A 54,401-nucleotide genomic window follows, 5' to 3' on the forward strand; every position below is an offset into this window, starting at 1 on the left:
CAGGCCGAGATCGGCGCGGAACTCGGCATCTCCCAGATGCAGGTCTCCCGCCTCCTGACCCGCACCCTCACCCGCCTGCGCACCGGAATGCTCACCGGGTAACGAGCCCGCGATCCACACCCATCCGATCGCGGTCGAGTTCCGAATCACCCCGTGAGGGGCTCTTGGAACCGGCCCCCACCTCCACCGTCGGGGCGCGGCGCGACCCGCGCCCCGACGGCACCCGCCTCGGCAGGCACTCCCGCCCGCCCACCGTTTCAGTGTCCGTCGAAGCCCCACGCCTCGATGTCGCGGTAGTGGATCGCTCCCGGGCCGCGCCCGATGTTGCTGCCCACCAGGTGCAGGCGTTCCGTCTGCCAGGCACGGCCGGTGAACCCGGCGAGTTCGGCGGCCACCTTCACGACGCTGGAGGGGTCGTTCCGACGGGATCGGGCCAGCGTCAGATGAGGCCGCAGCGGCCGCTCCTCGAAGTCCACGCCGCACTCCCTGACCAGGGCGCGCACCTCGGTGGCGAGTCCGTGCAGCCCCTCCAGGTCCCCCTCGATCCCGCTCCACAACACCCGCTCGTCGAAGTGCCCGCCGCCGCGCATGGCCAGGCGCAGGGGTCGACGTACGGCGGCCAGCGCGGCGAGCGGCGGCCGCAGCAGCGGCACGGCCGAGACCGGCAGCTCGCCGAGGAACGCCAAGGTGATGTGCCAGTCCTCGATGCGGTTCCACCGCATGCGGGGGTACGCCTCGTAGGCGGGCCGCAGCTCCCGCGCCAGCTCGTCCTTCGCCTCGTCGGGCGGGGCGAGCGCCACGAACACGCGGACGGTCGAGCCCTGAGTCTGTTCCTTCACGTAGGAATTGGTACCACCGGCCGCCGGGACGGTCGGGGGCGGGGTCAGTTCCCCGACAGGGTGTCCTGGAGCCAGTCGAAGACGACCTCGCAGTGCAGCTGCGGGGCCATCGGGGAACAGTGGAGCTGCGCGCCCTCCGCGGCGGTCAGCTTCAGGTAGTCCTTGGGCGAGGTGAGCTTGTCGTACATCTGGCGCGGCTGGCCGGGGTAGAACTGCTCGTCGTCGTAGTCCAGGACCAGTGTCGGTGCCTTGATCCGGCTGACGACCGAGGTGATCGCCAGTGCCTGGATGCGGGTCGCGGGGGTGTAGAAGTCGGTGAACAGCTTGCCCTGCCGGGCTTGGAGCATCGCCGGAATCGAGAAGGGCTCGAAGCGCTTCTTCATCACGGCGGCGGCGTCCGGGGGAAGCTCGGGAACGACCTTCTTGTTCCAGATGTCGTTCGTCTCCTCCTTGCTGGGGGTGAGGATCTCCCGGATCTCGGGCGGGAAGCCCAGCCACGGTTCGACACAGCCCGGCATGGCCACCAACGCGGCGATCCGGTGCTCGAAGGCCGCCGCCCGGGGAGCGAGGTCCCCCGCCATGCTCAGACCGGTCAGAGCGATCTTGCCGGGGTTCACGTCGGGACGGGCGGACAGCCAGTCGACGAGCGGGGTGACGACCTTCTCCCAGGTGGGGGTGAACACCACCCGGTCGACGAAGAGCAGTTGCCCCTGCCCCGGCCCGTCGTAGACGAGAGCGTTCCAACCGCGTTCGAGCGCGGCCGGTACGCCGTACGTCCACATGTCGACGTTCTGCCCGTCGCTCCCGTTGGTCAGGATCACGGTGGGACGGGGAGCGTTCGACTCGTCGGGGCGGAAGAACCACACCGGCAGCGGCGTCGTGCCGTACGGTACCGAGGCCTTGACCGGGGCGGGATCGCACCGGTCGCAGAACGCGTCCCAGGCATCGCGCCCCGACGTGTACAACTGCTCCTCCGACCCCGGATCCTTCGAACCGAGGACGAAGAACAGCGCCTGCCCGTAGTACTGGGCGGCGCGCAGGGCCCGGAACCGCTTGGTCTGGTCGTCGGCCGGCGCGCCCGGCGGCGGTTTGAGGAGCTTGTCGCCGAGCTTGCGGAACGTGTCGACGTACGTCTGCGCGGAGAGGCCGGCCCCGTTGATCGCGTTCACGGCGGTGAGGACCTCGCCGACCTCACTGGCCCCGGCCCCGGCGGCACCCAGCGCGAGCAGACCGTTGAAGTTGTACGCCGGGTCCTTGAAGAGCGTCATCGCCCCGGGAGTGGGGTCCGCGGCCGGTCGGGGCGAGGGGGAACCGCTGACCGTGGCCGCCGGAGCGCCGCGCTCGCCCCCGGGGGCGCAGCCGGCGGCGAGCGCCGCCCCCGCCCCCGCGCCGGCGACGAGGAGGGTGCGGCGAGTGGGACCGGACTCGTGGTGGCCTGGTGCGTACGTCATACCAGCGGAACGTAGCCCCGACTCGGCGGGACGACATCTCGTCCTGCCTCCGAACGGCCCATGCCCCGCCGTCCTCGGCGACCCCGTCCGGCAGTGAAATGGCCGGTCACGGCCGTTCTCTCGCCCTCGGCTCGGTTTTCGCCCGCAGGGATGGGGGTCGCCGCGCCGGCCGCGCGAGCACCCGACCGCATCTGCCCGGCCCCCGTGCCCGTCGAGGCGCCCCGTCGAGGCGTCGCGGGTCTCGGCCGGGTGTTCGGATCGTACCGATCCGGCCAAGCTGAATGGCCGTCCGGTGAACCGCGTGCGGCCGGCAGCAGGTCAGAAGCCTCAGGACGGCACGTCCCGACCGATGTGACCCCCTGTCGACATGCCGCTACGGAGCGCGCACGTACCCCCTGAGCTGCCCGAACGACCATTCGGTCTCCGGTATGCGGACGGTGTGTCCGTAAAGCGGCCATCGATGTGCAACTCCCCTTCGGATCAGACAGGGTTGGCCTCACCGAATCGCGATAGCGCAAACAATTATCGCGCTCAACCTTTGAATCGAAAGTGAGCTTGTCGTGCGTCACCGCTTCGCTGCTGTCTCCGCCGCTGCCCTCCTCTGCCTTGCCGGTGTCGCCGGCGTGGCAGAGGCACAGCCCGCGAGCCTGTACGCCCCGTCCGCCATGGTCTTCGCCATCGCCCAGGGGGACGACTCCGCGGCGACCGTCGTCCGGGCGTCCACCCTCAGCTGCGCGCCGAGCGCGCAGGGAACGCACCCCGACCCCAAGGCCGCCTGTACGGCCCTGAAGGCCACCGGCGGCTCCTTCGACCGCCTGCTGGCCGCCCCCAACCCCGGCCGCGCGTGTCCGATGCACTACGACCCGGTCACCGTCACCGCGGACGGTGTGTGGCAAGGCAGCCGCGTCGCCTGGAAGCACACCTTCTCCAACGCCTGCGCCATGTCCGCGACCCTGAACGGGAACGCCGTCTTCGCGTTCTGATCCGACCCCGGAGAGCGGGCCTCGCGGCAGGAGGCCCGCTCGCCGCATCCGGACCCTGGCGTGCGCCGGCTCCCCGACGACCCTTCGGACGTCAGATGTGGCCGAGCACGTTGACGACGCGGCCGTTGGGATCGCGGACCATGAAGCGCCGCACTCCCCATTCCTCGTTCTGCAAGGGGTGGACGATCTCGGCCCCTTGTTCCAACACGGCCGCGTGGACCGCGTCCACATCGTCCACCTCGATGCTCAGGTCGGGATCGACCGGTGCGGTCTTGTCGGCGCTCATGAAGCTGATCTGCGCCGTCGGACTGGACGGTGAGGCGAGCGTCATGATCCAACCGTGGTTCATCACCTCCTCGAAGCCCAACAGGCCGTAGAAATCACGACTTTCCTGCGCGGCCTCGGAAACGATGTTCGGCACGACACGGTGTACGGCCATCGACTGCTCCACAGTGAGATCGAAGTGAGAACGAGGGGTGTCAGGGATTGCGAACGGCGTCGGCCGACGAGGCGTCCGACAGGGTGGCCGGTCGGCCGAGGCGGGAGCCGAGACGCGATCGCATCTCGGCTGCCGCGCCGCGGACCTCCGGGTCCTGCCGGTCGCCGTCGAGGAACCCGAGGAGGACGATCAAGGCCCGGGCCTCGTCCTCGCTGATCAACTTCAGTCGTTGTCCGGTGACGCCGTCGAGAAGGATGTCGAGTAGTTCGAGAGTGTCGTCCATGCGGGCAACAACGGCGCCCGGACCCGGCGCGTCACATCCTGTGGCCCGACGGGGTGACACTTCCTCGTCAGCCACGACTCGTGTCGATGACACAGAAGCGATTGCCGTCGGGGTCGGCGAGAACGACGAAGTCGGGGTCGGCGGGGTAGAGGTCCCAGTCGACCCGCTCGGCGCCCAGGGACACCAGCCGGTCCACCTCCGCGGCCTGATCGGCCGCGTCCGCGGCATACAGGTCCAGGTGGATCCGCGGATGTTCCTGTACCGGCGTCCGGCTCAGTCCGAGCGCGAGGTGGACCCCGCCCCCCGTCGCCGGCGCCAACACGGCCCAGTCCTCCTCCACCTCGTCGCGCGGCACGTAGGCCAGGGCCCGCGTCCAGAACGCCACCGCACGCCGTACGTCCGAAACACCCAACACGATCGATCCGATGTTCAACATCCGCCGATTATGGCGCTGTCGGGTCCCCTGACGCTCCCGGGACACCGCATCGGGGCGCCCCGCCTCGCGGAGGGCGTCGCGCACGCAGAGGAGCCTCCCACCCCGAAAGGTGGAAGGCTCCTCTGCGTGCCGGCGGGTATCCCGTGTGAACGGCCCCTCGCGCGGCGCGTGGTGCGCGCCGACGAACGATGCGAAGCCGTGTACGGGATGGGTAAGCCGGGGCCTCGTGGGCACTCGCGCAGGCGTCGGAGGCCCCGGCCGGCGGGGGGAGTGGTGCGTCAGCTGCCGGCCGACAGGTTGCCGGACAGGACCGGAATGTTGTCCAGGATGTGCGAGAGCGGCTCGTCGCCCTTGGCCTGGGTGGAGTTCTCGGTGCACTGCTGGTTCTGCGGGTTGGACAGGACGTTGACGTCCTGGACACCGACGTTGGCGAGCACGGCCACCAGGGACTGGGCGTTGACCTTGGCCGGCAGGCCGATGCAGGGCTTGTTCAGGGTGCCCTGGACGAGGCTGAGCTGCGGGCTCTGGTCGCCGGCGGTCTTCTGGTTGCCGTAGATCTGCGAGGCACCGTTGCCGTTGACGGTGTTGACGCCGTTGTCGTTGCCGATGGCCATGGCCGGGGCGGCCACGGCGGCGCCCGCGCCGAGGATGGAGGCGGTGGCGGCGGCGGTGGCCATCATCTTCTTAATCATCATTGATCTCTCTGGTGCACGAGCGGACGGTGACAAGTGCCTTGATCAACGCGTGGGCCCCGCACAGGTTTCGCGGGTTCTCCCGGTTCACCCGTTCAGCCGCAGATCGGCTCGGTCGCCACCTCCGGCGACCACTCACCCACACCGCCGCCGTGTCGAACTCCCCTCACGGGCCCCGCCAGAGGTTGGCGAAGGCCGAGTTCTCGATGGTCCGCCTCTGACGTACGGCTTCCAGCTCCATGACCGCGTCGTTGACGACGGCCAGCACGGTCGTCACCGCGTCGTCGCCGGGGCTCATCTCGTCGTCGGACTGCCCGCTCTCGATCCCCACGGCCGAGGCGAGGGCGACGAGGACCGGCTCGGCGGCCTCCCAGCGACTCAGGGCCCGGCTCCGGGAGGGCGAATCGACCAGTTCCAGGCGATCGGCGCCGAAGGGCGACAAACCCCCTCGCCGCGGGGCCAGTTGGCCGTCCTTCTCCAAGGCGGCCTGATAACTCCCGGAGAGGTCCCCGCCCCTGCGCCACAGCCACTCCTCGACCCGCTCGTGGGGTACCCGGCGCACGAGGAACTCCGCTGCCTCGCCGAGGAGACGGTCATCCGGTGAAGGATCCCGCTCCGGCACGATCCGGTCGCCGTCCAGGGTGACGGCCCCGGCGTCGAGGAGGTCGATCAGCTCGGCACCCGCGAGCGCGAGCGACAGGTCGCCCTGTCCCACGGGCTGGTTCACCTGCCGCTCCATGGCCAGGAAGAACAGGTCTTTCGCCGTTGTCATGAACGGCTCCCCTCGAATTCTCGGCAGTCAGTCGCCGCCACCCGGCCGGCCCGATGCGCGGGGGCTCGAACAAGCTCCCCCACGCGGAGTTCCAGTATGGCTCCTCGCCGCATCGCGCGGGGGCGGGGTGGGGACGGCGCGGGCCGGGATGACTTCGGGGAAGGGCGAGCGCCGAGGACGCCGGGCGGGCTCAGTCACCCCGGAACGCCCCGCCGGCGGCCACGCCCGCGAGCGGGCGGGGCGAGGAGAAGGGCGGCGTGTCGGGGCGGCACGTCGTTCCGGGCGGCGGCAGGGTTCCGTCGACGAAGTACCGGCTCTCGTAGGCGTTGACGCACCTGCTGGAGTTGTTGAACAGCGCGGTGTGCCCGTACCCGTCGTGGGTGAGCAGGCGGGCACGGCCCAGCTCCTTCGCCATGGCCTGGGCGTCCGAGTACGGCGTGGAGGGGTCGTACGTGGTGCCGACCACCAGCACGGGGTGCGCCGTGGGCCTGTCCCAGGGGCCGGTGTGGCGGTTCGCGGAGCGGGCCGGCCAGGTGGCACACGGCTCCCCGGCCCAGGTCCAGTACCGTCCCGCGTCACCCGCGCGAGTGGCGCTGTCCTCCTCCAGGGAGTGGTAGACGGCGGGGTCGCGCGGATTGGGGCTGTCGCCGCACCACACGGCGGACGCCTGCTCCTCGCCCAGGTAGGGATTCGGCTGCGCGACCGGGGGCGGGGGAGGGAACACGGGGCGCGCGGGCACGCGGCCCCGCCACAGGTCCTGGAGCCGACCGGCGAGATCCGTCCACCCCGGGTGGACGATGTAGAGGCCGCTCACCACGTCCGCGACCGTCCTGGAGTACGTCCACTCGCCCACCGGACGCTCCCGGAGGCGTTTCGTCAGCCCGTCGAACTTCTCGCGGGTCGCTTTCGGGCTGCCGGCGGAGAAGGCGCAGCGGGCCGTCGTGGTGGAGCCGCAGAGGGTGAGGAAGCGGTCCAGCGTGGCCGCCGCGGTGCGGTCCGAGCCCATGCGCAGGAGCGTCGTGGAACGCGGTTCGCCCGAGGAGGCGTGATTCGTCCAGGCCTGTGGGTCGATGTTGCTGTCGAGGACCATGGCGCGGACCTTGTCGGGGAACAGGTTGGCGTACGTGGCGCCAAGGAAGGTGCCGTAGGAGACGCCGAGGTAGTTGAGCTGTTGGTCGCCTGCCGCCCTGCGGAGCAGTTCGAGGTCCTGGGCGGTGTCCGCGGTCGACACGTGGCGCAGGAGTTCGGGGTCGCGCTCGTGGCAGCGTTGCCCCAGATCCTTGTACGCGGCGATCCAGGACGCCCGCTCCTTCGCGCCCACCGGGAAGCCGACCGGCTTGCCCGAAGCCCAGGCGGCGGCCTTCTCGGGGCTGTCGAAGCAGTTCACCGCGGTGCTGTTGCCGATGCCGCGGGGGTCCCAGCTGACGATGTCGAACCGCTCCCGCAGCTCCTTCGGGAAGTCGCCGTAGTTGGCCGGCATCTGTACCGTCCCGGGCCCGCCGGGGCCGCCGGGGTTGAAGAACAGGGTGCCGACGCGCCGTCCCGGGTCGGTCGCCTTCCGTCGGACCACCGCCAGGTCGATGGCGCGCCCGCGGGGTTTGTCATGGTCCAGCGGCACCTTGAAGTCGGCGCAGTCGAACGGGCTGCCGGGCACGCAGGCACGCCAGTCCAGTCGCCCCCGGCCGGCCGTCGACGCGGGCGCGGTCACCGACGGCGACGGCATGCCGTCGGCGGGGGCGAGTGTCGGCCCGAGGAAGAGCGTGGAGCCGATGGCCGTCACGGTGAGCGTCGCCGCGTAGTGCCGGGTACGGCCTCTCATGGATCCGGGTATGGACATGTTCCGCCGTTCTCCTCCGCCGTCGGGCGCCCCGTCGCAGCCGATGCCGTGGACATGGCGATCGCGGTACGCGTTCCTGCGCACAACGACACTGCGGTCCGGGGGCGAGCGCGAGCCGACCGCACCCGAACGAGGGGCCGACTCGTGGCCCTCGTCCGTCTCCGAGCGGACCGATCGGGACGGGGCGCGGGGCCCGGACGTGCCCGATTGCGGGGCCCGCCGTGCGGCGGGACGCTGGAAGTGCCCGCTGTCAGGAGATCGCCATGAACAGCACGACGCTGGAGGCGATGCGGACCGCGCTGCGCGGCCCGGTCATCGGCCCGCAAGACCCGGAGTACAACGAAACCCGCAAGCTCTACAACGCGATGATCGACCGGCGACCGGCCGCCTTCGTGCGGTGCGCGGACGCGGCGGACGTGAGGGCCGCGATCGGCCTGGTCCGCGACAGTGGCCTCGACCTCGCCGTACGCGGCGGGGGCCACAGCGGCCCCGGCCTGTGCCTGCTCGACGACGGGATCACGCTCGACCTGTCGCCGATGCGCTGGGTGCGGGTGGATCCGCAGGCGAGGACCGCCATCGTGGGCGGGGGCACCCAACTCGGCGACCTCGACCACGCGACCCACGGCTTCGGCCTGGCCACGCCCGCCGGGATCATGTCGACGACGGGAGTCGGCGGTCTGACCCTGGGCGGCGGCCACGGCCACCTGACCCGAAGGTTCGGCCTCACCATCGACAACCTGCTGGCCGCCGACGTGGTCCTCGCCGACGGCACGTTCGTCACGGCGAGCGCCTCGGAGCACCCGGACCTGTTCTGGGCGCTGAGGGGCGGCGGAGGGAACTTCGGCGTGGTGACCTCCTTCACCTTCCGACTGCACCCGGTCGACACGGTGGGCGTGTCCATCACGCTCTGGCCGGTCGACGCCACGCGCGAAGTGCTGCGCTGGTACCGCGAGTTCCTGCCGGCGGCGCCCGTGGAGCTGAACGGCTTCTTCGCCGCGCTGGCGGTGCCGCCGGGCCCGCCGTTCCCCGAGGAGATCCACGGGCACAAGATGTGCGCCGTCGTCTGGTGCTGGACCGGTGACCCCGACGATCTCGGCGATGTCCTGGCCCGCGTGAGCGAACCGGGGCCGCCCGCCTTCCACTTCGCGACCCCGATGCCGTACCCCGTCCTGCAGGCCATGTTCGACGAACTGATCCCCAAGGGCTTGCAGTGGTACTGGCGCGGGCACTTCTTCGACCAGATCACCGACGGGTCCCTGGACGTCCACCTCAAGTACGCCGAGAACCTCCCGACCGGCCTGTCGACCATGCACCTCTACCCGATCGACGGCGCCGCTGCCCGGGTCGGCAAGGACGAGACGGCATGGGCCTACCGCGACGCGGTCTGGTCGGGCGTGATCGGCGGCATCGACCCGGACCCCGCGAACGCGGAGCTGATCAGGCAGTGGGCCGTGGACTACTGGGAGGAACTGCGCCCGCACTCGATGGGCGGCACGTACGTGAACTTCATCGGCGCGGGGGAGGACCAGGACCGGGTGCGCGCGACGTACCGCGACCACTACGACAGGCTGGCGGAGATCAAGAGGACGTACGACCCGGACAACTTCTTCCACGCCAACCAGAACATCGCTCCCGCCGGCGCGGGTCGGGCCCCGTCCGATCCTTGAGGACCGCTCCCCGGCCGGATGGTCGCGACGACGCCGACCCCACCGAGCGAGGCCGTCGCCCTCGGAGCGTTGCCGACGGCCATGATCGGCGGAGCCACCCCGCACCGGGCTCACCCCCGAGCTGCGGCGTGCCGTCGCCGAACGCGTCACCGCGACCCTCGCCGGGCGGCTGAACCCGCGTGCACCCTCCCCGTCGGCGCGCGATCCCCGCCCCGGCGGCACCGCGCCGTTGACCGGGAACCGCGCGGTCAGGCCTTCAGGGCCCGACCGGCGACGGCGAGGGCGAGCCGGCGAGGGGCCAGGCCGGAGGCCAGGGCGGAGAGGCGGTTGCCGAGGCCCGCGACCACACTCGGCGGGGTCGTGCCACGTTCGAGGGCCCGGCGGGCTGTGGAGACGACCTGCTCCGAGGTGGCGACCTTGCCGACGACCGCGTCCTGACTTCCGACGACGTCGAAGAACTCGGTGCTGGTCGGTCCCGGGGACAGGGCGAGGACGCGCAGGGAGCTGCCGCGGGTCTCGTAGGCGAGCGCTTCGGTGAAGCTGAGGACGAAGGCCTTGCTCGCGCCGTAGACCGCCATCGCCGGAGTGGGCTGATAGGCGGCCGTGCTCGCGATCGTGACCAGCGCACCCCGGCCGTCGGCGACCAGGTCGGGCAGGAAGGCGCGGGTCAACCCGGCCACCGCCGCGATGTTGAGCTGGACCATCCGGTCGACCTGCGCCGGGTCCTGCTCCAGGAAGGGGCCGTGGCTGCCGAATCCCGCGTTGTTGACGAGAGTCTGGATCCGGATGCCGCGGTCGTCGAGCTCGGCGCGCAGGGCGGCGCCCGCGCCGGGCAGGGACAGGTCCGCGGCCATCGGCGTGGCGCTGATCCCGTACCGCTTCTCCAGGTCCCGCGCCAGTTCCGTGAGCCGATCCAGACGTCTGGCCACCAGCACCACGTCGGCGCCGCGCTCGGCCCACTGGCGGGCGAACTCGGCGCCGAGTCCCGCACTCGCCCCGGTGATCAGGGCCACCGTGCCCCGGTACATCATCGACATGTCGGCTGCTCCACTTCCATGGGTTGCGTCATACTCAATGTAGGCACCGACATCATTGTAGTCAATGACAACATCGAGGCAGAGGAGACCGCCTTGGCCGACGGTCCGTACCACCACGGGAATCTCAGGGCCGCCCTGCTGGAGCGGGCGGAGACCATCCTCACCACATCGGGAGCGGAAGGCCTGACCCTGCGCGGCCTGGCCCGCGAACTCGGCGTGAGCCATGCCGCCCCCGCGCGCCACTTCCGCGACCGACAAGCGCTCCTGGACGCACTCGCCGTCAGCGGCTTCACCACCCTCAACACCCGCCTGCGCTCGGCCGCCGGGGAAGGGGGCGGCGGGGTCGGGGCAAGACTGGCCGAGCTGGGCCGGACGTACGTGGATTTCGCGGTGGGGCACACGGCACTGCTGGAGCTGATGTTCGCCGTCAAGCACGCCGAGGATTCCAGCGACGAGCTGCGCGAGCTGGGGCACGAGAGCCTGCTCATCGTCGCGCGGCTCATGGCGGAGGGGCAGGAGGCGGGAGCGGTGCGCCCGGGCGAACCCGTTCAGCTCGCACAGGTCGCCTTCTCCACCGTGCACGGCCTCGCGACGCTCGCGGTCGCTTCGCTCCTCGACGAGACCCCCCTCGCCGAGGCCACGGAACTGGCCCTGGAGGTCCTGCTGGCCGGTCTGGCTCCCGGCGGCTGACACGGGCCCCGCCGTCCCGGTGCGGTGCCCGCCGGCTCCACTCCGGCGTGCGCGGGAGCGGGAGCCGGCGGACGGTTCGACGGGCACGGGTGGTTCGACCGGCCCCGCCGCTCGACGCCCCGCGTCAGAGGGTCAGGGGGGCGCGGAGATGGGCGCGGCCGTCAGGGTATGTCCTCGATCCGCTGCCGGTTGAGGAGGTGGGCGGGCAGGAACGGCTGCTTCGGATCGACGGGGAAGCCGTGGTCGTAGGCGAGGCACGCCATCGCGAGCGGCCCGAGTGCCACTCGGGCGCGCGGCGCCCCCGAATCGCCCCAGTGGCCGCCGTGGTCCGCGAGGGCTTCGGCGAGGGCTTCGGTGAACGCCTCGTGGTCGCCCGAGATGAGGCGGTGGAAGAGTGCGGCCGGGTGGTAGTCGACACGGTTCACGAAGTCCGCGGGAGCCTGCGCCACGGCCTCGGGCACGGACGTCTTCATGACGGCGACCAGCTTCGGCACGGCGTCGGCCGTCGGGCGGTCGGAGAAGTACGTCTGCAGGGTGTCGATCCAGTGCAGCACGTACTCGTCGACGGAGTCGTCCTCGCGGAGCCTCGCCAACGGCACTCGGCACAGGCGGTCGATCCGGTCCATCTGACGGCACGCCATCGCGAGGTAGACGGCGTCGAGCCAGGCCCGGGCGTCGGCGGGAGGCTCGGCGGCCATCGCGGGCAACCGTGTCACGAGGTCCTCGCCCAGATGGCATTCCTGCGGGCCCGCACCGGTGAACAGCGCGGAGCCGAGCTGCACGGCCGTGGCCCAGGCGTCCCAGGTGTCGATGTTCGCGACGTCCGGGTCATCGGCGCAGCGGGCGTGGCCGAGGGCCAGGACGGCGGCGAAAGCCTCGCCCAGAGCCGCCGGGTCCGCGTGCCCGCCCGCCAGACGGGCCGTCGACTCGGCCGCGCCGCGGCCGAGTGCGGCGATCTCCGGGGCCTGCGCCGCGGCGGGCGTGGCGATCCGCCCCGCCCGGTCCAGCCGGACCAGGCCCTTCATCAGGCCGAGCAGCCGCGCCGGCGGCCGCAGGGAGAACGTGCGGGTGTCCTCATCGATGACGGTGAGCGATGTCAGGGCGCCGTCGTGCCACCAGTAGACCCGGGGGGACAACTGCCCCGGCCCCTCCTCGTAAGCGCTGAGGGCGTACGAGGCCAGGCCGTTGAGGGCATCGACCACGGAACCGTCGGTGATCGGGTGGTAGGCCAGCAGGTGCCGGTTCGGCACGATCACGAGGGCGCCGTCGCGCGGCAGCGGCTCGCCGGTCACCTGCCGGGCCACCTCGGAGAGGAACAGCGCCTTGCTCGCGACGAAAGGTGAGTCACCGTGCAGGGAGTGCAGGCGCGCCCGGCCTCCGAGGGACACTTCCTCATGCGTCACGGGCACACCCAGCAGGTTGGCGTACGCGGCCCGCCCCAACTCCTGCGGTACGGCCCGCTCCACGTCCGCGTCGGTGAGGATCCGCACGCTGGTGGGTCCGTCGAGCGCGTAGGCGAAGACGAGCCCGTCGGCGACCACGCGTGCGTAGCGCATGCCGTCGACGAGGTCCTGCGTCAGCGAGGCCAGGGGCAACAGCCGGGCGTGCGTGCCGCGCAGGAGCTCCTCGGCGCTCTCGCCGCCGGTGCTCGCCTGCCGTAGGGCCGCGAAGTGGGCGGCCACCAGTTCGGGCCAACGGCTCTCCGGAGCCCGGCCGCACGTGTACCCGAGGTTGAGGAGGGGCTGTTGGTGGCCGTCCTGGAAGTGGGGGGCGGCCAGTTCCCTCAGGTACGCGGCCTGGGTGGCGGTCAGCATCGGCAGCTCGGGGTCGGAGCCGGAGGTACCTGGGATCTCTGAAGTATTGTCTCGGTTCATCCCCCCGACTCTACGACGAACGCGAACGCCGTCTCCATGCCGGGCCGTCGGCTCATCTCGAGGTCACGAGTCGCTCGGGGAGCAGGACCTCAGAGCGGTGTGGACGAGGCAGCCGGCCGCCGCGCCGACCACGTACCAGAACAAGTCCGGTGCATTGAAGGTGGATCCGAGGACGAGGCGGGCGATGGCGCTGCGCTCGGAGAGTTCCGCGGGGATCGCGCTGAGCTGGAGGAACTCGACCGCCCAACTGGCGGTCAACGCAACCACGGCGGCCCGCAAGGGCGTTGACCTCGGCGCGACCACGACGAACAGGGCGAGGAGCAGCACGGTGTACAGCGCGTCCCCGCCGTACTTGGCGACGCTCCCCACTGCCACGGTCCTGAGTCCCAGCCCGGCGCCGAGGATGAGAACCGCGGCCCCGGTCGCCACCAGGCGGGTCCGCGCGGGGTCGACGGCGTCGCGGTCACGGTTGCCGGGGAGGAGGATCACGAGAACATGGTGCCGGACGGCTGCTTCGAGGTCGTCGAGTGGGTCGGGCCGCCGGTCGCTCCTCTGGTTCCTCATGCTCCTCTGGTCCGCAGGGCCCGATGCCCTCCGGTGGTCCTCAGAGCCCGATGCCCTCCGGCCGTTCGTGGCCGGAGGGCATCGGAGCGATCCCGCGGGAACGGGTGGTGTGTCAGGTGGTGATGGTGGCGACGGGTTCGAGGCCGTAGGTGCGGGCGTAGCCGTTCTCGGTGCCGACGAGGAGGTCGACCACCTCGAAGTAACGGTCCCAGAAGGGGGTTTCGCGCAGTGCGTCGATGAGGAGCTGGTAGGCGTGGTGGTCCTCGGCCTCCCACATCCAGACGTCGGTGACGCGCGCCGAGTAGAACTCGGTGTCGTAGAAGCGTGACCGGACACCGGTGGTCTTGGCCTCGATCACGGGCAGGACCTGGGTGGTGAAGACGTCGACCCGTTCCTGGACGGTCAGGGCGAGCCACTCGGGTGTGGTCTTGACGAGCATGAACGCCGTGACCGGCGGTTGGGTCGTTTCAGCGGCCATGAAGGTGCCTCCGAAGTGGCGTGTGGTGATGGTGTGTCGGGCAGCCGGCTGCGTTCCGGCGACGGTTGGTGGGCTTACGGTTGGTGGGCTTACGGGTGGTGGGCTTCAGGAGAGGACGGCGGGCTTGAGGGTCTGGGCGCACCACTGCTCGAAGTCGGTGGGGGAGGAGGTGTCCGGGGTGCGGGCGACGCCGGCGTCGAGGCCCTGGTCCTTGGCTCGCTTCATGTCGACGATGCCTTGGACGAACGCCTCGTTGAGGCCGTAGCCGACGAGGGTGGTGTACAGCTCGTCGTGCGGCCGGCGTTCGTAACGGACGGGGCGGCCGAACTGTTCGGTCATGATGCGGGCCACGTCGTTGGGGGACAGGTCCCGCGGCCCGAGGACCGGGACAGTGTCGGTGCCCGTCCACGAGCGGTCCAGCAGCAGGCCGGCGGCGACGGCCGCGATGTCGGAGCAGGCGACGAAGGGAGCCTTGCGGTCGCCGTCGACCACGTCGACGAAGACGCCCTTGTCGCGGATCGAGTCGGACTCCTCAAGGAGGTTCTCGAAGAAGGACGGGTTGGCCAGGGACCGGTAGGCGACGCCGCTGTCGGCGATGAGGTCGTCCATGGCGAGGGAAGCGGTGACGAGGCCGGCCCGGTCGGCGAGCGGGGTGCCGCGGCCGAGTGCGGAGACGCCGACGACATGGCCGACGCCGTGGGCGGCGAGCGCCTTCGCGGCGGGCCCGCTGAAGTGGCTGTAGGCGTCCTGCGGGGTCAGGGAGGCGTCCGGGGGGACGAGCCAGAAGACGGCGTCCGCACCCTCGAAGGCCCGGTCGACCACCTCGGCGTCCCCGTGCGAGCCGGTGATCACCTCGACGCGTCCGTGAGCCGCGTCCGGGAGCCGGGCGGGGTCGCGCACGATCACGCGCAGCTCCTCGCCCGCGGCGGGGGCGGACTCCAGGAGCCGGGAGAGCAGGGAACGGCCGATGTTCCCGGTGGGAGCAGTGATGACGATCATGAAAACCTCGCAGGTCGTGCCGGTCGGTACGCCCCTCATCCTGCGGAGGATCCCGGTGCTGCCACAATGGGAACATCGGCACGCAATCATTGACTGAAGTGGAATAATGCTGGTGAGCAGCCCGGATCTGACCCTCGATGCCAATCTCGCCATCGCGTTGGACGCCCTGCTGGCCGAGAACAGCGTCACTCGGGCCGCCGCCCGCCTGCACACCTCGCCGGCCGCCATGAGCCGCACGCTCGCCCGCCTGCGCCGCACTTTGCAGGATCCGCTCCTGGTCCGGGCCGGGCAGGCCATGGTTCCCACCCCGCGCGCCCTGGCCCTGCGGGAGGAAGCCGCGGCCGTGGTGCAGCGTCTCGGGGCCCTGCTCAGCCCCGACACCGGCGTCGAACTCGCCACCCTGCGCACCACCTTCACCCTTCAGACCGCCGACCTGATAGGCGCGGCACTGGCCCCCGGACTGTTGCGCCTGGCCGAACAGGAGGCGCCGGGGGTCTCGTTCCGGCTCCGGGCCGAGGAGTTGGAGGCCGGCCCCGCGCTGCGTGACGGCCGGATCGACCTGGAGGTCGGGGCCATCGACCACGTGGACCCCGAGACGAGGGTCGAGGAGTTGGTCTGCCTCCGCATGATGGCGGCCGTCAGGCCCGGCCATCCGCTGACCGAAGGACCCGTGACCCCGGCCCGGCTCGCCGCCGCCCAACACGTCGCGGTGAGCCGCCGCGGCCGGTTCACCGGCCCCCTCGACGTCGCCCTGGCCGAGCGGAACCTTCGTCGGCGGGTGGGCATCGTCCTGCCCAGTCACCTGGCCGCCATGACCCTCGCCGCTCGTGGCGACGTCGTCTGCCTCGTACCCGCCGCGCTCCCCGGCGCCGCCCCCTCACCCCTCACCGCCGACGCGGTCGCCCTCGGGCTGCACCTCCTGGACATCCCCCTGGCCATGCCGCCCGTGAGCGTCGGCATGGCCTGGCACCCCCGCCATGCGGCCGACAGGGCCCATCATTGGCTCCGCAGCGCCGTCCGGCGAACCCTCGGCACACCCGGGAGCCCCACCAGGTGATCTGACCGGGTACCGGGACGGGCGCGCCCGCGGACGGTGACAGGGCGCGAACGCGGTGCCCGTCGACTGGTCCCGCCGCACGCCCGTTGGCCGGCCGGGACCTCCTCGGGATCAATCCACCGGACACCAGGGCCGGTGTCACACCACGTGTGCGGGAAGGCGGTCGACCGGAGGGCCCGAGTCCGTCCGGGTCGGCCGCCTCGTCCGTGTCGTCCGTGTCGGCCGTGGAGGCCGTGCGGAGCGTCCATATCGCAGGGTGTGTGCCGGCCACGATCATCGGGAGGGGTCCCGCAGGGAGGGCGCCGGGCCGCAACGGCGGGCGCGCGGCCGACGCCGTCAAGACCGGCCTCGACGTCGGTTTCGGCCGGCAGGGACCGCGGGCGCGCGGCCGACGCTCTCGGGCCCCTCGCCGGACCGGTCCGGGGGGCCGGAGATCAGGAGCGTGGCGTGTGGGCAGGCTCTGGTTCCTGAGGCCGAACAGGTGGGGCTTCCTCTGCCTCGGCCCTCTCGAGGGCGCTGATCGTTCGGCGGCGCCAACGCGTGGCGGCCGACACGACCATCACCCCGCCCAGCAGGCTGACCAGCGGAACACCCCAGACAGCGGCCGCGAACAAGACTCCGAGTGATGCCATGACGCCCCCGTTTCGGGGCCAGAGTACGCGGCTCTGCCGGCCATCCAGCCCCCGGCACCGCACCGGGCGGTCACGCGCGAGCCGTCTTCTCGCAAACGCGGCCGTACCGGTGGGGCAGCGGCGCCTTGGGGCGAGAGCCGACCGGCGTCACGGGGTCTCGCCCACCGGCCCGTGATCCTGGTGCCGGCGGGCTTGTTCGATCAGCCGGCGCAGCAGGTCGCGCGCGGCGGTGAGTTCGCTCGGGGAGATGCCCTCGGCGATCACACCGTGGGCTCGGGTCGCACGAGAAGTGATCGCCTCCAGGGTTCGGTGTCCGTTCCCGGTCAGCGCCAGGAGGGGGGAACCCTTGTGGTCGGGGTTGGCGTGGAAGGCAGCCAGTCCCTCGTGGACGAGGTCGTTGGCGACGCGCTGCACGCCTTGGCGGGCGACGCCGAGGCGGCGGGCGGCCTGGGGAACGGTGAGCGGATTCTCGGACGCCACGCTCAACAGTTGCCAACGTGCTTGTGTCTGCCCCTCCGTGGCGGCGATCCCTTCGCCCGTCCTGCGCAGGACACCTGCCGCCTCGAACACGTCCGCGACCAGGAGCGCCATCTCGTCGGCCATGTGACCACACCACCCATATTTGACAACATGATGTCTGTTTGGAAATCTGTTGTCATCTTACCCGTGAGAGGTCCACTCGGACATCACCCCCACGACATCCGGAGAAGATCATGGGCAGCGCCCTGACCCACCTGCAGGCGGCCTTGGAACACGCGGCCGCCATCCGCCCCAGGGTGGGCGGTTTCCCCTACCTCGCCGAGACGCTCCGCCGGGCAGGCGTCAGCCGCTGCCGTATGGCCGTGCCGTCGAACGCGATGCTCTACCTCACCGACGTCGGCCCCGTCGCCGTGCAAGGTGAACCCTTGATCACGGGAATGGTCGACGTCGCCCCCTTCGACCGCGAGGCACTCCTGGCGGCCCTCCGGCGCGACCAGGCGGGAGAAAGCACCTTTCCCGAGTTCGTCCAGGGATGCTGGAACGCCGGTGTGATCTGGTACGACGTCGATCTGCACGCGCGCACCTGCGCCTATCACGGCGCCGATGGCGACCGCTACGTCGAGTCCTATCCGGCCGTCGAGATCTGACGCGAGGTCCGATGCGAGCCGCGGGGGCGCTGCGGTTCGCCGGGACGGGGCCGGGGAACGCGCCGGGCCCCCGTCCCTCGAAGGGACGGGGGCCCGGCGCGTCGACCCGCGTGGCTCGCGGGTCGTGTGGCGGCTCCGTGCGATGAACTTCGCGCGACGACCTCGCGCGACGACCTCGTGTGGTGACTAGCGCCCGCCCTGACGACCGCCCCGGCCCCAGTTCTTGCTGTCCAGGATGCGGCCGTGCTCGTTGCGCAGGGTGGCCGAGTCGCGCTGGTCCCAGACGTAGTTGGTCCGGTCCTGGTAGACGTCGCGGAGGGTGTTCCTGCCCTTGCCGGTGTGCACCTTGACGGTGGAGTGGCCGTCGAGGAGCAGGCCGCGGAAGCGGTAGCGGTTGCCCTGCTTGTCGGTCAGCGTGTAGCCGCGCAGCTCAACGGCCCTCCTGCCGGTGTTCTTCACCTCGACCCACTCGCCGTTCAGGCTGCGGTTGCTGCGGTCGTTGCGGCCGGGGCTGTCGTACTGCACCTTGCCGATGGCGATGGTGGAGTGCTTGCCGGTCGAGTCGTGGTCACGGCCGTGGCCGTGGCCGTCGGCTGCCGCCGGCAGTGCGGCCGAGGCCAGGGCGGCGACGGAGGCCACGAGGGTGGCGACGACACGGCGGGTGTTGAGAGAAGCGGACATGAAGATGTCACCTCAAGGACGTGCGGGTCCCCGGCTTGCTGCCGGGAACCCATACTTTGGCCCGCGCGCAGAGCGTTTTCTAGCAAAACGCCCCAAGATTGCCAAATGAAGACAAACCGGTCTGATTCTCTGACCATTCGGTGATCTGACCGATGTGAGGCGCGAGTGCGGCCGCGAACGCCCCGAGGGGGCGCCGGGTCCGGAGGGTGTGGTCGCTCGCGACGCCGGTACGAACCGCCCTCCGTGGCCCACGTGCCCGTCAAGGGCGTTCCGGCTCAAGGCAGTTCCGTGGCGGGGTGGTTGGCGAAGAGCGTGCGGAAGGTCTCGGAGGGATCGTCGTCCAGGATCGGGAGGCTGCCGCTGAGCTGGAGAGCGGCGAAGCCGTGGGCGAGCGACCAGGCCGCCAGGCCGGCGCGTTGCGCGTCGGGGCGCTTCGCGACGGGCAGTTCCTCGATGCCCGAGCGCAGCGCACGGGAGGTGCGCTCCTTGGCGGCGGCCAGTTCCGGGTCGTCGCCGTGCAGCAGTTGCGGGCGGAACATCACCTCGAAGTGGGCGGGATGTCCGACGGCGAACTCGACGTACCGCGCCCCCATTTCGCGCAGCTTGCGCGCGGTGTCGGTCGGCACGGAGGTCAGGCTGTCGGCCAGTAGATCGAAACCCTCCGCGGCGATCGCGGTCAGCAGCCCGGCCTTGTCCTTGAAGTGATGGGCGGGTGCGGCGTGGGAGACCTGGGCGCGGCGGGCGAGGTCGCGAAGGCTGATCGCCGCGACACCGTCGTCGCGAATGACCTGGAGTGCGGCGGAGATGACGGCGCGGCGCAGATCTCCGTGATGGTAAGTGGGTGTCGCGGCCATGGGCAGCAGGCTACCGCAGATCTAGTCATTGACAGGATGGCTTCGGCGCCGCAATCTAGGCATTGTCAAGTTCTTGGGTGCGCGACAGCGGCAGTGAAGGAATCGGCATGACGCACAGCCTCGGCACGATCCGACAGATGTGGCAGTTGTTTGAACCGGTACATGCCACGCTCTACTACGCGCCGGAGGCGTTCGAGCAGGCGGCGGCGCTGGGCTACGCCACCGACGAGCGCTGGCCGGGCTACTTCGCCTATCGGGCCGCGCCGCTCGGTCCGGTGGGCCCGGGGCTGGTGAACGCCCTCTTCTACAGCTTCAGCCCGCGGATGGTGGAGCGGCATATCGCGACGGCCTGGCGCACGGCCACGGCCGAGCGGGTCCTGGGGGCCCGCGGCGCCGTCGTGGACCGCGCACTGCGCAAGCTCCTCGGCGACCGGGTCGACTCGACGGACCTGCGCGAGGCTGCGGAACTCGCCCGACGCGCCGCCGAGTCGGCGAACACCGCGGGTCGCCCCATGGCCGCCGCGAACGCCGCGCTGCCTTGGCTCGAGGGTCCCCACATGGTGCTCTGGCAGGCCGCCACCATCCTGCGCGAACACCGGGGCGACGGTCACATCGTCGCCCTTCAGGCGCACGACATCGGCCCCACCGAGGCCCTGGTCTCGCACGCCGCCGCCGGCGCCGCGCCGGAAGAGGTGTTCAGCAGCAGGCAGTGGACCGACGAGGAGTGGGGCGCCGCCCGCGAACGACTGCTCAGCCGTGGCCTGTTGGGAGTGGACGGGAGCGTCACCGAAGAGGGCCTGCGGATCCGCACCTCGATCGAGAAGCTCACCGACGAGCTCGCCGCGGCGCCCTGGGAGGCGCTCACGACCGACGAGGCGGCTCGGCTGGCCGAACTCCTCGTACCGCCGGTGCTCGACATCGTCGGTTCCGGGCTCCTCCCGATGCGGAGCACCCTCGGTATCGGCATGAAGTACGACCACGCCTGAGCCGCCCCCGTTCGGGGAGCCGTCCCGGCCCACTGCCTGATGTTGTCCACCGTGCCGACTGCGCCTCGCACCCGCGCACTGTGACCCCGCCCGACCTCCTGCGGAGGCCATCCAACCGTGAGCGTTCGCCCTGGCTGGGCGGACCCACGACTCTCCGTGATGTCCGAAGGTGAAGATCAAGCTCAGAGCATGATGAGCAGCCGCGTCTTGGGCTTGAGCTTCCTGTTCACCGACCGACTCTGCACGTACACCTCCAACTTGGGGTTGTGCCCCGCCTTCACCGAGACGGTCCCCTGGATGCCCGTGCCGAACAGGAGACCGCGTGCCGCATCGCCCGTGTACGCGCGGTCGGTGTCCTTCTCGACCACGATGACGTCCTTGTCGTGCTGAACCTGGACCCGGGTGCCCAACTGGTAGTAGCAGGAGCCGCGTTCGTACGTCACGTCCGGGTGCGAATCGACGAAGGACCGAATCTCGACCTCCGTGTCGACCTTCAGCAGCCGGTACTTGTCGGACGGCACCGGTTCGAGGTTCGCCCGCACGTCGTCGACCGATATGTCCTGGCCGACCGCGAACAGGTTCTTCGTACCCCGCACGCCCTTCTCGCGGCCACGGAGGAAGCCGGTGGCGGCAGCGCGCACCGTACCGATCGCCTCCTCGACGCCCTCCTGGGAATCCGCGTTCCAGATGGCCGTGTTCCCGGCCGGGAAGCCGTAGTTCTGAGCGGTTCGTTTGGCCAGGGAGTTCGGAACGAGGATCGCGGAAGTCCAGTGACTCGGAAGCGAGCCCATCTTCATCGCGATCTTGTCGAGCCAGGGGCCGAGGACGGTCATGTCGCCATCGTGCCGTCGGTCGCCGCCGGAGGCGTTCTCCTCGCCGTCCGTCACCACGATCTGGAGGAAGCTGTGCTCTCCGTACGCCTCCCAGATGTGGCCCAGGTCGTCCAGTGACTTGAGGGACGCTTCGATGAGGGCCGTGGCGCCGTTCTTGACCTTGTACAGACCCCGCATGGACGGCAGATGCTTCACATCCATGTCCCAGACCAGGTTCTCCACCTTGTGGTCGAAGGAGTAGAGGCTGATCCGGGTCTCATGGCCGAGCTTGTCCGACTCGGCCTTCAGGCCCGCCACGAACTCGTCCACGACACGGATCAGTTGATCCTGATGCGGCTGCATGGAACCCGAACAGTCCACTACCAACGCGACGTGATTCACCTTGTGCTGGATCTTGTTGGCGGACATGATTCTGCTCCTTCGCCGAGGCTCCCCGAGTGATGTCTCCACACTATGGGGAGCCACTGACAGCGGAGCTTGACGAACCGTCACCCACGTCGCCCCGGGTCAGAGCCGGGGCGGCAGGGGTGACGGTGTGGTCGTCGCACGGGCGATGTGACGGGCGCGCGCCGCGGCGCTGAGCCCCGGTGAGGGTGTGGGCCCGGGGTGGTCTCAGACGCCGACCGCCTCCTCCATCTCCTCCTCTTCCGCCGCCCGTGCAGGGGTGGCGGAGGCGGTCTTGGTCTCGTTCTCCGCGCGGCGCCGTTCGGCGGCGGCGGCCACGAGCGTGAGGGTCAGACCGACGAGCAGCCAGGCGGCGAGGGTCAGGACGTCGCGCAGGACGCCGTCGTGGCCGAAGTAGAGGATGCCGCGCAGGCCGTCCACGTAGCCGGCGCCGTTCCAGAAGGAGTTCAGGGCGCCGAAGAAACCGTTCTGCAGCTCGGGCCGGAACAGGCCGCCGGAGCTGGTGAAGTTGAGCATCACGAAGAGCACCATCATGGCGAGGGTCGTCCACCTCTTCAGGAAGGTGTGCAGGCCGACGCCGATGAAGAGGATGCCCGCGGAGTAGAGCCAGCTCAGGCCCCACACTTCGGCGAGGCCGTGGTGCGCCAGGTGGAAGACGGGCCCGGCCAGCAGCGCGCCGATGGCGCTGACGACACCGGAGACGCCGACGGCCAGCAGGGCGCGGCCGCGCATGCGCAGCGCGGCTCCCGCGCCGCCCAGCACGGCCACCGAGGCGTATGAACCGATGCTGACCGCGACGAGCAGGAAGAACAGTCCCTGTCCGGTCGGGTCGTCGTCGACGTTGCCGACGACATCGGTGACCTTGAGCGGGGCGCCGTGGCTCGCGGCGATCGGCGTGAAGATCTTCTCGACCACCGTGGCGCCCGTGTCGGAGGCGGCCGTGGCCACGATCAGCTCGGGTGTCGACTCGCTCGGCACGTAGGCGCCAGTGATGTGGCGGTCCTCAAGCTCGGCGACGGCGTCGGAGCGGTGGGCGAGCGTGCGGACGTCGAGGGCGTCGCCGGCCTCGTTCTTGATCGTCTGCGCGAAGACCATCGCCTGCGGGCCCTCGCCGACGATCGCCACGGGCATGTGGTGCGGCTCCGGCTGGACGAAGGCGCCCATGTAGGCCAGGCCCATGCCGAGGCACATCAGCAACGGGGTCAGCAGGTGGGTGAGTACGTGACGCGTCGCGGGGCCGCGCAGCCCGGCGACGGCACCGTCGGCGGCGGTGCGCAGGGTCCCCGGGGTGGTGGGGCCCCCTGCGTGGTGGTGGGCGGGTGTGCGACCGGACATGCGACAGGACCTCCGGAGTCGGCGCGGGCTGCGAGTGCAGTCAGTGTCGGCAGGTAGTTGGTATATACAACGTTCGTTCCGGTTGTACTATACAACTAAAGACGAGGGAGGTCACTGTGACGGCGGAGACAGCCGGTACGACGAACGCGGCCGGTACGACGGAGTCGGCCGGCGGAAGCCATGCGGAGGGCGAGCGCCGAGCCGCGGCCATCGAGACGATTCAGCGTGAGATGACCTCCTTCGCCAGGCGCGCGCGGGCGGCGGCCGCGCGAATGCATCCGGAGCTCTCCCTCGTGTCCTTCACGCTGCTCAGCCATCTGGAGGAGCGCCGGGGCTGCCGGGCCGCGGACCTCGCCGCCCACTACGCGCTGGACAAGTCGACGGTCAGTCGCCAGGTCGCGGCGCTGGAACGAGCGGGGCTGGTCGAGCGCTGCTCCGACGCCGAGGATCACCGGGTGCAGGTACTGGAGCTCACGTCCGAAGGGGCCGCGGTCCTGGCCCAGGTGACGCGCAACCGGCGCGAGATGTTCCGCGAGCGGCTCGTGGACTGGCCGCGCGAGGACCTGGACCGCTTCGCCGCGTACCTGCTGCGCTACAACGAGACCACCCCGGGCGCGGCCGGGAGCGGCGAAGCGGAGTGAGGGCGGGCGCCGCACACGCGGCCGGGCGGCGCCGTCGGGTCGAGGTGGAAGCGAAGGGCATGCCCGGAACGAGCCGGCACGGGGCGGGCGGCGTACGTCCGCCCGGGGTCGCTCCGGCAGGTCAGACCGTCGCGCCCACGGGTGGTGTGCCCACGGCCGGTACGCGTCGCAGACGCAGGCAGTCGAGCAGGATGAAGGCGATGCACGCCACCGCGACGTACACGTTGAAACGGGAGGCACTGACGCCCTCGGCGTAGAGGAACGTCGTGAAGGAGCCGGCGAACAGGCTCCCGACCGCCACGTCCGCCAGGGACGCGCGGTGGGCCTTGAGGCTCGCCCCGCCCGCGACGACCGCCAGCACACAGATCAGGACGAACTTCTCTCCCAGGCCCTGCGGTGTGGCCGCCTGGACGCGCGCGGTGTAGAGCATGCCCGCCAGTACGGCCAGGAGGAAGGCGGGGACGTAGAGCACGAAGGCGATCCGGACCCATCCGACGGTCCCGGTGGCGAGTGCCGCCTGCTGTCGGGGCGCGCACCAGGCGACGCCGGCGAACAGCGCGGCGGCGACGAGGAACGCGACGGGTACGTACGTGCCGGCCCCCAGCACGGTCATCAGCCCCGCGTCCGCGTTGACGTTCTCCGGAGCCACCTCGGTCACCAACTGCTCCGCCCCCAGCACCACGGCGACGGCGGCGACCATCGCGTAGCCGATGTCCGCCTTCACCGCGAGAAAGGCGCTGATCAGCGCGAAGGGGAGGGCGAGGAGGGCGGCGGCGAGCAGGCCGACGAGCGTTCCCGCGCTCCCGTGCGCGCTGTTGACGCCGATGACGGCCGAACTCAGGCTCGCGACACCGACGACGGAGAGCTCCATCCGTCCGGTGCGCACCAGCATGTACTGGCTGAGGGCGATGACGCCCGGAATGGCGGCGCTCGCGAGCACGTCGCCCACGATGGCGGGCATCAGTTCGGGCAGCGGCGTCGCATGGCGTCCGAACGCGGCCAAGGGCAACACGACCGCGGCACTCGCGACGAGCAGCAACCAGGCCGATTGACCCCTGCGTACCAAGGTCGGAGCGGTGGCCATGTTCCCCCCTGTGTCGCACGGGCACCGGCTCAGCGTATGAGACGCGTTCCGCGTGTGTCCGGCGTTCCGCGAACGTCACGAAGGGCGCCGCCGACCTCCCTCATGCGGCGTCCGGCTGATCGCCGGGTCGAGCAGGCCCGTGAGCGCCCGAACCCGGCTCGGTACGATCGTCACCGCGATCAGGCAGCGGTCGGTTCACACCGTCGCCGCCCTTCGCCTCCGACGCCGGTGCGGTGCCGGATCGACAGCCAAGGAGACCTCTTGACCACCTTCCGACAGCACATGCAGAAGGGGATCGTGCAGGAGTTGGGCGAGATCCCCGATGCTCTGAAGCCCGCGATCCATGCCGTCACCTTCCGTATCGACAGCGTCGACCAAGACCCGCGCCTCCCGTACCTGGCGTTCGGATACCTCACGGAGGACCACGTCGACCAGCAGCTGAACCGGGCGGATCCGCCCGATGAATGGGAGGCCCGCTGGAGCTACGCGTACTTCCCGCCCTCCGCCTTGGAGGGCGTCCGAGTCCTCGGACACGACCGCGTCCATGACGCCCGGGGCTCGGAGCTGCACCACCGGGAAGCCGTGGCCGAGGGGGTGTGGTGGGAGGACGGACTCCCCGAGAGCGAGAGCGCGGACCAGGACCAGGACGAGGACGACGAGGAGCGCGCCGAGCGACTCGACGCCGCGTTCCGCGCCCTCTGCGTGGACCTCGCCAGGGAACTCCACGAGGGAGGGCATCTGGTGGCCGTTCTGGGGCGCTCCGTGCCCGTGATCCTCTACGACATGTTCGCCCCGGACGAGATGTTCGAGCTGACCCGCGCCGCCAACCCACCAGAGTTGGTGGCCGACTTCCTCGCCGGGGAGCGGGAGGGCTGAGGCCGCACGGAGTCCGCCGCCGTGGCCATCCGAGGTCGGCGGTGCCTTCGGCTCCGATCCGTACGACCGGGCGAAGTGGGAACCGGCCCATCAGGCGGGCGTCGACCAAGCGGCCGTCACCCCGGAGCGGCCGCGTTCCGTGGGGACATCAGCCGCACGAGGTCCGGGCTAGCGGCGCACCGACCGCCAGATGTGCTCGGGCAGCGCGCCGGCGGCTTCCTCCAGATCCAGATCCCCCACGGTGAGCCAGCGGCGGACCACACCGACGACCGGACCCATGACGAGGGACTCGATCATGGGGGTGGAGAGTTCGGCGAGTTCGCCGGAATCCCGGTGCCCCTGGATCCAGAGGGCGATGGGTGTCAGCCGGGCCTCCTGGGAGTCGCGGATCTCCCCCGCGTGGGCCATGCCCTCGCGATCCGCGGTGACGGAGTGCATGAGGCGGGCCGCGTCCGGATGGGCCTGTGCGAAGTCCAGGTAGGCCAGGACGACGGCTTGAATGCCGGAACGTGCGTCGGTCGTCCGGGTCAACGCCGTCAGCAGTGTCTGCAGGAGTTGGCCCAGGGAGCGGTGGGCGAGGGCGGCGAGCACGCCGTCGAGACTGCCGAAGTGGTGGTAGATGCTTCCCGAACTGACCCTGCCGGCCTTGGTGATGGCGCCGAGCGTGAGACCTGCCTCCCCCGACGAGGCGTAGATGCGAAGGGCCGCGTCCAGGACCTGTTCGACGGTGGCTTCGCCGCGCTGCTGCTTCGGGCTCATCGGGCGGGGGTCCTCGGTCTCGTCGGCGGATCGCTGTGGTCCTCGTCGCGCACAGCGTAGAACACCCTTCCGGCCGTCTTTCCGGATTCACCTCCAGGTCGTGATCGGTCGTACCCCACCGAGGAGCGGTCGCCCTTCCGGTGAAGGGCGAGCGGACCGCGATGGCCGACGTCCAAGGCGCCGACCATCGGGCATCCGGGACACCCGGCCTCGACGGATCAGGCGTCCAAGGGGTCGCCGCGCAGGGCCGTCGCCCGTGTCGATCGGAAGCGCGCGATCGCCGTGTTCCACCAGCAGGCCGCCGACGCTCGGCTTGGTCGAGGAGCATCCACACTCCACCGACCGCCGCGCCGAGCACCTCGTCCGCACCGCCGAGGGTGCCGCACTGCGGACGCGCCTCCTCGGACTCCCCGCCGTCGATTCCCCGCTGTTCGGCCTCGGCCCGAAAGAGACGGCCTGGGCCGTCTCTTTCGGATCTTGCCTGACCCGCGTCGCCCGGCACCGCACCTCGCCGCGTTGTCGGACCGCTCACGTACGTCCAGCACGAGAGGCAGTCCTCCGCCTTGCGATGCACCGCACCGGACACCGCGACCCGGCAAACCATTCCGGTCACAGCACTAGAGCACCTTGGAGAGGAAGGCGCGGGTGCGGGCGTGCCGCGGGTCGTCCAGGACGGCCGCGGGCGGACCCTGCTCGACCACGACTCCGCCGTCCATGAACACGACGGTGTCGGCGACCTCGCGCGCGAAGCCGATCTCGTGGGTCACCACGATCATGGTGGTCCCGGCGCGGGCCAGATCCTTGATGACGTCCAGGACCTCACCGACCAACTCCGGATCGAGCGCCGAGGTCGGCTCGTCGAAGAGCAGCACCTTGGGTTCGAGGGCGAGCGCGCGGGCGATGGCCACTCGCTGCTGCTGTCCGCCGGACAACTGGCGCGGGTAGGCGTCGGCCCGGTCGGCCAGACCGACCCGCTCCAACAGCCTGCGGGCCGTCTCCTCCGCCTCCTTGCGCGGCCGGCGCAGCGCGGAGAGCGGCGCCTCGACGAGGTTGGCCAGCACGGTGAGGTGGGGGAAGAGGTTGAAGTTCTGGAAGACGAACCCGATGTGCGTGCGCTGCCTCAGAACCTCCCTCTCCCTCAGCTCGTGCAGCTTGCCCCGGGAGCTGCGGTAGCCGATCAGCTCGCCTCCCACGCTGATCCGGCCGCGGTTGACCTTCTCCAGGTGGTTGATGGTGCGCAGCAGTGTGGACTTCCCCGAACCGGAGGGGCCGAGGATCACCGTGACCTCGCCGGCGCGGACCCTCAGGTCCACGCCGCGCAGCACCTCCACCGCCCCGAAACTCTTGTGGACGCCCTGGACGTCGACCATGACCTCGCTCACGGCTCCTCCTTCTCGGTGCGGGGGCCGACGGGGCCGGGGGCGGCGCTCACGTGTGTTCGGCCGGGTTGGTCTGCGACGTGTCGATCCTGGAGTCGGTGGTGCCCCACTTCTTCAGGATCCGCTGGTACGTCCCGTTCTTGATCAGCTCGTTGACGGCGGCCTGGAAGGCGGGGGTCAGCGGGGAACCCTTCTTGAAGGCGAAGCCGACGTCGAGACGGTGGTACTCGCCGAGGAAGGTGGACTGCGAGGCGGGCTGCGCCGCCTGGTAGCGCAGGCCGTTGATCGTCGACATGACGACGTCGATGCGACCTTGCTGGAGGGCGGTGGTGACGGCCCCGTTCTCGGAGAAGACCTTGACCTCGTACGGCTTCTTGCCGGCCGCCGCGCACACGCCCTTCTGCGCGGTGAGGGTCTTCTCGAAGGTCGTGCCCGCCCCGGTGCCGATGGTCAACCCGCACAACCGGGTCAGATCGTCGACCTTGTCGGTCAGCGTGGTGCTGCCCGTCTTGACCGCGAAGCCCTGGCCGTCGTTGATGTACGTCACGAAGTCGATGGTCTTCAGTCGTTCCGCGGTGACGCCGAAGTTGCCCGTGCCGAAGTCGTACTTGCCGCTGCCGAGGGCGGGGAGGATCGTCTCGAAGGAGGCGTCCTGCCGTTCCAGCTTCACGCCGAGGACCTTGGCCACCGCGTCGGCGATGTCGATGTCCTGACCCGCGGGCGGCTTGTCCTGCCCGTTCGGGTAGTACGCCGAGGGAGGAGCCCCGACGGAGCTGCCGACCCGCAGGGTGCCCGCCGTACGAACGCCGGAAGGAAGCAGCGCGGCGATCGAGTCCACGGTGCGTACGTCGGCGACCGGGTCATCGGCCGGCGCGGGGGAGACCGGGGCGCCCGCCGCCGGCGTCCCGGCGTCGGATCCGCAGGCCGCCGTCAGCGTCAACAGGGGCACGAGGATGAGGGCGGCGACGGTACGCAGGCGGGTGCGGGTCCCGTTCCCGGGGAGGTTCACAGCGGGGAGGCCTTTCCGTGGCGGGGTGTGGTGGTCGAGCGGGGTGCGGTGAGCGGGCGGGGTGCGGTGACCGGGCCGGCTCTGGTGACCGGGCGGGGCGCGGCGGCGGGGCGGGCACGTGGGGCGCCGGGGCGGAGGACGCGCACGCGGCGGTACGCCGTGAACAGGCGGGGTGCGCGCATCGCGGAGGTCATCCGCGCACCGCCGTGAGGTTCTCGCGGGCGGAGCGTGCCGGGCGCGCGGCGTCCTGTCGGGCCCCACGCGCGGCGTCGCGCTTCGCGACTTCCTCGCGGACGAGCGGGATCACGTACCGGCCGAAGTCGACGGCGTCGCCCAGCAGGTCGTAGCCGCGGGCCGAGAGGATGTCGACGCCGAGGTCGTAGTAGTCCAACAGGGCCTGGGCGACCGTCTCCGGGGTACCGACCAGGGCGTTGGAGTTGCCAGCGCCCCCAGTGGCGGCCGCGGTCGGGGTCCACAGCGCCCTGTCGTAGCGCTCACCGGCCTCGGCGATGGCGATCAGGCGCTGTGATCCGGTGTTCTGGGGGGCCGCCGCCTGAAGGACGCCGTTGCGGTGGTGCCGTGCCAGGCCCGCCTCCCGGCGCTGCTTGATGGCTCCCACCGTTCGGTGGGCCTTCTCCCAGGCCAGTTCCTCGGTCGGGGCGATGATCGGACGGAACGCGACCTGGATGCGGGGCACGTCCGTGCGGCCCGCGGCCTCCGCCGCCGCCTTCACCGCGTCGATCTGCTGGGCGGTCTGTTCCAGCGGTTCGCCCCACAGGCAGTAGATGTCCGCCTCCGCCCCTCCGGCGGCGTACGCGGCGTCCGAGGAGCCTCCGAACGAGACGGCGGGGCGCGGCTGTTGAACGGGGAAGACATCGCTTGCGAAGTCGTGGAAGCGATAGTGCTCGCCGTCGTGGTCGAAGGGCTCGCGGGAGGTCCAGATCTTCTTGACGATCCGGATGTACTCAAGGGTGCGGGCGTAGCGCTCGTCCTTGGTGAGGGTGTCGCCCTCGCGCCCCTGTTCGTGGTCGTTGCCGCCGGTGATGAAGTGCACGGCAAGCCGGCCCTCGCTGATCTGGTCGAGGGTGGCGAAGGTCTTGGCGGCGAAGGTGGGGTACGAGACGTTCGGTCGGTGGGCGAGGAGGATCTGGAGGCGGTCCAGTCTGCTCGCGATGTACGCGGCCGCCGGGGCGGGGTCCGGGGAGCCGGAGCCGTAGGCGAACAGGACCCGGTCCCAGCCGTGGTCCTCGTGCGCCCGGGCGAGCCGGAGCGTGTACTCCTTGTCGAAGGCCGCGCCGGAGCGTGCGGTGGTTTCGGAGCCGTCGTTGGTCGCGGCTATGCCGAGGAATTCCACGGGCATGGGGTGGCCTCTCGGGAACGGTGATGGGCGCCGGCATGCGGGCAGCGCTGAACTGCCGTGCTTGCGGCGGTGGTTGTGGGCACGGCGAATGAACGCACGCGCGGGTGGCGCGGGACGGTACGGGGAGGTGCGGGCGTGACGACGCGGGGCGTCGGGATGTTCGATCGGGGTCGCGCGGCAGCGCGCGTCCGGGCTCGCGGCGGCAGCGCTTTCTCACGCGGGCCGAGGCACGCGCGCGCTGGTGACGCGAAGGGAGAACTCGGCCCGCGACGGGGTCACCGAGGGAGGGAAGGGCCGGTCAGACAGCCCGCTGCCGCGTCAGGCGCAACACGCCGCGGACCACACCCGACCGAAGTCGATGTAGTCGCGCGAGAACAAGCGCTGATGGGCATTCATGCGTCTACTTGAGCAGTACGTGATGCGCTTCGTCAAGCAAGGTCCCGCATGCCGGACGGCCTCGGCGTGCGGGCTCGGCGTGCGGCCTCGGCCTGCGAACGCTCATGGTTGACACCGGCGTGCCTCGGGCGCATAAGCTCGACGGTGGACCGGTTCCGCCGTGCGCGCAAGCCGTTCCGGCCGCGTTGAGGGACGCGGCGAGCGTGACGACACGAGTACCCGATCCCGGCGGCCCCGCGCCGCCGGGCCGTCATCCGCGCCCGCCTCCCTCCCCTGGAGAGCCTCCCCATGGCCACCCCTTCCGACGTGTCCGACGCCTCCGACGTGTCCCGCCCCCTTCCCGCCCCTGCTCCCGATCCCGTTCCCCCGGTCGGTCCCGTGACCAAGCCCGCGGGGGCGGAACAGGGCCCCGACGCCGAGGTGCCGCCCATCGTGCCCCGCCGGCACGTGGGCCGTTGGCTGTCCGCCGCCGCCGCTCTGCTGGTCTTCTCCATGGTGCTGGTTTCCGTCGTCCGCAACGACGCCTTCCAATGGGACGTGGTGGGACGGTACTTCACCACCACCGCCGTGCTCGACGGGCTGCTGCTCACGCTGTGGCTGACCGGCGCGGTCATGGTGCTCGGTTTCCTGCTCGGCACCCTACTGGCGGTGATGAGGCTCTCCGGCAACCCGGTGCTGCGCACGCTGAGCTGGGGATACGTGTGGATCTTCCGGTCCACACCCCTGCTGGTGCAACTGCTGTTCTGGTTCAACATCGGCGCCCTGTACCCCACCCTCGGCCTCGGCATCCCCTTCGGGCCCGAACTCTTCTCCGTCAAGACGGTCAACCTGCTCGGTCCGACCCTCACCGCCGTCATCGGCCTGACCCTGCACGAGAGCGCCTACGCCGCCGAGGTGGTGCGTGGCGGGATCCTCTCCGTGGATCCCGGACAGACCGAGGCCGCGCAGGCGCTCGGTCTGAGCAGGCGCCGGACCCTGCGCCGGATCGTCGTACCGCAGGCGATGCGGTCGATCGTGCCGACCGCCGGGAACATGCTGATCGGCACGCTCAAGGGCACCAGCATCGTCAGCGTGCTGGCCGTCCACGACCTGCTGTACTCCGTGCAGTTGGTCTACAACCAGAACTACCAGGTCATCCCGCTGCTGATGGTGGCCACCCTCTGGTACGTCGCCGTCACCACCGTACTGAGCGCGGGCCAGTACCACGTCGAGCGGTACTACGGCCGCGGCACGGCCCGCGACCTGCCCCCCACGCCCCTGCGGCGGCTGCGCGTCCAACTGGCGGGCGTGCGCGCCCGGCTGCGGACGGCGACCGCCCCGGGCGGCCGGTGACCTGAAATCGCGGCCGTCACGACCCCGATTCATTTCACCGGAAGGCATTGTGTGTACGGCGGATGAAATCGGTACGCGCTTCTCCGTTTCCCGATATGCAGACCGTTGACACCCCTTCTCGGGGCTGCCTAGCTTACGCCGCAGATAAAAGACATCGGCGGCCTCTCTGTCCGGCATGACGGCTGCTTTTCCCGATTCTGTTCTTTGTCGCAGCCGCTGGAGTGTCCTTGACCGAATCGCTGCTCCTCTCCGCGCCCGTCACCCCCTCGGCGCCGCCCGGCCCGGCCGCGCGGGTCCTCCCGCTGCGCCGTCCCGGCCGCTGGGTCGCCGGCATCGTCGTCCTGGTGCTGATCTCGCAGGCGGCCCACGGGCTGACCACCAATCCCTTCTACCAGTGGGACCGTTTCGCGTACTGGTTCCTTCGCCCGGTCGTCCTGGAGGGGCTGCTCATCACCCTCCAGGTGGCCGCGTACAGCGCGGTCGCCGGCCTGGCGGGCGGCGTCCTGCTCGCCGTCGGCCGGCTCTCCGGCAGTCCGATACTGCGGTCGGTGAGCTGGACGTACATCTGGCTCTTCCGTTCCGTGCCGCTGATCGTCGTCCTGCTCTTCCTCTACAACCTCGGCGCGCTCTATCCCACCCTCAGCGTCGGCGTGCCCTTCGGGCCCGCGTTCTTCACCTTCGACGAGTCCCGGCTCGCCACCGACATCGTCGTCGCCGTGGTCGGCCTGAGCCTGTGCGAAGCGGCGTACGCGGCCGAGATCGTCCGGGCCGGTGTCCTCTCGGTCGACCAGGGCCAGCACGAGGCGGCGGCGGCGCTGGGCCTGCCCAGGCGCTACCAGTTCGCCCGGATCGTCTTCCCGCAGGCGCTCCGGTCGATCGTCCCCTCGTACGTCAACCAGCTGATCGGCCTGCTCAAGGCCACCTCGCTCGTCTTCTACGTGTCCCTGCTCGACCTGTTCGGCTCCGTGCAGAGCCTGGCCGGCACCTATCCGGGCGACGTGGTGCCCCTGCTGCTGGTGGCGACCGTCTGGTACGTGATCCTCACCAGCGTGGTCTCCGTCGTGCAGTTCCACGTCGAGCGGTACTACGCCCGCGGCGCGCTGCGCACCGTACCGCCCACCCCCCTTCAGCGGGCCCGAACGGGCCTTCGTGACCTGCGGATCCGCCATCGGAAGGAGACGGGCCGATGACCGCGACCGACCTGACCGCGACCGACCTCGCCGCGACCGTCCGGCCCACCGCCATCGAGGTGCACGACGTCCACAAGTGGTACGGAGGCCAACGAGTCCTCGACGGGGTCAGCCTGACCGTCGCACCGGGCACCGTGACCGTGATCCTGGGCCGCTCCGGCTCCGGGAAATCCACCCTGCTGCGCGTCCTGAACCACCTGGAGAAACCCGAGGCGGGCCACGTCAGCGTCGGCGGCGAGCTGATCGGCGTCCAGCGCCACGGGGACCGGCTCAAGGAACTGAGCGAACGCGCCATCCTCGCCCAGCGCAGCCGGATCGGCTTCGTCTTCCAGAACTTCAACCTCTTCCCGCACCTGACCCTGCTGGACAACGTCGCGGCCGCCCCGGTGGCCACCGGCAGACTGGGCCGGCCGCAGGCGCAGGCCCTGGCGCGCGAACTGTTGCAGCGCGTCGGGCTGGGGGACCGTACCGGCGCCTACCCGAGGCAACTGTCCGGCGGGCAGCAGCAGCGGGTCGCCATCGCCCGGGCCCTCGCGCTGCGGCCGGGGGTCATCCTCTTCGACGAACCCACCTCCGCGCTCGACCCCGAACTGGTCGGCGAGGTGCTGTCCGTCATCAAGGACCTGGCCACCGGCGGCACCACCCTCGTGATCGTGACCCACGAGGTCGGCTTCGCCCGCGAGGTGGCCGACGAGATCGTCTTCCTCCACGAGGGCCGCATCGTCGAACAGGGCCCGCCCGGACAGGTACTGGACCATCCGGCGCACCCGAGCACGCGGGAGTTCCTGAGCAAGGTGCTCTGACCTCCCCTTCTTCGCGGGGCTCCCGTGCCCCCTTCCCCTCTCCGTCCCCCCACCTCACCCAACCCTCGACAAAGGAACGCCATGCAACGCCAGTCCACCCTGCGCACCAGACTCGTCCGCGGCCTCGGCGCGGCGACCGCCACCGCCGCCCTCGCCTCGGGGCTCACCGCGTGCGGCGGTGACGCGAACGCCACCGACACCGGTGCCGTGACGGGCCGGGTGACCATCGGCGCCGTCTCCAACGGGGCCGCCCACCAGGCCGAACTTTCCACCCCGGCCGTGGAATCCCTGCGCGCCCAACTGCCGAAGGACGTACGCGACCGCGGTGAACTGGTGATCGGGGTCGGCGCACTGCCCGCCGGATATCCGCCCCTCGCCTACGTCGGCACCGACCAGAAGACCTTCACGGGCGCGGAGCCGGACCTCGGCCGGCTGGTCGCCGCGACCCTGGGGCTCAAGCCCGTGGTCAAGAACTTCACCTGGGAGAACCTCTTCGTCGGCATCGACAGCGGCAAGGTCGACGTGGCGTTCACCAACGTCACGGTCACCGAGGAACGCAAGAAGAAGTACGACTTCGCCTCTTACCGGAAGGACAACCTCGCCTTCGAGGCGCTCAAGGGGAACACCTGGAACTTCAACGGCGACTACCGCAACCTCGCGGGCAAGACGGTGGCCGTCAGCTCCGGCACCAACCAGGAGAAGATCCTCCTGGAGTGGCAGAAGAAGCTCCGGTCCGAGGGCAAGGACATCGAAGTCAAGTACTTCCCGGACTCCAACAGCGTCAACCTGGCGCTGAGCGGCAAGAAGATCGACCTCAACTTCGGGCCGAACCCCGCGATCGCCTACCACATCACCCAGGCCGCGAGCGGCAATGCCCCGACGCGCAACGCCGGTTCGTTCTCCGGCGCCGGCGAGTCCCTCCAGGGACTGATCGCCGCGACGTCGAAGAAGGACAGCGGTGTGGCCAAGCCCGTCGCCGAGGCGATCAATCACCTGATCAAGAACGGCCAGTACGCGCGGCTCCTCACCGCGTGGAACCTTCCCGACGAGGCCGTGACCGCCTCCGAGGTCAACCCGCCCGGCCTGCCCGTCACCAACTCCTGACCCCCGCGGGCCGACGCCGGCCCGGGCCGCCCCACGGAAGGAGGGCCTCATCCCCATGAGCGCCGCCACCCCCACCTCGCTCACCCCGCACGTCCTCGACAACCCGGCCTGGGCCTCACTGTCCGGCCCGCACGCGGCCTTCGCCGAGCGGGCCGGCGGCCACGCCGCCCGCTACGCCCCGGGCGTCGCCCCGTTCGCCGCGATCGCCGATCCGGCGGACCCCCGATCCTGGGACGGTCTGCGTTCCCTGACCGCAGCCGACGGGAGCGTGACCCTGGCCGGGATACTGACCCCGCCGGACGGCTGGGAGGTGGTCGGAGAGATCGAGGGAGTCCAACTGGTCGACACCTCGCTGCGCGCCGAACCCGCTCCCGAGGCGGTACGACTCGGCGCCGCCGACGTCCCCGAGATCCTGGAACTGATCGAGTTGACGAAACCGGGGCCCTTCCTGCCCCGCACCGTCGAACTGGGCACCTACCTCGGCATCCGCGACCAGGGCCGGCTGGTCGCCATGGCCGGCGAGCGACTGCACCCGCCCGGCTGGACGGAGATCAGCGCCGTGTGCACCCGCCCCGGACACCGCGGCAGGGGGCTGGCGACGCGCCTGGTGCGCGCCGTCGCCGCGGGGATCCGAGAGCGGGGGGAGGTGCCGTTCCTGCACACGGCAGCGAGCAATACCGCGGCGGTCCGGCTCTACGAATCGATCGGCTTCACCGTGCGCCGCAGGCCTTTCTTCACGGCCCTGCGGGCACCGGGCGCACCGGACAACATTGCTGCCAAGTTCTCTTAATATTGCGGTCATTGTATGGCCCCTCCATCGGGCGTAGCGTTTTTCGAAGAAATGGCTGACGGGACGAATTCGCGACCCCGCACCGGCTCCTCTTCCGTACGCCGATCAGGAAGGCGCATTCCGACGTGTCCGCATCCCCGTCACCTTCTGACGCCCCGTCCTCTTCCGCCCCCACGTCCTCTTCCACACCGTTCCACCTGGCCGTCGCGCTCGACGGCGCCGGCCGGCATCCCGCCGCCTGGCGTGAACCCGGGGCGCGCCCCGAGGCCGTGTTCACCGCCCGCCACTGGGCCGATGCCGTCGCAGAGGCCGAGGCCGGACTGCTCGACTTCGTCACCTTCGACGACGGGCTCGCCCTTCAGTCCACCTCCGCCGACGGCCCGGACGGACGCACGGACCTCGTCCGGGGGCGGCTGGACGCCGTCCTGACCGCCGCCCGCATCGCGCCGCTGACCCGGCACATCGGACTGGTCCCGAGCGTGACCACCACCCACACCGAGCCCTTCCACGTCTCCAAGGCCGTCGCCACCCTCGACCACGTCAGCCGCGGCCGGGCCGGCGTGCACGTCCAGGTCTCCGGACTGCCCCACGAGGAGCGGCACTTCGGCCGCAGGTCCGCCCCGCTGTCCGGCGCGGAACTGTACGAGGAGGCCGCGGACCACGTCGAGGTGATCCGGCGGCTGTGGGACAGCTGGGAGGACGACGCGGAGATCCGTGACGTGGCCACCGGCCGGTTCATCGACCGGGACAAGCTGCACTACATCGACTTCGAGGGACGTCACTTCAGCGTCCGCGGGCCCTCGATCACCCCGCGCCCCCCGCAAGGGCGGCCCGTGGTGAGTGCCGTCGGCGCCTCCGGGGACGGGAAGGACGCGTACCGTCTCGTCGCCCACTCCGCCGACATCGGATACGTGAGCGCGCGCGACGCCGGGGAGGCGGCGTCCGCCGTCGCCGCGATCCGGCGGGCCCGGGAGGCGGTCGGCCTGGGAGAGGAGCCCCTGCACCTCTTCGGGGAGCTGACCGTCTTCCTCGACGAGGACGGGCCGGCGGCGACCGCCCGCAAGGAACGCCTCGACGCGCTCGCGGGACACCCGTACGAGGACGACTCCGAGGTGTTCACCGGCACCGCCGCCCAGCTCGCCGACCTGCTCGTGGAGCGACGTTCGGCAGGGTTGTCGGGCTTCCGGCTGCGGCCCGGCGTGATCGCGCACGATCTGCCCGCCATCACCCGCGGGCTGGTGCCCGAACTCCAGCGGCGCGGTCTCTTCCGCACCGCCTACGAGGCGGACACCCTGCGCGGGCTGCTGGGGCTGGACCCCCACCCGGCCAACCGTTACGCCACGCCGTCCTCCGCCGGCACCGCCGCCTGACCCGCAAGACCCGGAAGGACGAACCGAACCATGAGCACCAAGCCGCTCAAGCAGATCCACCTCGCGGCCCACTTCCCGGGCGTCAACAACACCACCGTCTGGGGCGACCCGGCGGCGGGCAGCCACATCGACTTCGACTCGTTCACGCACTTCGCGCGCACCGCCGAACGCGCCAAGTTCGACTTCCTCTTCCTCGCCGAGGGACTGCGACTGCGCGAACAGGGCGGCCGGATATACGACTTGGACGTGGTGGGCCGCCCCGACACCTTCACCGTCCTCGCCGCCCTCGCGGCCGTCACCGAGCGGCTCGGCCTGACGGGCACCATCAACTCGACCTTCAACGAGCCGTACGAGGTGGCCCGCCAGTTCGCCTCCCTCGACCACCTCTCCGAGGGGCGCGCCGCGTGGAACGTGGTCACCTCCTGGGACGCCTTCACCGGGGAGAACTTCCGGCGCGGCGGGTTCCTGCCCCGCGAGGAGCGCTACTCCCGCGCCCGCGAGTTCCTGTCCACCGCCAACGAACTGTTCGACTCGTGGAACGGCTCGGAGATCGCCGCCGACGCCGCGACCGGCACGTTCCTGCGGGACGCCCGCGCCGGAGCCTTCGCCCACCACGGGCAACACTTCGACATCGAGGGCCACTTCAACGTGCCCCGCAGCCCGCAGGGCCGGCCGGTGATCTTCCAGGCCGGCGACTCCGACGAGGGGCGCGAGTTCGCCGCCTCCGGCGCCGACGCGATCTTCGGCCGGCACGCGACCCTGGACGAGGGCCGCGCGTTCTACTCGGACGTCAAGAGGCGGCTCGCCGCGTACGGCCGAACACCCGACCAGCTGAAGATCCTGCCCGCCGCCACCTTCGTGCTCGGCGACACCGACGCCGAGGCCCACGAGAACGCCCACGAGATCCGCCGCCTCCAGGTCAGCGGGCAGACCGCCATCAAGTACCTGGAGCACGTCTGGAACCGTGACCTGTCCGCCTACGACCCGGACGGCCCCCTCCCCGACGTCGACCCCGAGGTCGGCGAGAACACCATCGCCCTCGGGCGCGCGAGCGTACGACAGTTCCGCGACCCCCTGGCCACGGCACGGGAGTGGCGCGAACTGGCCGAGGCCAAGAACCTCTCCATCCGCGAACTCGTGATCGCGACCACCGCCCGCCAGACCTTCGTCGGCACCGCCGCCACGGTGGCCGAGTCCATCGACTCGCTGGTCCAACAGGACGCCGCCGACGGTTTCATCCTCGTCCCGCACCTGACCCCCGGCGGCCTGGACGTCTTCGCCGACACCGTCGTCCCGCTGCTCCAGGAGCGGGGTGTGTTCCGTGCCGAGTACGAGGGCACCACCCTGCGCGACCACCTGGGGATCTCCGTACCCGGCGTGGACCGGGAGGTCGCGGCCTCGTGAAGTTCCTCGCCATCACCCTGATCACGGACAGCGCCGACCCGGCGACGGGGGCCCCGACACCCACCCGTGAGCGCTTCCGGCAGGTCGTCTCCGCCGCGGTGCGGGCCGAGCAACTCGGCTTCGACGGATTCGGGGTCGGCGAACGCCACGAGCGACCGTTCCTGTCGTCGTCCCCACCCGTGGTGCTCAGCCACATCGCCGCGCTGACCCACGAGATCCGCCTGTACACGGCGGTGACCACGCTCAGCCTGCTCGACCCGGTGCGGACGTACGAGGACTACGCGACGCTCGACCATCTCAGCGACGGCCGCCTGGAGCTGATGATCGGCAAGGGGAACGGCACGGCACAGCGCGAACTGTTCGACGTGGGCCCCGACGACCAGTGGGAACGCAACTCCGAGGGGTACGAGCTGTTCCGCCGGTTCTGGCACGAGGACAAGGTGACCGCGCGGCCGCGCTTTCGCCCCGCCCTGACCGGCGCCGAGGTGCTTCCCCGGCCCTACCAGCGGACCCTGCGCGTCTGGCACGGCAGTGCCACGAGCCGGGAGTCCGTCGACCTCGCGGCGCGCCACGGCGATCCGCTGTTCTCGGCGAACGTCACCCATCCGATCGGTCCGTACGCCGAGTTGATCCGCCACTACCGCGAACGCTGGGAACACCACGGACACGACCCGGCGCACGCGGTCGTGGGCGCCGGTACGGCCGGCTTCCACACCGCGGCCACCTCGCAGCAGGCGGTGGCCGCGTACCGGCCGTCGTTCGAGCGCTACCTCGCCGCCCACCGGGCGCAGGGCGTCGAGCCGGTCTTCGCGACCCTGGAGGACTTCGTCGAACGGAGTTCGGCCCTGATCGGCAGCCCGCAACAGGTGATCGACAAGGTGCACCGCTACCACGAAGAGTTCGGCCACACGGTCCTGCACCTCCAGGCCGAAGCCGGCGGGCTCACCGACGCCGAGCACCTGGCCTCCCTCGAACTGTTCCAGTCGCAGGTCGCGCCGGTGCTGCGCCGCTCGATCCCGGACCCCGTCTTCCCCTCCGCCCCCGACCTTTAAGGAGCACGGCCATGTCCGGCATCCCCCTCGGCGTCCTCGACCTCATACCGATCGCCTCCGGCTCCACCGCCGGCGAGGCCCTGCACCACACCATCGACCTCGCCCGGCGGACGGAGTCCTTCGGCTACGCCCGCTACTGGTTCGCCGAGCACCACCTCAACCCGGGCGTCGCCGGAACCTCCCCGGCGGTGGTGCTCGCGCTGACCGCCTCCGCGACCACCACGATCCGCATCGGCTCGGGCGCCGTCCAACTGGGGCACCGCACCGCGCTGTCCACGGTCGAGGAGTTCGGTCTGATCGACGCGCTGCACCCGGGCCGCCTCGACCTGGGGCTGGGCCGTTCGGCCGGCCGCCCGCCGAAGCCCGCGCCCGACGCCGAGCCGCCCTTCGAGGGAAGGACCGCGGGCGGCCTGCTGATCCCGCCCCGGTTCTCCTTCGCCCACCTCCTCGGACACCCGCGCGTCGCCCTCCAGCAGCGACTGCTGAACCTTCCGGGAGCCACCCCGCAGGACTACGCCGAGCAGGTGTCCGACGTACTGGCCCTGCTCCGCGGCGAGTGCCGCTCCCCGGAGGGCGTGGAGGCGCACGCCGTCCCCGGTGAGGGAGCCGACGTACAGGTGTGGGTCCTGGGCAGCAGCGGTGGGGTGAGCGCGGAGACCGCCGGCCGCAACGGTTTGCGCTTCGCGGCGAACTACCACGTCAGTCCCGCCTCGGTGCTGGAGGCCGCGGAGGGCTATCGCGCCGCGTTCAAGCCCTCGGACGAACTGGACCGGCCGTACCTGACCGTGTCCGCCGACGTCGTGGTGGCCGAGGACGACGACACGGCCCGCGAACTGGCCACCGGGTACGCGCCCTGGGTGCGCAGCATCCGAACCGCCGAGGGCGCCATCCCCTACCCGACGCCCGACGAGGCACGCGCGCTGCCGTGGACGGACGCGGACCGGGAGCTGGTGGCGGACCGGGTGGACACACAGTTCGTGGGCTCGGCCCGGACGGTCGCCGACCACCTCGACCGGCTCCAGGAGGCTACCGGGGCGGATGAACTGCTGATCACCACCATCACGCACGACCACGCGGACCGGGTCCGCTCCTACCGCCTGCTCGCCGAGGAATGGGCACGCCGCGCCTGACCCGGCCGCCCTCCGCCCGACCCGGCCCTCTGCCCGACCCGGCCCTCCGCCCCCGGCCCGTGACGGAGCCGGGCAGGCGGGCGGGGAGGTCACCTGCCGTACAGGAAGGGGCGGGCGGGGACGAAGATCTCGTGACCGGTCGGGAAGCGGACACGCACCCCGGACTCCGTCCACGTGGTGGACTCGATCCCCTCCGCCCCCAGGACGGGGTCGACGTCCACCCAGTGCCCGTAGGACGGGCTGGGCTCCCTGCCGATCACCATCTGGTAGGAGTGCCGCCCGGACAGGGTGTGTTCGTGCACGAGCGCCAGGAAGTGGGCCGCCTCGTCGGGGTAGACCACTTCCGAGGGGGCGGCGCTGCGGTAGGTCACGTCCCTCTGCGGCCACCACAGAACCGTCGTCACCGTGACGGTCAGCAGGATCCCCGCCACGCCACCCAGCAGCACCCTGCCGAATCCGATCGTCCGGCGGGGCCGTGCGCCCTGGTCGGGCCGGTCAGAGGTGAACGTACTGATGATTGCCTCCCGGGTTGGCGCCGCTCCGCGCCGGCCGGCAGGAGATGGCTCGGTGGGAGGGACGCGGAACCGGGCCGATGGGTTGTGGCGTGAGCCGTTCCGACTCCGGAGCGCCCCGGAAGCCTGCGGGCGGGACGCATGCGTCCGCCGTCACGGGGCCCCGTCGCGGGCCCCGTCGTGGGGCGGGTTCTTCTGCTGCGGGAAGCCTGCGGCCGCCGTGATGCCGAGGTTCAGGGCGGCGAGTCCGGTGGCCAGGGCGCGGCGGTTGTCCGAGGTCATCGACGAGAGGGCCCGGGAGAGCGTCTGCTCCCGGCTCTCGCGTATCCGCGCCAGGTGTTTCCGCCCGGCGGCGGTCAACCTGAGCGTGATCTCACGGCCGCTCTCCGGGCAGGGGTGGCGCTCGATGAACGCGAGGGCCTCAAGGCGGTCGCACAGCCGGGTGACGGAGGGGGCGGCCGCTCCGAGGAGCTCGGCCAGGGCGCGCATGCGGATGCCGGGCCGGCGGTCGACCAGGTACATCAGGCGGAGCTGTGACGTGGACGCCGGGGCGGCCGCGGTGCTCTGGCGTGCGTTCTCCCATATGACGTCGAGGAGTTCGACGATGTCGCCGACGGAACGCGCCTCGTGGCCGATGCTGTGCGGGTCGGTGGCTGGTACTGGCATCCGTGTTCCCTCCACACGACCGGATCGCTCGACGTCCCGGCGCGACCCGGCGTCAGACGCCGGTGTCCGGGTTGCCGGAGCGGGCCGGTATGGACTTCTCCGAAGCGGCGGACGGTCTCTCCGCGGTGGAGGATCCGGACGTGCCCCCTGTGTCCGTGAGGTGGTCCAGCGTACCGGTGACTTGCAGGAGCCGGTCCAGCTTCGTCGGACGGTCGTCGAGGTGCAGACGTACGCCCGCCGCACCGGTGCGGCGCCTGACCATCAGCAGCACCGACAGGCCGGTCGAGTCGACGGCGGACAGCTCCGCGCAGTGCAGGTGCACGTCCCGCAGGTCGGTCCGCTCGGTCAGCAGGCGAGTGACGGCGTCCAGGAGGCGGTCCGCGCTGTCGTGGTCCAGGTCGCCGCGCAGTTCGAAGCGCACGGTTTCCCTCGTGTCGATGCACGTCAGGTGCAGCGGGCTGGTGGGCAGGCTGGTCATTCGGCGGTCCCGGCGGCGGTGAGAGGGCTACTGGTCAAGCGGGCGGAGCCGGATCGCAGGATGCCGGCGGCGCGGGGGAAGTCCTTCAGTTCGCGGCCCAGGAGTGCCAGGGCCGGCAGGAGCGAGTCGGCGGGGACACCGCGCGAGGTCAGGACGTCGGCGGTCCACCGGATGAATCCGGCGAACAGGTCCTCGTCGTCGGTGTAGAGGGCGACGGCGAGGAACTCCACGATGTGGGCCAGGTCCTCGGCGGTGCGCTCGCGTTGCGTTTCGCTGTAGCCGCGCATCGCCGGGTAGGCGTCCTCCAGCCCGGTGAAGACCATCCGTACGAGCTGCGGGCGGGTCCGGGCGACGAGCGTGTACTCCTGGTCGCTCAGGTGGGGGAGGTCGTCGATGGCCTGGTGGTCCGGCTGGGGGCGCGGCAGCGGGGCGCGGGCCAGGTCGTCGGCGGCGGCGCGGGCGTCGGGGGCCCAGGCGTCCGCACCCAGCAGCCGGGCGTACCGCCCGTCGGGTCCGAAGGCGGCTCCGCCCACGAGCACGGGTGTGCCGGCGGCCTGACAGGCCGTGATCGTCGCGTGCGCGGTGGGCAGGCGGGTGGCTATCGAACCGGAGAGGGCGACGGCGTTCGGACCGGTGCGGTGCAGGTGCGCGACGAGGTGCGGCGTGGGGACCTGGGCGCCGAGGTAGTCGACGTGCCAGCCGCGCAGCCGCAGCACCTCGGCGAGGAGTCGGGCCGGCAGGGCGTGCCATTCGCCGTCCACGCAGGCCACCGTGACCCGGCCCCGGGTGCGCGTCCGGTGCGCCGCCGGGTGTTGGGCGAGCGCGGCGACGGCCCGCTCGTTGATCGCGGTGGCGGCGTGCTCCTGGGCGACCGTGATGCGGTTGGCGGCCCACTCCTCGCCCACCCGCCCCTGGAGCGGGGCGATGACGTCGAGCAGGACGCTCTCGGCGTCCACGCCCTCGTCCAGGGCCCGGAGAACGGCCGCGATCACCGCCGCCTCGTCGAGGCCGAGGATCCCTTCCCACAACTCCTTCGCCAACTGCTCCGGCGCGGTCGATTCGGTGCTCCGTCGGCTCACGCGGTGAACCTTCCCCGGGTGTGGCCGTCCACGGCGCTCAGATGGTTGGTGCGCGGCGCGGAGATCACCACGACGGCCATGTCGTCGTGCCGGCCCGTCCCCACCCACTGGGAGGCGAGCATCTGCACCCGCTCCACGACGGCTTCGGCGGGCATGCCCGCGCACTCCGAGAGCGCGCGGCGCAGCCGGGCCTCGCCGAACATCGTCCCACCGAGCGGGCCGCCGCGCGCCTCGCTGATTCCGTCCGTGTAGAGGACGCAGGTCTCGCCGGGTGCGAGCGTGACCTGCGCCGTCTTCGCGGTGATGGAAGGCAGCGCACCGACGAGGGTGCCCTGGGTGGGAGCCTCCTCGACCCGCCCGTCGGAGCGCAGGATCAGGGGCGCCGGATGTCCGGCACTGGTCAGTCGCAGTCGCACGGCGTTGCCCTCGCGTGCCGCGGACGCCAGGACCATGGTCGCGAAGCGGGCGTCATGCGTGTTCAGGAGCGCGGTGTTCAGCAGGCTCAACATGCGCTGGTGGTCGTCCGCCATGGGCAACAGGGCGTGCAGGGTGTTGCGGATCTTCCCCGTCATCACCGCCGCCTCCAGGCCCTTGCCGCACACGTCTCCGAGTACGACGAGCGAGGCGTCGCCCTCCACCGCCGGGGGGTGGACGTCGTAGAAGTCCCCGCCGATCCGCTCGTGGTCCAGGGAGGGCCGGTAGCCGCCCGCGTACTCGACGCCGGAGACCTGGTGCAGCGACGGGGGCAGCAACTCCCGCATCAGCGTCTCGGTGATCGAGGCCTGCTCCGCGTACAGACGGGCGGCCGACATCGCGGCGCCCGCACGGGCGGCGAACAGTCGGGCGAAGACCTCCTCGCCCTCCGTGAACGCGGCGCCGTCGGCATGGCGAAGGAGGACCAAGGCGCCGGCGGGCACCCCGTGCCCGGGCAGGGGAGTGATGACGATCGACCCCACCGGCCCGAAACCGTCGGGAATGAGCCACGAGGGAGCGGCATCGGGATCGATCCAGCGGGAGGGAACCGGCGGGAAGCCCTGGAGCGCCTCTCCGAGACCCGGTACCTCATCGGGGTCGGCGGCCACACCGAACTTCGACGGTGTTCCACCGCGAAGACAGGCCACGACCGGCAGTTCACGCCCATGCGTCGGGGCGATCACCAACGCCGCGTCCGCGAGGTGCTCCGCCGCCATCTGCGCCGTGACGTCCATGCACCGGTCCAGATTGAGGGAGGAGAGGAGGAGGTTGGAGGCTTGGGTCAGGAACGCCGTGCGCTCCTGTTCCATCCGCAGGGCTTCCCGGGCCAGGCGGTGGTCGGTGTCGTCGACCAGCCACCACACGACCGTGCCGTCCTCGCGCACCGTCGGGTGCGCCTCGAAGGTGCGGTCACCGACCGGGCCCTGCACCACGGGGTCCCGGTCGACGCCGGGGCGCTGCGCCGGAACCGCCGCGAGGTACCGGGCGTGCGCCGACGACAGCCAGGCGGGCACCGCGTCGGAGAGAGCCGATCCCGAGCGGGCGCCCGGGAAGACCAGACCGGCGGCCGCGTTGACGAACACCAGGTCCGCCTCGGCGTCCGCCACCAGTACCGGGTAGGGGGCCTCACCCCACGGAATGCCCACCGCGGTCGAACCGGCAGATGACTGGGTGGAATTCACCAAACGTAGAAGGCCCGCTGCGCGAACCCCTCACCTCATCGTCTCGAAGGAAACATCCTTGCCTTCCGGCAACCATCCTCCATCCGTTGCTCCCTTGGCAACCAGGCCCCCCGCGCGGCGCCGTCCCCCACCGGACGCACACCGGACGCACACACCGTCTCCTCCGATGCGAAGGCCCGCACCGTGAGAACCGTCACCCCTTCGGGACGGCATGGCCCGCGATCGGGCGGGCAGGCAGGCGTCGGGTCGACGCGAGTCGCCGGATGTGAGACGTCAGCCGCGTGGACGTCGACCGCCCGTCGGCGCCCTCACCCGCACGGCCGGCCGGACCCTGACCCCGACGGCACGGTGCCTATGATCAGCCGGTACCGGTCACGACGAGGCGGAGGTGGCCAAAGGTGTTCTCGGTGGACGTCCGGCGCACCGCGCGGGCATGCGTGTTCGCCCTCCACGGAGAGCTCGACCACGACAGCGCCGTCCAGCTCCGGGAGGCTGCCGACCTGGTCCTCACCGGCCCCGACCAACCGGAGCTCGTCGTGGTCGACTGCACGACCCTCGCCTTCTGTGACTCCTCCGGCATCGGCGGCCTGATCAGGATCCACCAGAAGTTGTCCGCGCACGGCGGTGTGCTGCGCCTCGCGGCGGCCCCGGGCTCGGTGGCGCGGGTCTTCGCGCTGACCGGCCTGGATCGGGCGATCGCCGTACACCCCACACCGGAGAGCGCCCTGTTGTCCGGCGCCGGTCCACGAGAATCCGGCAGCGAGGCCGCCGCGCCTCCAGCGCGTCGGGCAAGCGAGAGGTCGACAGGACGATGACCCGAGGTCCAGGACAGCAGCCCCCGGCGACCGCCGGGCCGGGAAGCGACCCCGACAGTGGCTTCGAACGTGAAGTCGAAGGTGAGATCGACGGGGTGGACGGCCGCCCGGAGCACGACCTGCGGGCTCTCTTCGGCCAGTCCACGGCCGTCTTCGCGTCCCTGGCCGGCCCCGCGCACATGGTGGAGGAAGCCAACGCCGCCTTCTTCAGCGCGATCGGCGCCGGAGAGCGCGTGCGCACGAGGATCCCGCTGAAAGAGGTGATGCCCCAACCGGAGGCACAGGGCTTCCTCAAACTCCTGGACCGGGTCTACCGGGCCGGCGAACGCCACACCGGGCCGGACACCCGCACCGTCCTGGACCACGGCCCCGCGGCGCGCGAGGCCTACTTCGACTTCACGTACGAGCCACGCCTCGACGCCGCCGGCAACGTCATGGGCGTACTCGTCACCGGAGTGGAGACCACGCAGGTCAAGCAGGCCCAACGGCTCACCGCCGAACACCGCGCCCTGCTCGAACAGATCGCCCGCCAGGCGCCGTTGGAGCAGGTGCTGGACGGCATGGCCCGCACCATCGAGGAACTCGCCCCCGAGGAAGTCCTGGTCTCCGTCCTCCTCGCCGACAGCGAGGGCCGGCACCTGCACCACGGCGCCGCCCCCAGCCTCCCCGACTTCTACAACCAGGCCATCGACGGCATCGCCGCGGGCGAGGGCGTCGGCTCCTGCGGCACCGCCGCACACCGGCGGCAACCCGTCATCGTCAGTGACATCGCCACCGACCCCTTCTGGGACGACTTCCGCGACCTGGCCGGGAAGGCGGGCGTGGCAGCCTGCTGGTCCACCCCGATCCTGGCCAGGGACAAGTCGCTGCTGGGCACCTTCGCCATGTACCACCGCGTTCCCCGCGCGCCACAGGAGTCCGACCTCGCCCTCGCCCGGATGTTCGCCGACACCGCGGCCCTCGCCATCGAGCGGCACCAGGCCGAACAGGCCCGCGCCACCGCCGAGGCCCGGGAGGAAGCCGCACGCAGGGACCTCGCGTTCCTGCTGGCGGCCAGCACCTCCCTCACCTCCGACCTCGACCACACCGAGACCCTCCGACGTCTGACCACCGCGTGCGCCCCGGCCCTGGCGCCGCTCTGCACGGTCGACGTGATCGACGCCGGCCGCGTCAAGCGCGTCGCCACGACCGCACCCTCCCCCCGCGAAGAGCGGCTCCTCGCCTCCCACAACCCCGTCTACGACGCCGACGACGACGCCGTGGCCCGGGTCCTCGCCACCGGCCTGAGCGAGGTCGCCCGCCGCACCCCCACCGGCCCGGGCCCGTGGAAGGACCTGAACGTCACCGGCTACCTGTGCGTCCCGCTGCTCGACCGCGGCTCGGCCTTCGGCGTCATGACCCTGCTCACCACCGGCGATGACGCCTTCGACGGACACACCGTCGCGCTGGCCGAGGAACTCGCCCGCCGTGCCGCCTCCGCGGCCCTCAACGCCCGCCAGTACACCCAGCGGGCCGCGCTCGCCCGCGACCTCCAATCCGGGCTCCTGCTGCCCGAGGTCCCGAACGTGCCCGGCGCCGACATCGCCACCTACTATCACCCCGCGGGCGAAGGCCTCAACATCGGCGGCGACTTCTACGACGTGTTCCCCCTGGAGGAAGGCACCTGGGCGTTCATGCTCGGCGACGTCTGCGGACGCGGCGCCACCGCCGCCACCACGACCGCCCTCGTACGCCACACCGCCCGCGCCGTCGCCCCGCTGCTCCCGGACCCCGAAGCCGTGGTCCGCGCGGTCAACAAGGCGCTCCTCGACCGCCCCAGCAGCCACGGGACCGGCTTCGTCACCCTCGTCTACGGCCACCGGACACCCGTCGCCGACGGCGGCCTCGACATCACCCTCGTCCGAGCCGGCCACACCCACCCGCTCCTCGTCGGTGCCGGGCGGACGCCGCGTCCCGTCGCGGGCGAGGGCCTGCTCCTGGGAATCACCCGCACCCCGGACCTCGGCGCCCGCCACATCCGCCTGCGGCCCACCCAGAGCCTGCTGCTCTACACCGACGGCATCACCGAGGCCCGCAACGAGGACGACGAGCAGTTCGGCGAGGAACGCCTCGCCAACGCCCTGGCCACACCCGGACTGGACACCGCACCGGAGGTCATGGACGCCCTGATCCGCGCCGTCCGGGCCTTCGGTGGCGCGGGCGGCATCGATGACGACCAGGCGGCCCTCGTCCTGACCGCGACCGCTGCCGTGATCCCTGCCGCGACCTGCGGTCCGTAGGCCGCGAGCACGGTCGGATCGGGATCGGCCGAGTCGGATCCGGTCGGGTCGGGGTGCGATCTACGCGGAGGGGAGGTGCGATGGAAGCGTGCAGCAATCCCTCGTCGGGCGGACCGACGAACGGCAGGCCAGAGCGGAGTGATCGCCGTGACCGCACCCGCAGAAGCCGCGACGCGCAGGGCCGGCCGGTGGGGTGTCCGGGGACGGACCGGCAGGACCGGCGTTCTCGGCGCCGCATGCCTGGTTCTCGCCCTCGCCTTCGCCCCCGCGGCACAGGCCGGGTCCGGTTCCACCGCGCCCGCCGAGCGCTGTACGCCGGGCTGGGTGTGCGGATGGACCGGTCCCGCGTACACCGGGGTGGTGAGCCTGGTGGCGCAGGACATGCCGCGGTACCCGGAGACGACCGCGTACGTGGGATTCAACGACGGATCGTCGCTGTGGAACGGCTCCGGCACCCGGCGCGCCGACGGTGTCCTCCGGGGCCGGTGCGTCACCGTCTACAACCAGGCCGGCTACAAGGGACGGAGTCTGACCGTCGCCCCCGGCAAAGGCGTCGAGCGGCTTCCGGCGTCCTTCGGGCACATCCACTCCGGCCGCTTCCACGACTGCCGAGTCCCCTGACCAGGCGCGGTGACCGCGCCGAACACGGGCGCGGACGACCGTTCCGGACTACCGCTCCGCCGAGGACTCCCGGCGCCGTGTGGCCCCGAGGCTGCCGAGCAGGGAGAGGGCCTGGGCGCTGGGGCTCTCCGGTTCGGCGTGGTAGATGACGACCTGCTGGCCGACGGCTCCTCGGACGTCGAAGGAGTGGTAGGTGAGCGAGAGGGGCCCGACCTCGGGGTGGACGAGTTCCTTGGCGTCGTGGGACTTGCCGTAGACGGTCTGTGAGGACCACAGCGCGGCGAACTCCTCGCTCGCTCCGCGCAGGAGGCGCACCAGCTCCGACAGCCGCGCGTAACGCGGGTCGACGCCGGTCGCCTGGCGCAGGCCGGCCACGACCGCCTCGGCCGCCCGGTCCCAGTGCGCGAAGAAGACGCGGGCCGCCGGATCAAGGAAGATCATGCGGGCGAGGTTGTCCACTTCCTCGAACGGTGAGAACAGCGCGTCTGCCAGGGCGTTCGCCGCCAGGAAGTCCGTGGCCGGGTTCAGGACGAACGCCGGTGTGCCGGTGAACCCGTCCAGCAGTCGCCTCAGCATCACACCGGCGGTTTCCCTCGGTGGCGCCCGATGGCCGTCCGGCACGGCACCCGCGAGCCGGTACAGATGCTCGCGCGCCTCGACGTCCATGCACAGGGCGTCGCCGATCACGTCGAGGATCTGCGCGGAGGGGCCACGCTCGCGGCCTTGTTCCAGGCGGGCGTAGTAGTCGGTGTTCATGCCGGCGAGGACGGCGACCTCCTCGCGGCGCAGTCCCGCCACTCGGCGCCGACCGTAGGAGGCCAGTCCCACGTCGCCTGGCCGCAGGCGTGCGCGGTGCGCGCGCAGGAAGTCTCCGAGTTCGTTGCTGGTCACACCCCACAGGCTAGTGGCGTTCCCGGTGGTGTGCCTGGGTGCGTCGTACCCCGGCACGAACCGCCCTGGCTGCCGCTCCTCCCGCGCCCCAGACTCCGGAGGACAACACGGCCGGGAGCACGTCGACGACGTGTCCCGCCGACCTCGAAACCTTTCCCCTTCAAGGAGAACCGAGCATGACGCAGACCGGCAAAGTCGTGGCGATCACCGGCGCGAGCAGCGGTATCGGGGAGGCGACCGCGCTCCGGCTGGCAGCCGACGGGCACCGGGTGCTCCTCGGCGCACGCCGGACCGACCGCCTGGAACGACTGACAGAGAAGATCATCGGGGAGGGCGGGACCGCCGCCTTCCGCGCGCTGGACGTCACCGACGCGCAGGACACGCGTGCGTTCGTCGACGCCGCGCGCGCCGAGTTCGGCCGGATCGACGTCCTCGTGAACAACGCGGGCGTGATGCCGCTGTCCCCTCTGGAAGCGCTGAAGACCGACGAGTGGGACCGCATGATCGACGTCAACGTACGAGGAGTCCTCCACGGAATCGCCGCCGCCCTGCCGGCGATGCGCGCCCAGGGCGCGGGCCACATCGTGAACATCGCCTCCGTCGGCGCGTACGAGGTCTCGCCCACCGCCGCCGTGTACTGCGCCACCAAGTTCGCCGTCCGCGCGATCTCGGAGGGGCTGCGCCAGGAGTCCGGCGGGGACCTCAGGGTCACGTTGGTCTCGCCGGGGGTGACCGAGTCCGAACTCGCCGACAGCATCTCCGACCCGGCCGCCCGGGAGGCCATGAAGACCTACCGAGCCGTGGCGCTGCCCGCCTCGGCCATCGCGGACGCCATCGCCCACGTCGTCTCCCAGCCGCCCGGGGTGGACGTGAACGAGGTGATCGTCAGGCCCTCCGCGAGCGCCCGGTAGTCGGTGGAGTCGGTGGGGACGGGACGCCCTTCGGCGCCGACAACAGCTCTCGTGACGGGCCGGCCTAAGCTTCCGCGCCGCCGTCGATGCCGTGGATGCGCTGGAGCAGGTGGAGCAAGGTGGCCCGGTCGGCCGGGGACAGGTCCGAGTAGCACGTGGCGAGGACCTCGTCGGCGATCCGGTGTCCTGTGCCCAGGACCTCCTCGCCGGAGGACGTGAGGTAGTGCTCGATGCGCCGGCCGACTCCAGGCCTCCGCTCGATCAGCCCCAGGGTGGTGAGCCGGCCGGCGAGGGTACCGAAGGCCTGCTCGCTCTGGAATGTCGCCGAGGCGAGGGTGCGGGCCGATGCGCCGGGTGTCCGACTGATCGCGCGGAGAGCATCCCATTGCGCCAGTGTCGTGCCGGCGGCGGCGAGGCGGCTGTCCAGTGCGCGGTGTTGCCTGTACTGGGCCTGCTTCACCGCTCTGCCAAGGAGCTGTGGTTCATCGGGCATGGGTCCACCCTAAGGCATGACTAAGGTTGTTTAACTCAACAAGTTTAGTTAGGGTTTTGGCATGCCCACAAACAAGAGCGTCGCGCTGTACCCGGACCTGTCCCTCACCCTGACGGAAAGCGGAACCGGCAGGCCCTGCCTGATCCTGCACGGCGGCGGGGGGCCGGCCACGGTCGCCGGCCTCGCCTCCCACCTCGCACGGACCGCACACGCCATCACGCCCGTCCATCCGGGATGGGACGGCGCCCACCGCCCGGGATGGCTGACCGGCATCGACGATCTCGCCGTCGCCTACCTGCGGTACCTCCAAGACCGGGGGCTGCGCGACGTCCTGGTCGTCGGCTCTTCGATCGGCGGTTGGATCGCCGCGGAGATGGCCGTACGGGACACCGCCGGAATCCTGACCGGGCTCGTTCTCATCGACCCCGTCGGCGTCCACGTCGAGGGCGAGCCGATCAGGGACTTCTTCGCCCTCGACGCCCGCGGTGTGGCCGAGTACGCCTGGCACGATCCGGCGCGCTTCCACCGCGCCACCGAGACGCTTACGGCCGACCAAGTCGCCCTCCAGCGCGACAACATGACCACCCTTCGCGTCCTTGCCGGCGACCCCTACATGCACGACCCGGAGCTGCTCCGCCGGCTGCGGCGTGTCGAGATTCCCGCTCTCCTGCTCTGGGGCGAGAGCGACCGCATCGCGAGTCCCGCCTACGGCGCCGCCTACGCCGAAGCCTTCGGCGACGGCCGGCTCCACGTCATCCCCGAGGCGGGCCACCTCCCGCAACTGGAACAACCCGGAGCGACCTTCGCCGCGATCGACGACCACCTGCGCGACACCGTCGCCGCCCCCGCCGGCACACGGCTGCCCGGAGGCCTCGGCCGAGGCCGGTGACGTCGACTACGGCTCAGGCGCTCGACCTCCTCGCGCGGCCCGTCACCGGGCAGCCGCGTTCCCCATTTCACGGCGGCGGGGTCAACCGCGGTCGACATGCACGCTGGTCGACTTCACCCGCGCCGTGACCTGCACACCCGCCCGCAGGCCGAGTTCCTCGACCGCCTCACGCGTCAGCAGGGACACCACCCGGTGAGGGCCGGCCTGGATCTCCACCTGGGCGGCGACATCACCGAGTTTGATACCGGTCACGATGCCCGGGAACGCGTTGCGGGCCGAGGTGGAGGAGGTGTCGTCCTCGGCGCTCTCCTGGGCGATCTCCACGCAGAACGCGGCGAGGTCGGGGCCGTCGACGATGCGGCGATTGCCCTCGCGATGAGTGGGGAACCGCTCCGCGTCCGCCCATCGCCGGACCGTGTCGACACTCACGCCCAGCAGTTCGGACGCCTGACCCATGGTGTAGGACTCCATGCGCCACAGCCTAGGGGCCGTCCCGCAGTCCCCGGCGGGCGCACGACGCCTGCCCCGGCACCTCGCCGCGTTGTCGGAACGCCCGAATGCGCCCAGCATGAGGACGCGGAGCTGCCAGACGGCCGTGGCGATGCCTCGTGGGTGTACGTGATCTCCGGCCCGTCCCGACCGATCGGCGGGATCGCGCGGGGGCTCCGTGGTCGACGCGGACCGTGCCCTCGGACGGCGATTCCCTTGGCCGGTACCGGTGAAGGGGGGAATCCTCGACCTGGCAATCTGCCCGCGTGGACGCTCTCATCAACACTCGGGTACCGCATCGGCGACTGACCGATCCCGCCTCGGCGGTTGCCGCCCTGGAGCGTGTCGCACCTGAGCTCGCGCGTTTCCGGCGTACGGATCCCTCGGGCGTCGACTGGGCCGAGGTGGAGGAATGCCTGGGCGTGGGGCTGCCCTCGGACTACAAGCTGCTCGCCGAGGCCTACCCATCCGTGGTCTTCGGTGACTTCCTGTTCGTGGGGCGGTGAAGCCGACCGACGCTGCGGCACCCGGCGAGCCGGGACGCGGTCCTCTCGGGCCACCATCACTCACGGTCCTCTCGGGCCACCATCACGGGGCCCCGTCTGACCCGACCGGGCCGTCCGGGGGGACCCCGGCCGGCCCGAACCGGCCGTCCGGGCGGACCCGCCGAGGGCCCACCGCAACCGCCGGTGACTGCCCCGTCGCTGTTCGAGATCAATTGCCTCACCTTCGAACGCGCAAAAATCTATGCTGGCGGGAGTAGACATCGAGTGGTGGTGTGGTTATGGTTTCTCCTGTAGCCGAGATCGGCAAGACCGATAGGGCCTGGCAGAGACGAACTGCCGGGTTGGCAGGACAAGTAGTCGCAGTTCGCAGTGGTTCAGTACCGCAGTTCCCGTTTGGTAAGTGAGCGGTCTCAGAGGGAAGAACGGAGGGGTTGGTCGCCATCAGGATCGCCCGGGTGGAATGTGTGAGCCCGGGTACCGCAGGACACTCGTCAGTGAGGTGGTCTCCGGTCAAGCAACCGCGATCCCCGCAGTCCGGACCGCATATGGGTCGGGCCTGTGGATACAGAAGGCCGGCGTATCAGTAGGGCCGGCAGATGGTGTGGCAGTTCCTTCGGGGCCCTGGTGCCGTACGGCACCAGGGCCCCTCGACGCGTTTCAAGGATTTCACAGAGAGGTGCGATGACGGCAGACAGTTCGTACGGTCGTCTTGACGACGACGACTACCCGGCTTACACGATGGGCCGGGCGGCGGAGATGCTCGGCACCACCCCCGGTTTCCTCCGTGCCATCGGGGAGGCACGACTGATCACCCCACTGCGTTCCGAGGGTGGTCACCGGCGTTACTCCCGTTACCAGTTGCGCATCGCGGCCCGTGCGCGGGAGCTGGTTGACCAAGGCACTCCGGTCGAGGCGGCCTGCCGGATCATCGTCCTCGAAGACCAACTGGAGGAAGCCCGGCGGATCAACGACGAATACCGCCGGGCAGCCGAATCTACCGGCCCGCCGGCAGGCTCCTGAGGAACGGGTGGGCCCGCCGGTACCGGCGGGCGCCGCACCCCATCCGTGCGCTGCGGCGTCGGGCAGGTCGGCGAACGCGGGCCCGGGCATTTCGCAGGCGGTGAGCGACCGCGAGCGGATCCTCCGGGGCCATTCACCTGAGTACGGCCATACCTGTGACGGCGACATGAGGGTTTAACGTCCGCCGCACGGAAGGTATGTGCGGTAACGGGCCGAATGCAATTATTGAACGCACTCACACCGCTACGGCGTGCTACTGTCGATCTCAGTTGCAGTTGTGGTTCCCAAAACTTCAAGCGGTTCCACCGGCTTATTCGCCGCTGGAAGCCCTTGCTTATCTCCGGTTATTTCCCGGCGGGGCATCATCGCGGCGACCCGGTCATCCGCACATCGCGGGTCCCGGCGTACTGCCCCAAGGGAGACTCGACATGGCGTCCGGCACTGTGAAGTGGTTCAACGCGGCAAGA

Annotated in this window: 57 protein-coding genes (1 of these 57 running past the window's edge); 26 read left to right on the forward strand and 31 right to left on the reverse strand. The window is 71.0% G+C overall.

The window, feature by feature from the left end:
* Nucleotides 1–102: sigma factor-like helix-turn-helix DNA-binding protein (locus tag ACFYW3_RS35290; RefSeq protein ID WP_351763209.1), on the forward strand; the 102-nt coding region annotated here is incomplete at its 5' end.
* Nucleotides 103–257: 155 nt separating this feature from the next.
* On the opposite strand, the gene thpR is transcribed toward ACFYW3_RS35290, so the two are convergent.
* Nucleotides 258–839, reverse strand: a complete 582-nt coding sequence (gene thpR, locus ACFYW3_RS35295) for an RNA 2',3'-cyclic phosphodiesterase (RefSeq protein WP_389388508.1) — start codon at nucleotides 837–839, stop codon at nucleotides 258–260.
* A 44-nt stretch (nucleotides 840–883) separates the two neighbouring features.
* Nucleotides 884–2,290 (reverse strand): alpha/beta hydrolase, encoded by a 1,407-nt coding sequence (locus ACFYW3_RS35300; RefSeq protein WP_351762895.1) that lies wholly within the window; start codon nucleotides 2,288–2,290, stop codon nucleotides 884–886.
* 623 nt (nucleotides 2,291–2,913) lie between these two features.
* Between ACFYW3_RS35300 and ACFYW3_RS35305 the strand changes: the two genes are divergently transcribed.
* The gene (locus ACFYW3_RS35305) at nucleotides 2,914–3,273 is read left to right on the forward strand and encodes a subtilase-type protease inhibitor (protein WP_351762892.1); all 360 of its coding nucleotides are present in this window, start codon (nucleotides 2,914–2,916) and stop codon (nucleotides 3,271–3,273) included.
* Between the two features lie 91 nt (nucleotides 3,274–3,364).
* Here ACFYW3_RS35305 and ACFYW3_RS35310 read toward each other — a convergent pair whose 3' ends face one another.
* The 6 genes from ACFYW3_RS35310 to ACFYW3_RS35335 all read right to left on the reverse strand — a co-directional run bounded on the left by ACFYW3_RS35310 (nucleotide 3,365) and on the right by ACFYW3_RS35335 (nucleotide 7,732).
* Nucleotides 3,365–3,712: a VOC family protein gene (locus ACFYW3_RS35310; protein WP_351762907.1), complete on the reverse strand. Its 348-nt coding sequence runs from the start codon at nucleotides 3,710–3,712 to the stop codon at nucleotides 3,365–3,367.
* A 40-nt stretch (nucleotides 3,713–3,752) separates the two neighbouring features.
* Nucleotides 3,753–3,995: a hypothetical protein gene (locus ACFYW3_RS35315; protein ID WP_351762889.1), complete on the reverse strand. Its 243-nt coding sequence runs from the start codon at nucleotides 3,993–3,995 to the stop codon at nucleotides 3,753–3,755.
* 67 nt (nucleotides 3,996–4,062) lie between these two features.
* A complete protein-coding gene (locus ACFYW3_RS35320) occupies nucleotides 4,063–4,431 on the reverse strand; it encodes a VOC family protein (protein ID WP_351762886.1) in 369 nt (122 codons plus the stop codon).
* A gap of 278 nt (nucleotides 4,432–4,709) precedes the next feature.
* Nucleotides 4,710–5,123: a rodlin gene (locus ACFYW3_RS35325; RefSeq protein ID WP_267800586.1), complete on the reverse strand. Its 414-nt coding sequence runs from the start codon at nucleotides 5,121–5,123 to the stop codon at nucleotides 4,710–4,712.
* A gap of 166 nt (nucleotides 5,124–5,289) precedes the next feature.
* Complete coding sequence (locus ACFYW3_RS35330; protein WP_389388509.1) at nucleotides 5,290–5,895, reverse strand: GPP34 family phosphoprotein; 606 nt, start codon at nucleotides 5,893–5,895, stop codon at nucleotides 5,290–5,292.
* A 190-nt stretch (nucleotides 5,896–6,085) separates the two neighbouring features.
* Nucleotides 6,086–7,732 carry an alpha/beta hydrolase gene (locus ACFYW3_RS35335; protein WP_389388510.1) on the reverse strand — a complete coding sequence of 549 codons (1,647 nt, stop codon included), beginning with the start codon at nucleotides 7,730–7,732 and terminating at the stop codon, nucleotides 6,086–6,088.
* Nucleotides 7,733–7,995: 263 nt separating this feature from the next.
* On the opposite strand from ACFYW3_RS35335, the gene ACFYW3_RS35340 reads away from it, so the two are divergent.
* Nucleotides 7,996–9,399, forward strand: coding sequence for an FAD-binding oxidoreductase (locus ACFYW3_RS35340; RefSeq protein ID WP_389388511.1), 1,404 nt, complete (start codon nucleotides 7,996–7,998; stop codon nucleotides 9,397–9,399).
* Between the two features lie 248 nt (nucleotides 9,400–9,647).
* On the opposite strand, the gene ACFYW3_RS35345 is transcribed toward ACFYW3_RS35340, so the two are convergent.
* On the reverse strand, nucleotides 9,648–10,436 hold the full coding sequence (locus tag ACFYW3_RS35345; RefSeq protein WP_389388512.1) for an SDR family NAD(P)-dependent oxidoreductase: 789 nt from the start codon (nucleotides 10,434–10,436) through the stop codon (nucleotides 9,648–9,650).
* A gap of 93 nt (nucleotides 10,437–10,529) precedes the next feature.
* On the opposite strand from ACFYW3_RS35345, the gene ACFYW3_RS35350 reads away from it, so the two are divergent.
* Nucleotides 10,530–11,126, forward strand: coding sequence for a TetR/AcrR family transcriptional regulator (locus tag ACFYW3_RS35350; protein ID WP_351762874.1), 597 nt, complete (start codon nucleotides 10,530–10,532; stop codon nucleotides 11,124–11,126).
* 161 nt (nucleotides 11,127–11,287) lie between these two features.
* On the opposite strand, the gene ACFYW3_RS35355 is transcribed toward ACFYW3_RS35350, so the two are convergent.
* From ACFYW3_RS35355 to ACFYW3_RS35370, 4 genes are all read right to left on the reverse strand, one after another.
* Complete coding sequence (locus ACFYW3_RS35355) at nucleotides 11,288–13,000, reverse strand: immunity 49 family protein (RefSeq protein WP_389388513.1); 1,713 nt, start codon at nucleotides 12,998–13,000, stop codon at nucleotides 11,288–11,290.
* Between the two features lie 63 nt (nucleotides 13,001–13,063).
* Nucleotides 13,064–13,564, reverse strand: coding sequence for a DUF2809 domain-containing protein (locus ACFYW3_RS35360; protein WP_389388514.1), 501 nt, complete (start codon nucleotides 13,562–13,564; stop codon nucleotides 13,064–13,066).
* 112 nt (nucleotides 13,565–13,676) lie between these two features.
* Complete coding sequence (locus tag ACFYW3_RS35365; RefSeq protein ID WP_389388515.1) at nucleotides 13,677–14,042, reverse strand: darcynin family protein; 366 nt, start codon at nucleotides 14,040–14,042, stop codon at nucleotides 13,677–13,679.
* A gap of 105 nt (nucleotides 14,043–14,147) precedes the next feature.
* Entirely contained in the window at nucleotides 14,148–15,041 is an 894-nt protein-coding gene (locus ACFYW3_RS35370; RefSeq protein WP_351762904.1) for an NAD(P)H-binding protein, read from the reverse strand.
* A 106-nt stretch (nucleotides 15,042–15,147) separates the two neighbouring features.
* Between ACFYW3_RS35370 and ACFYW3_RS35375 the strand changes: the two genes are divergently transcribed.
* Entirely contained in the window at nucleotides 15,148–16,098 is a 951-nt protein-coding gene (locus tag ACFYW3_RS35375; RefSeq protein WP_389388516.1) for a LysR family transcriptional regulator, read from the forward strand.
* 779 nt (nucleotides 16,099–16,877) lie between these two features.
* On the opposite strand, the gene ACFYW3_RS35380 is transcribed toward ACFYW3_RS35375, so the two are convergent.
* Nucleotides 16,878–17,333, reverse strand: coding sequence for a MarR family winged helix-turn-helix transcriptional regulator (locus tag ACFYW3_RS35380; RefSeq protein WP_389388517.1), 456 nt, complete (start codon nucleotides 17,331–17,333; stop codon nucleotides 16,878–16,880).
* Nucleotides 17,334–17,443: 110 nt separating this feature from the next.
* Here ACFYW3_RS35380 and ACFYW3_RS35385 point away from each other — a divergent pair, with 110 nt between their 5' ends.
* Nucleotides 17,444–17,857 (forward strand): DUF1398 family protein, encoded by a 414-nt coding sequence (locus ACFYW3_RS35385; RefSeq protein WP_351762859.1) that lies wholly within the window; start codon nucleotides 17,444–17,446, stop codon nucleotides 17,855–17,857.
* 186 nt (nucleotides 17,858–18,043) lie between these two features.
* On the opposite strand, the gene ACFYW3_RS35390 is transcribed toward ACFYW3_RS35385, so the two are convergent.
* Both ACFYW3_RS35390 and ACFYW3_RS35395 read right to left on the reverse strand, forming a co-directional pair.
* Entirely contained in the window at nucleotides 18,044–18,538 is a 495-nt protein-coding gene (locus ACFYW3_RS35390; RefSeq protein ID WP_351756474.1) for a lamin tail domain-containing protein, read from the reverse strand.
* A gap of 275 nt (nucleotides 18,539–18,813) precedes the next feature.
* On the reverse strand, nucleotides 18,814–19,392 hold the full coding sequence (locus ACFYW3_RS35395) for a TetR/AcrR family transcriptional regulator (protein ID WP_351756477.1): 579 nt from the start codon (nucleotides 19,390–19,392) through the stop codon (nucleotides 18,814–18,816).
* Nucleotides 19,393–19,499: 107 nt separating this feature from the next.
* Between ACFYW3_RS35395 and ACFYW3_RS35400 the strand changes: the two genes are divergently transcribed.
* Nucleotides 19,500–20,378: a hypothetical protein gene (locus ACFYW3_RS35400; protein WP_389388518.1), complete on the forward strand. Its 879-nt coding sequence runs from the start codon at nucleotides 19,500–19,502 to the stop codon at nucleotides 20,376–20,378.
* A 182-nt stretch (nucleotides 20,379–20,560) separates the two neighbouring features.
* Here ACFYW3_RS35400 and ACFYW3_RS35405 read toward each other — a convergent pair whose 3' ends face one another.
* Complete coding sequence (locus ACFYW3_RS35405) at nucleotides 20,561–21,619, reverse strand: VWA domain-containing protein (protein ID WP_389388519.1); 1,059 nt, start codon at nucleotides 21,617–21,619, stop codon at nucleotides 20,561–20,563.
* 204 nt (nucleotides 21,620–21,823) lie between these two features.
* On the reverse strand, nucleotides 21,824–22,861 hold the full coding sequence (locus ACFYW3_RS35410) for a hypothetical protein (protein ID WP_389388562.1): 1,038 nt from the start codon (nucleotides 22,859–22,861) through the stop codon (nucleotides 21,824–21,826).
* Nucleotides 22,862–23,181: 320 nt separating this feature from the next.
* Between ACFYW3_RS35410 and ACFYW3_RS35415 the strand changes: the two genes are divergently transcribed.
* Nucleotides 23,182–23,592, forward strand: a complete 411-nt coding sequence (locus ACFYW3_RS35415; protein ID WP_389388563.1) for a MarR family winged helix-turn-helix transcriptional regulator — start codon at nucleotides 23,182–23,184, stop codon at nucleotides 23,590–23,592.
* Between the two features lie 121 nt (nucleotides 23,593–23,713).
* Here ACFYW3_RS35415 and ACFYW3_RS35420 read toward each other — a convergent pair whose 3' ends face one another.
* Complete coding sequence (locus ACFYW3_RS35420; RefSeq protein WP_389388520.1) at nucleotides 23,714–24,676, reverse strand: hypothetical protein; 963 nt, start codon at nucleotides 24,674–24,676, stop codon at nucleotides 23,714–23,716.
* A gap of 261 nt (nucleotides 24,677–24,937) precedes the next feature.
* Here ACFYW3_RS35420 and ACFYW3_RS35425 point away from each other — a divergent pair, with 261 nt between their 5' ends.
* Nucleotides 24,938–25,552, forward strand: a complete 615-nt coding sequence (locus ACFYW3_RS35425) for a hypothetical protein (protein ID WP_389388521.1) — start codon at nucleotides 24,938–24,940, stop codon at nucleotides 25,550–25,552.
* Between the two features lie 168 nt (nucleotides 25,553–25,720).
* Here the strand turns inward: ACFYW3_RS35425 and ACFYW3_RS35430 are convergent, their stop codons facing one another.
* The 4 genes from ACFYW3_RS35430 to ACFYW3_RS35445 form a co-directional block, all read right to left on the reverse strand.
* Complete coding sequence (locus ACFYW3_RS35430) at nucleotides 25,721–26,311, reverse strand: TetR/AcrR family transcriptional regulator (RefSeq protein WP_351756492.1); 591 nt, start codon at nucleotides 26,309–26,311, stop codon at nucleotides 25,721–25,723.
* Nucleotides 26,312–26,928: 617 nt separating this feature from the next.
* On the reverse strand, nucleotides 26,929–27,681 hold the full coding sequence (locus tag ACFYW3_RS35435) for an amino acid ABC transporter ATP-binding protein (RefSeq protein ID WP_389388564.1): 753 nt from the start codon (nucleotides 27,679–27,681) through the stop codon (nucleotides 26,929–26,931).
* A 58-nt stretch (nucleotides 27,682–27,739) separates the two neighbouring features.
* Nucleotides 27,740–28,699: an ABC transporter substrate-binding protein gene (locus ACFYW3_RS35440; RefSeq protein ID WP_389388522.1), complete on the reverse strand. Its 960-nt coding sequence runs from the start codon at nucleotides 28,697–28,699 to the stop codon at nucleotides 27,740–27,742.
* A gap of 190 nt (nucleotides 28,700–28,889) precedes the next feature.
* Complete coding sequence (locus ACFYW3_RS35445; RefSeq protein ID WP_351756498.1) at nucleotides 28,890–30,059, reverse strand: LLM class flavin-dependent oxidoreductase; 1,170 nt, start codon at nucleotides 30,057–30,059, stop codon at nucleotides 28,890–28,892.
* 684 nt (nucleotides 30,060–30,743) lie between these two features.
* On the opposite strand from ACFYW3_RS35445, the gene ACFYW3_RS35450 reads away from it, so the two are divergent.
* The 9 genes from ACFYW3_RS35450 to ACFYW3_RS35490 all read left to right on the forward strand — a co-directional run bounded on the left by ACFYW3_RS35450 (nucleotide 30,744) and on the right by ACFYW3_RS35490 (nucleotide 40,630).
* On the forward strand, nucleotides 30,744–31,787 hold the full coding sequence (locus ACFYW3_RS35450; protein WP_389388523.1) for an amino acid ABC transporter permease: 1,044 nt from the start codon (nucleotides 30,744–30,746) through the stop codon (nucleotides 31,785–31,787).
* 227 nt (nucleotides 31,788–32,014) lie between these two features.
* Nucleotides 32,015–32,977 (forward strand): amino acid ABC transporter permease, encoded by a 963-nt coding sequence (locus ACFYW3_RS35455; RefSeq protein WP_389388524.1) that lies wholly within the window; start codon nucleotides 32,015–32,017, stop codon nucleotides 32,975–32,977.
* Nucleotides 32,974–33,780, forward strand: coding sequence for an amino acid ABC transporter ATP-binding protein (locus ACFYW3_RS35460; protein WP_389388525.1), 807 nt, complete (start codon nucleotides 32,974–32,976; stop codon nucleotides 33,778–33,780). The genes ACFYW3_RS35455 and ACFYW3_RS35460 overlap by 4 nt, the downstream gene beginning before the upstream one ends.
* A gap of 81 nt (nucleotides 33,781–33,861) precedes the next feature.
* On the forward strand, nucleotides 33,862–34,884 hold the full coding sequence (locus ACFYW3_RS35465; protein ID WP_389388526.1) for a transporter substrate-binding domain-containing protein: 1,023 nt from the start codon (nucleotides 33,862–33,864) through the stop codon (nucleotides 34,882–34,884).
* A 55-nt stretch (nucleotides 34,885–34,939) separates the two neighbouring features.
* Nucleotides 34,940–35,674, forward strand: coding sequence for a GNAT family N-acetyltransferase (locus tag ACFYW3_RS35470; RefSeq protein WP_351756513.1), 735 nt, complete (start codon nucleotides 34,940–34,942; stop codon nucleotides 35,672–35,674).
* 125 nt (nucleotides 35,675–35,799) lie between these two features.
* Nucleotides 35,800–37,044 (forward strand): LLM class flavin-dependent oxidoreductase, encoded by a 1,245-nt coding sequence (locus ACFYW3_RS35475; protein WP_389388527.1) that lies wholly within the window; start codon nucleotides 35,800–35,802, stop codon nucleotides 37,042–37,044.
* Nucleotides 37,045–37,074: 30 nt separating this feature from the next.
* Nucleotides 37,075–38,448, forward strand: coding sequence for an NtaA/DmoA family FMN-dependent monooxygenase (locus ACFYW3_RS35480; protein ID WP_389388528.1), 1,374 nt, complete (start codon nucleotides 37,075–37,077; stop codon nucleotides 38,446–38,448).
* On the forward strand, nucleotides 38,445–39,500 hold the full coding sequence (locus ACFYW3_RS35485; RefSeq protein WP_389388529.1) for an LLM class flavin-dependent oxidoreductase: 1,056 nt from the start codon (nucleotides 38,445–38,447) through the stop codon (nucleotides 39,498–39,500). The genes ACFYW3_RS35480 and ACFYW3_RS35485 overlap by 4 nt, the downstream gene beginning before the upstream one ends.
* Nucleotides 39,501–39,511: 11 nt before the next feature.
* A complete protein-coding gene (locus ACFYW3_RS35490; protein WP_389388530.1) occupies nucleotides 39,512–40,630 on the forward strand; it encodes an LLM class flavin-dependent oxidoreductase in 1,119 nt (372 codons plus the stop codon).
* An 89-nt stretch (nucleotides 40,631–40,719) separates the two neighbouring features.
* Here the strand turns inward: ACFYW3_RS35490 and ACFYW3_RS35495 are convergent, their stop codons facing one another.
* The 5 genes from ACFYW3_RS35495 to ACFYW3_RS35515 all read right to left on the reverse strand — a co-directional run bounded on the left by ACFYW3_RS35495 (nucleotide 40,720) and on the right by ACFYW3_RS35515 (nucleotide 45,023).
* Nucleotides 40,720–41,076, reverse strand: a complete 357-nt coding sequence (locus ACFYW3_RS35495) for a hypothetical protein (protein ID WP_389388531.1) — start codon at nucleotides 41,074–41,076, stop codon at nucleotides 40,720–40,722.
* 219 nt (nucleotides 41,077–41,295) lie between these two features.
* On the reverse strand, nucleotides 41,296–41,808 hold the full coding sequence (locus tag ACFYW3_RS35500) for a MarR family transcriptional regulator (protein ID WP_351756531.1): 513 nt from the start codon (nucleotides 41,806–41,808) through the stop codon (nucleotides 41,296–41,298).
* Nucleotides 41,809–41,860: 52 nt separating this feature from the next.
* Nucleotides 41,861–42,286 carry an STAS domain-containing protein gene (locus ACFYW3_RS35505; protein ID WP_351756534.1) on the reverse strand — a complete coding sequence of 142 codons (426 nt, stop codon included), beginning with the start codon at nucleotides 42,284–42,286 and terminating at the stop codon, nucleotides 41,861–41,863.
* Nucleotides 42,283–43,365, reverse strand: coding sequence for a cobalamin-dependent protein (locus tag ACFYW3_RS35510; RefSeq protein WP_351756537.1), 1,083 nt, complete (start codon nucleotides 43,363–43,365; stop codon nucleotides 42,283–42,285). The genes ACFYW3_RS35505 and ACFYW3_RS35510 overlap by 4 nt, the downstream gene beginning before the upstream one ends.
* Nucleotides 43,362–45,023 (reverse strand): PP2C family protein-serine/threonine phosphatase, encoded by a 1,662-nt coding sequence (locus ACFYW3_RS35515; RefSeq protein ID WP_389388532.1) that lies wholly within the window; start codon nucleotides 45,021–45,023, stop codon nucleotides 43,362–43,364. The genes ACFYW3_RS35510 and ACFYW3_RS35515 overlap by 4 nt, the downstream gene beginning before the upstream one ends.
* 404 nt (nucleotides 45,024–45,427) lie before the next feature.
* On the opposite strand from ACFYW3_RS35515, the gene ACFYW3_RS35520 reads away from it, so the two are divergent.
* The 3 genes from ACFYW3_RS35520 (at nucleotide 45,428) to ACFYW3_RS35530 (ending at nucleotide 48,735) form a co-directional block, all read left to right on the forward strand.
* Nucleotides 45,428–45,835: an STAS domain-containing protein gene (locus ACFYW3_RS35520; protein WP_351756540.1), complete on the forward strand. Its 408-nt coding sequence runs from the start codon at nucleotides 45,428–45,430 to the stop codon at nucleotides 45,833–45,835.
* Nucleotides 45,832–48,114 (forward strand): SpoIIE family protein phosphatase, encoded by a 2,283-nt coding sequence (locus ACFYW3_RS35525; RefSeq protein ID WP_389388533.1) that lies wholly within the window; start codon nucleotides 45,832–45,834, stop codon nucleotides 48,112–48,114. The genes ACFYW3_RS35520 and ACFYW3_RS35525 overlap by 4 nt, the downstream gene beginning before the upstream one ends.
* Nucleotides 48,115–48,261: 147 nt before the next feature.
* The gene (locus tag ACFYW3_RS35530; protein ID WP_389388534.1) at nucleotides 48,262–48,735 is read left to right on the forward strand and encodes a peptidase inhibitor family I36 protein; all 474 of its coding nucleotides are present in this window, start codon (nucleotides 48,262–48,264) and stop codon (nucleotides 48,733–48,735) included.
* A 48-nt stretch (nucleotides 48,736–48,783) separates the two neighbouring features.
* Here the strand turns inward: ACFYW3_RS35530 and ACFYW3_RS35535 are convergent, their stop codons facing one another.
* Nucleotides 48,784–49,626 carry a helix-turn-helix transcriptional regulator gene (locus ACFYW3_RS35535; protein ID WP_389388535.1) on the reverse strand — a complete coding sequence of 281 codons (843 nt, stop codon included), beginning with the start codon at nucleotides 49,624–49,626 and terminating at the stop codon, nucleotides 48,784–48,786.
* A 176-nt stretch (nucleotides 49,627–49,802) separates the two neighbouring features.
* On the opposite strand from ACFYW3_RS35535, the gene ACFYW3_RS35540 reads away from it, so the two are divergent.
* A complete protein-coding gene (locus tag ACFYW3_RS35540) occupies nucleotides 49,803–50,537 on the forward strand; it encodes an SDR family oxidoreductase (RefSeq protein WP_389388536.1) in 735 nt (244 codons plus the stop codon).
* Nucleotides 50,538–50,601: 64 nt separating this feature from the next.
* Here ACFYW3_RS35540 and ACFYW3_RS35545 read toward each other — a convergent pair whose 3' ends face one another.
* Nucleotides 50,602–51,030, reverse strand: coding sequence for a MarR family winged helix-turn-helix transcriptional regulator (locus ACFYW3_RS35545; RefSeq protein WP_389388537.1), 429 nt, complete (start codon nucleotides 51,028–51,030; stop codon nucleotides 50,602–50,604).
* A 61-nt stretch (nucleotides 51,031–51,091) separates the two neighbouring features.
* Between ACFYW3_RS35545 and ACFYW3_RS35550 the strand changes: the two genes are divergently transcribed.
* Entirely contained in the window at nucleotides 51,092–51,919 is an 828-nt protein-coding gene (locus ACFYW3_RS35550; RefSeq protein WP_389388538.1) for an alpha/beta fold hydrolase, read from the forward strand.
* Nucleotides 51,920–52,000: 81 nt separating this feature from the next.
* On the opposite strand, the gene ACFYW3_RS35555 is transcribed toward ACFYW3_RS35550, so the two are convergent.
* Nucleotides 52,001–52,390, reverse strand: coding sequence for a TOBE domain-containing protein (locus ACFYW3_RS35555; protein ID WP_351756561.1), 390 nt, complete (start codon nucleotides 52,388–52,390; stop codon nucleotides 52,001–52,003).
* Between the two features lie 284 nt (nucleotides 52,391–52,674).
* On the opposite strand from ACFYW3_RS35555, the gene ACFYW3_RS35560 reads away from it, so the two are divergent.
* The 3 genes from ACFYW3_RS35560 to ACFYW3_RS35570 all read left to right on the forward strand — a co-directional run.
* A complete protein-coding gene (locus ACFYW3_RS35560; protein ID WP_389388539.1) occupies nucleotides 52,675–52,914 on the forward strand; it encodes a hypothetical protein in 240 nt (79 codons plus the stop codon).
* A 681-nt stretch (nucleotides 52,915–53,595) separates the two neighbouring features.
* The gene (locus ACFYW3_RS35565; protein ID WP_351756567.1) at nucleotides 53,596–53,934 is read left to right on the forward strand and encodes a MerR family transcriptional regulator; all 339 of its coding nucleotides are present in this window, start codon (nucleotides 53,596–53,598) and stop codon (nucleotides 53,932–53,934) included.
* A 428-nt stretch (nucleotides 53,935–54,362) separates the two neighbouring features.
* Nucleotides 54,363–54,401, forward strand: partial view of a cold-shock protein gene (locus ACFYW3_RS35570; protein WP_329439553.1) — the 5' portion only. The gene runs 165 nt beyond the window's last position; 39 of the gene's 204 nt are visible here — the first part of the coding sequence; it begins with the start codon at nucleotides 54,363–54,365; its stop codon lies off the right edge, out of view.

Origin of the sequence: Streptomyces sp. NPDC002602, from assembly GCF_042889445.1 — a bacterium.
In the GTDB taxonomy this organism is placed as follows: domain Bacteria; phylum Actinomycetota; class Actinomycetes; order Streptomycetales; family Streptomycetaceae; genus Streptomyces.

What these genes read in the sequence shown, in the direction of transcription:
- ACFYW3_RS35300 (WP_351762895.1), bottom strand. Translation starts at nt 2,290, where the DNA reads ATGACGTACGCACCAGGCCACCACGAGTCCGGTCCCACTCGCCGCACC.
- ACFYW3_RS35310 (WP_351762907.1), bottom strand. Translation starts at nt 3,712, where the DNA reads ATGGCCGTACACCGTGTCGTGCCGAACATCGTTTCCGAGGCCGCGCAG.
- ACFYW3_RS35315 (WP_351762889.1), bottom strand. Translation starts at nt 3,995, where the DNA reads ATGGACGACACTCTCGAACTACTCGACATCCTTCTCGACGGCGTCACC.
- ACFYW3_RS35320 (WP_351762886.1), bottom strand. Translation starts at nt 4,431, where the DNA reads ATGTTGAACATCGGATCGATCGTGTTGGGTGTTTCGGACGTACGGCGT.
- ACFYW3_RS35325 (WP_267800586.1), bottom strand. Translation starts at nt 5,123, where the DNA reads ATGATTAAGAAGATGATGGCCACCGCCGCCGCCACCGCCTCCATCCTC.
- ACFYW3_RS35330 (WP_389388509.1), bottom strand. Translation starts at nt 5,895, where the DNA reads ATGACAACGGCGAAAGACCTGTTCTTCCTGGCCATGGAGCGGCAGGTG.
- ACFYW3_RS35335 (WP_389388510.1), bottom strand. Translation starts at nt 7,732, where the DNA reads ATGTCCATACCCGGATCCATGAGAGGCCGTACCCGGCACTACGCGGCG.
- ACFYW3_RS35340 (WP_389388511.1), top strand. Translation starts at nt 7,996, where the DNA reads ATGAACAGCACGACGCTGGAGGCGATGCGGACCGCGCTGCGCGGCCCG.
- ACFYW3_RS35345 (WP_389388512.1), bottom strand. Translation starts at nt 10,436, where the DNA reads ATGTCGATGATGTACCGGGGCACGGTGGCCCTGATCACCGGGGCGAGT.
- ACFYW3_RS35355 (WP_389388513.1), bottom strand. Translation starts at nt 13,000, where the DNA reads ATGAACCGAGACAATACTTCAGAGATCCCAGGTACCTCCGGCTCCGAC.
- ACFYW3_RS35360 (WP_389388514.1), bottom strand. Translation starts at nt 13,564, where the DNA reads ATGAGGAACCAGAGGAGCGACCGGCGGCCCGACCCACTCGACGACCTC.
- ACFYW3_RS35365 (WP_389388515.1), bottom strand. Translation starts at nt 14,042, where the DNA reads ATGGCCGCTGAAACGACCCAACCGCCGGTCACGGCGTTCATGCTCGTC.
- ACFYW3_RS35370 (WP_351762904.1), bottom strand. Translation starts at nt 15,041, where the DNA reads ATGATCGTCATCACTGCTCCCACCGGGAACATCGGCCGTTCCCTGCTC.
- ACFYW3_RS35375 (WP_389388516.1), top strand. Translation starts at nt 15,148, where the DNA reads ATGCTGGTGAGCAGCCCGGATCTGACCCTCGATGCCAATCTCGCCATC.
- ACFYW3_RS35380 (WP_389388517.1), bottom strand. Translation starts at nt 17,333, where the DNA reads ATGGCCGACGAGATGGCGCTCCTGGTCGCGGACGTGTTCGAGGCGGCA.
- ACFYW3_RS35385 (WP_351762859.1), top strand. Translation starts at nt 17,444, where the DNA reads ATGGGCAGCGCCCTGACCCACCTGCAGGCGGCCTTGGAACACGCGGCC.
- ACFYW3_RS35390 (WP_351756474.1), bottom strand. Translation starts at nt 18,538, where the DNA reads ATGTCCGCTTCTCTCAACACCCGCCGTGTCGTCGCCACCCTCGTGGCC.
- ACFYW3_RS35395 (WP_351756477.1), bottom strand. Translation starts at nt 19,392, where the DNA reads ATGGCCGCGACACCCACTTACCATCACGGAGATCTGCGCCGCGCCGTC.
- ACFYW3_RS35400 (WP_389388518.1), top strand. Translation starts at nt 19,500, where the DNA reads ATGACGCACAGCCTCGGCACGATCCGACAGATGTGGCAGTTGTTTGAA.
- ACFYW3_RS35405 (WP_389388519.1), bottom strand. Translation starts at nt 21,619, where the DNA reads ATGTCCGCCAACAAGATCCAGCACAAGGTGAATCACGTCGCGTTGGTA.
- ACFYW3_RS35415 (WP_389388563.1), top strand. Translation starts at nt 23,182, where the DNA reads ATGACCTCCTTCGCCAGGCGCGCGCGGGCGGCGGCCGCGCGAATGCAT.
- ACFYW3_RS35420 (WP_389388520.1), bottom strand. Translation starts at nt 24,676, where the DNA reads ATGGCCACCGCTCCGACCTTGGTACGCAGGGGTCAATCGGCCTGGTTG.
- ACFYW3_RS35430 (WP_351756492.1), bottom strand. Translation starts at nt 26,311, where the DNA reads ATGAGCCCGAAGCAGCAGCGCGGCGAAGCCACCGTCGAACAGGTCCTG.
- ACFYW3_RS35435 (WP_389388564.1), bottom strand. Translation starts at nt 27,681, where the DNA reads ATGGTCGACGTCCAGGGCGTCCACAAGAGTTTCGGGGCGGTGGAGGTG.
- ACFYW3_RS35445 (WP_351756498.1), bottom strand. Translation starts at nt 30,059, where the DNA reads ATGCCCGTGGAATTCCTCGGCATAGCCGCGACCAACGACGGCTCCGAA.
- ACFYW3_RS35450 (WP_389388523.1), top strand. Translation starts at nt 30,744, where the DNA reads ATGGCCACCCCTTCCGACGTGTCCGACGCCTCCGACGTGTCCCGCCCC.
- ACFYW3_RS35460 (WP_389388525.1), top strand. Translation starts at nt 32,974, where the DNA reads ATGACCGCGACCGACCTGACCGCGACCGACCTCGCCGCGACCGTCCGG.
- ACFYW3_RS35465 (WP_389388526.1), top strand. Translation starts at nt 33,862, where the DNA reads ATGCAACGCCAGTCCACCCTGCGCACCAGACTCGTCCGCGGCCTCGGC.
- ACFYW3_RS35470 (WP_351756513.1), top strand. Translation starts at nt 34,940, where the DNA reads ATGAGCGCCGCCACCCCCACCTCGCTCACCCCGCACGTCCTCGACAAC.
- ACFYW3_RS35480 (WP_389388528.1), top strand. Translation starts at nt 37,075, where the DNA reads ATGAGCACCAAGCCGCTCAAGCAGATCCACCTCGCGGCCCACTTCCCG.
- ACFYW3_RS35490 (WP_389388530.1), top strand. Translation starts at nt 39,512, where the DNA reads ATGTCCGGCATCCCCCTCGGCGTCCTCGACCTCATACCGATCGCCTCC.
- ACFYW3_RS35500 (WP_351756531.1), bottom strand. Translation starts at nt 41,808, where the DNA reads ATGCCAGTACCAGCCACCGACCCGCACAGCATCGGCCACGAGGCGCGT.
- ACFYW3_RS35505 (WP_351756534.1), bottom strand. Translation starts at nt 42,286, where the DNA reads ATGACCAGCCTGCCCACCAGCCCGCTGCACCTGACGTGCATCGACACG.
- ACFYW3_RS35525 (WP_389388533.1), top strand. Translation starts at nt 45,832, where the DNA reads ATGACCCGAGGTCCAGGACAGCAGCCCCCGGCGACCGCCGGGCCGGGA.
- ACFYW3_RS35540 (WP_389388536.1), top strand. Translation starts at nt 49,803, where the DNA reads ATGACGCAGACCGGCAAAGTCGTGGCGATCACCGGCGCGAGCAGCGGT.
- ACFYW3_RS35545 (WP_389388537.1), bottom strand. Translation starts at nt 51,030, where the DNA reads ATGCCCGATGAACCACAGCTCCTTGGCAGAGCGGTGAAGCAGGCCCAG.
- ACFYW3_RS35550 (WP_389388538.1), top strand. Translation starts at nt 51,092, where the DNA reads ATGCCCACAAACAAGAGCGTCGCGCTGTACCCGGACCTGTCCCTCACC.
- ACFYW3_RS35555 (WP_351756561.1), bottom strand. Translation starts at nt 52,390, where the DNA reads ATGGAGTCCTACACCATGGGTCAGGCGTCCGAACTGCTGGGCGTGAGT.
- ACFYW3_RS35565 (WP_351756567.1), top strand. Translation starts at nt 53,596, where the DNA reads ATGACGGCAGACAGTTCGTACGGTCGTCTTGACGACGACGACTACCCG.